Source organism: Paraburkholderia sp. BR13439 (genome assembly GCF_040948805.1).
In the GTDB taxonomy this organism is placed as follows: domain Bacteria; phylum Pseudomonadota; class Gammaproteobacteria; order Burkholderiales; family Burkholderiaceae; genus Paraburkholderia; species Paraburkholderia youngii.
In genome coordinates this window covers 111966-169636 of the sequence record NZ_JBFPKN010000018.1, presented here as the reverse complement: position 1 = coordinate 169636, position 57671 = coordinate 111966, and the positions used below count along the sequence as shown (strand labels likewise).

Here is a 57671-nt window from a genome sequence, read left to right as displayed (position 1 = left end):
AGCGTGGTCGTGGAGTGCTCATTCTTGTCGACGCCCTTGCGTGGGACAAGGAAGCATTGCTGCTATGGATATGCGCGGCGGTGCTTTTCGGACGGAAGGGGCGAACGGTTGCCAAAGTGAGCCGTTGAGACGGATAAATACGTGTCGCAGTGCGGTTTGAGCACGCTGGATAGCGAGGGTGACCGTCTGGGCGAATTCTCATTTCGGGTTGCGTGTTGGAGCGAAGGCCTCCCGCACCTTCACGCCAGCGAACGGATTGGCGAGCACATAGCGCTGCTCGATCAGCCAGCGGAAGAGGGCGCCCAGAATCGACAGTGCATGGGCGACCGAACGGGCCGACAGGCTGCCGTTGAAGGGCCGCCAGTCCGGCGAGGTGCGCGGCCGCACCGGGCCCACCCAGCGGGCGCGCGGCGACGGGTGACGCAGGAACGCGCGATACGCGATCGCATCTTCGGTCGTGAGTGAGGACAGTGCGCGGCCGCGCTCGACGATCGCCCAAAGGATCAGGCGCTCGGCCTCTTTTCGGTAGGTGCGTTGCGTGGCGGATGATTCGTGCAGGGCAAGCCAGGTCTGCACCGCTTCGTAGTCGTTGGTGGCGTCGAGCGAGCAGGTGGCCTTCGGCGCACGGAACGTCCCCTGGGAACAGTGGTGAATGACCGGCTCGCCTTTCCGCCGCCGGGAAAAATGACAGGTAGTTCAGGGCACTGCGGCGCTGTCTTGTTGCCGTGAGCGTAAGCAATGCCACGGTCAGGTGCCGCTGTGGCAACTTCAACTCACCATGGTCGCAACACACGACGCCCGATGCGCGCGTGGCACGCGACTGGACACGGGCCTCACCAGATGGGAAACACGAAGTCCGGCTGCGGCTCAAACTGAATGCCGGATTCTGGACAGATCACGCGGCCCCTGACGGCGACTCGCTGGTTAAGATACGGCAGCAGGAGTGTGGGGGGCATCGCACCGCCTTCGCCAAGGAGGATGTCGGTCACCACCTTGTCAGTGCAGGGGGAGGTCGAGGGGCGATCCAGCGTGATCGTCGTATAGTCGCCCGGCGCATACGTCCCGCTGCCACGTCCGATTGTCCCGGTGATCCAGATATCGCGCTGCAGAGGCAACGTCGGCAGCGGCGGGCTGGCTGGCATCGTGGTCTCTGGCCACAACCCGGCAATCGCCGCTGCCGCGAGTAATCCACACAATCGTCTCTTCATGGCGAAGGCCTCTTACCGTCCAGTGCTGCCCACCTGCGCGTCACCGTTTGGTGTTCACTTCCCTGAACTCCGCATCGATCACGTCATCGTCCACGTCTTGCCCCGGGCGGCCTGCCTCTTGCCGGCTGGTCGCAGGCCCGGGACTGCTCCCCTGTGACTGCACGTCTGCGTAGACTTTTTCTCCGAGTTGCTGCGAGGCGGTAGCGAGTGCGCGGGTCCTGACGTCGATTTCGTCCCGGTCGGAACCCTTGAGCGCGGCCTCCAGTTCCCTGATCGCGGCTTCAATCTTCGCCTTCTCGTCCGGACTCAGCTTCTCGTGGTATTCGCCGAGGGCCTTGCGCGTGCGGTGTATCAGGGCGTCGCCCTGATTGCGCGCCTCGGCCAGTTCACTCAGCCGCTGGTCCTCCGCGGCGTGCGCTTCGGCGTCTTTCACCATCTTTTCAACTTCGCCTTCGGACAGGCCCGAACTGGCCTTGATGGTGATCCGGTTTTCCTTGCCCGTCGCCTTGTCTCTGGCCGACACGTGCAAGATTCCATTCGCATCGATGTCGAACATCACCTCGATCTGCGGCATCCCACGCGGCGCAGGAGGGATGCCCTCCAGTTTGAACTCACCGAGCAGCTTGTTCCCGCTCGCCATCTCGCGTTCGCCTTGATAGACCTTGATGCCGACTGCCGACTGGTTGTCGTCCGCGGTCGAAAAAACCTCCGAGAACCGGGTCGGTATGGTGGTGTTCCTTTCGATCATCCTGGTCATGACCCCGCCGAGCGTCTCGATGCCAAGCGAGAGCGGCGTGACGTCAAGCAGCAGCACGTCTTTTCGTTCACCGGACAGCACTGCCCCCTGGATCGCCGCGCCCACGGCGACCGCCTCGTCGGGATTGACATCCTTGCGGGGTTCGCGCCCGAAAAACGCCTTGACCGCCTCCTGCACCCTTGGCATCCGCGTCATGCCGCCAACGAGGATGACGTCGTCGATCTTGTCCGTGGACAACCCGGCGTCCTTGAGCGCAATTCGGCACGGCTCCATCGTGCGCTCGATCAGATCCTCGACGAGTGCCTCGAGTCTGGCGCGCGTGAGCTTCACGCTCAGATGCTTCGGCCCGGAGGCATCTGCCGTGATGTAGGGCAGGTTGATCTCGGTCTGCTGGCTCGAAGACAGTTCGATCTTCGCCTTTTCGGCCGCTTCTTTCAGGCGCTGCAGTGCGAGCACGTCCTTCGACAGATCAATGCCTTGCTCCTTCCTGAACTCGCCGACGAGATGGTCGATGATGCGCTGGTCGAAATCTTCACCGCCGAGGAACGTGTCCCCGTTCGTCGACAGTACCTCGAACTGTTTTTCACCGCGCACGTCGGCAATCTCGATCAGGGATATGTCAAAGGTGCCACCACCGAGGTCGAATACGGCGATCTTGCGGTCACGGTTTTCCTGCCTGTCCAGACCGAACGCGAGGGCAGCTGCGGTCGGCTCGTTAATGATTCTCCTGACTTCGAGCCCCGCGATACGGCCCGCGTCCTTGGTCGCCTGGCGCTGGCTGTCGTTGAAGTACGCTGGCACAGTAATCACGGCTTCCGTGACTGGCTCGCCGAGGTAGTCTTCGGCCGTCTTCTTCATTTTGCGCAACACCTCTGCGGACACCTGCGGTGGCGCGAGTTTTTCGTCGTGCGCTTCGACCCACGCGTCGCCGTTATCGGCCCTGATGATCCTGTAGGGCATCAGGCCGATGTCCTTCTGGACTTCCTTTTCCTCGAAGCGGCGACCGATCAGGCGCTTCACTGCGAACAGCGTATTCCCGGGATTGGTGATGGCCTGGCGTCTGGCGGGCGCCCCGACGAGTATCTGGTTGTCATCGAGATACGCGACCACCGACGGCGTCGTACGGGCGCCTTCCGAGTTTTCAATCACTTTGACCTGCTTGCCTTCCATAAGGGCCACGCATGAGTTGGTGGTGCCAAGGTCGATACCGATGATCTTGCCCATGATGTCCTCGCCGATGTTCAGTCTTTGCACTGCGTCGCCCGCTCAGGCGGACGCCCTCTGCCGCCGTGCGGACCGCCGTATCAATAATCGACTACCGGAGGCACAACCGCCTTTGCCTCGTCTTTCGGCAGTTCAGCAACCACGGCATCGGTGGTGAGGATAAGCCCGGCCACCGACGCGGCATTTTGCAGCGCCGTGCGCACCACCTTGGTCGGGTCGACCACCCCCATCTCCACCAGATCGCCGTAGGTGTCTGAAGCCGCGTTCCAGCCGAAATTGCCCGTCTCCCCGACCACACTGTTCAGCACAACCGAGGACTCCTCGCCCGCGTTGGTGGCGATCTGGCGCAGCGGCTCTTCAAGTGCGCGCAGCACGATGCGGATGCCCGCGTCCTGATCGGCATTGGCGCCGCGTACGTCGCCGAGGCTGGCCCGGGCACGCAGCAATGCAACGCCGCCGCCCGGCACGATGCCTTCTTCGACCGCCGCGCGCGTTGCGTGCAGCGCATCCTCGACCCGTGCCTTGCGCTCCTTCATCTCCATCTCGGTAGCGGCGCCTACCTTGATGACGGCAACGCCCCCGGACAGCTTCGCAATGCGCTCCTGCAACTTCTCCCTGTCATAGTCGCTCGTCGTCTCGTCGATCTGACGACGGAGCGCCTGGACGCGCCCATCAATCGTCTTCGGGTCGCCGGCGCCATCGATGATCGTCGTCGCCTCCTTTTCGATCTCCACCCGCTTCGCCCGTCCGAGGTCCTCCAGCCTGACGTTTTCGAGCTTGCCGCCCGTTTCTTCCGCGATGACGATCCCGCCCGTCAGCGTCGCGATGTCCTCCAGCATCGCCTTGCGCCGGTCGCCGAAACCAGGCGCCTTCACGGCCACGGTTTTCAGGATGCCGCGCACGGAATTCACCACCAGCGTGGTCAGGGCTTCGCCCTCGACGTCCTCGGCAATGATGAGAAGCGGCTTGCCTGCCTTGGCCACCGCTTCCAGCACGGGAAGCAGGTCGCGGATCGACGAGATCTTCCTGTCGTGCAGGAGGATGTACGGTTCTTCAAGCACAGCGGACTGCTTTTCGAGATCGGTGATGAAATAGGCGGACAGCCACCCGCGGTCGAACTGCATGCCCTCTACGACCTCGAGTTCGCTTTGCAGCGATTTGCCCTCTTCGATGATGACGGCGCCGTCCTTGCCGACCTTGTCCATCGCTTGCGCGATGAGCCTGCCGATCTCCTCATCCGCATTGGCCGAGATGGTGCCCACCTGGGTGATCTCGCGGCCGGTCGTGACAGCCCGGGAAAGCTTGCTGAGCTCCTCGACAATCGCCGCGGTCGCCTGATCGATGCCACGCTTGAGGTCCATCGGGTTCAGGCCCGAGGCAACGTACTTCATGCCTTCCCGGACGATGGCCTGGGCGAGCACGGTGGCGGTGGTTGTACCATCACCGGCGACATCCGAGGTTTTGGCGGCGACCTGCCTGACCATCTGCGCCCCCATGTTCTCGAACCTGTCGCTCAGCTCGATCTCCTTCGCGACCGACACGCCGTCCTTGGTGACGGTCGGTGCGCCGTACGCGCGCTCGAGGACGACATTTCGCCCCCTGGGGCCGAGCGTGACCTTGACCGCATCGGCAAGGATGTTGACGCCCGTGAGAATATGCTGGCGGGCGAGTTCGTGAAACCTGACATCTTTGGCAGACATTTCGCGCTACCTCCTGACCTGTCAAACGAAGCACCGTTGCACCGGGCACGGGCCTATGGGGCCGGGCCGAACAGTACGCGGTCGCCGACGTTGACGTCGGGCGCACAAAGGCGACCGTCCTCAAGCCGCCTGCCGGGGCCTATCGCGATGACTTCTCCCTCGTCCGGCTTTTCGCCCGCAGTATCGGGGATGACGCTACCGGCTGCGGTCGTACGCTCCTGCGGCACGCGCCTGAGCACGACCCGGTCATGCAAGGGCATGAGTTTCATGATCCTGTTCGCATGATCGGTCCACATAGGTCTCGCGTTGGTCTCGTGGCTGTTTTCATCGTTGCCCTCCGTCATTGGTTCGGACGTTGCAGCGTCCGCACTCAATCATGAACGGGCCGTGCCCCCCTGTGGGGTATCGCGCCGCGTTGCCTCGTCAAAATCCCTGGAAAGCCCGGATGCAGGCGGCAGCGTGCCCCGCGCGATGTAACCGGCAGGCTCGACCGACGGCTGCGGTGTCAGCCGCAGATCACCGAGCCTCGCCGTGAGAAAAGCGTCGGCATGGGCAAGCCGGTGCCGGAGTTCCTCCTCCGTGATCCCCAGAACCTGTGCCGCGGCGGCTTCCGGCTGCGCTTCAAGACGGCAGAGCGTCACGGCGCGACGCCATGGCTCTGGCAGCTCGGCGAGAAGCGCGGCGACCAGCTCGCGCAGCTCCCTCGAGATGACGGCGTCCTCAGGCGTGCCGTCCGTCGCTGGCACCACGTCCTCAAGGCGCAGCACTTCATCGGGCTGCCAGTACTCGAACAGCAGCTCGTCATCGTCTTCACGCGGTTCGTGCAGCTGGACGGGCAGCCGGCCCTCAAGCGAGATGCATCGGCCTTCCTCCATCTGGCGATGTGCGACTTCTGCTTCAAGCAGTTCCAGGGCGATCTGGTAGAGCCACTGCAGGGGTTCGAGCCGACGCGGGCGCTCAGCAAACCGCTCGCAGGCGCGCGCGAGCGCCTCGTCGACAATATCGTCGACCGATGGGTCGTCCGAAGCGAGATCACCCCGCGTCTGAAGATAGGCGAGTTCCCGCTGCACGAAGCGCTGGAGCGACGCGAGCAGCGGACGAACGGTCTCGCCGAACAGCGTGGACGCGGCGTCCGTCTGTTCGGCCACCGCCGTCCTGAGTTGCCGCAACCCGGCGCGCCGCTCCTTGCGACGCCAGGCGTCCTCGTGACGCAGGTGTGCGACGTGGCGTTCCAGTTGCCGCTCCAGTTCAGTGATGGCATGCTCGATCGCCGTCTCTGGCTCCGGCGCATCGTGGCCGCACGCAAGCGTTGCGCCCGATAGCACCAGCCTGAGCCGGACGCGGTAGAGACTGCGATGCAGACTCCTTTCCAGCGTCGCCTGCAGCCGTACCAGCCCGGACGGGAAGTGCGACAGATGGGGCGTCAGACGCCGATCCGTGAGCCGGCTGATCAGGTCTTCCAGCCCGCGGCGGGAAAGTTTCGCGAAATTACGGTAACTGATCGCCGTTTTCATCTCAAACCTGTCCATGGCCCACCGCCTCAATGGTATCGCCCGGCCGTCCGCGACCCTACGCAGCACGCAGAGCCGGCATCCCCGGCGAGCAGGGATTTCAGCGCATCCCGGCACCCTTGATGCCTCGTCATCCGTGGCAGCCTTGCCCAAATGTCATTAGTGATCCTGCTTATGTAAGACACGCACACGAGAACCCCCGCCTCACTCGATGCGTCCGGATCCTCACCGGGCGCCCACCTGAATGTTGGTCCTGCTCAACCGGCGCCCGTCCTTCCATTGACGTCCGACTCCCGGCCTTCCAGAGCCAGATACGTGTCAGTCGCCACCAGCCCGAACAGGATGTGATTGAGAAAACTCACCCAGCCTCGCACATCGGCAAACCACGTGAACAGGTATGTCATGCCGTGGAAATTGATCACGTACAGGAGCACGCCGAATACCACACCCACCAGCGACGCCAGCCCGACGCTCGAATCCAGGCTGAAAGGTGCGATGATCACCGCGAGAATGACGGCGAAGAGAATCGACAGCACAACCGCCCGGCTAGCGTCTGCGCATGCGTGATCTCAACTGTCGGATCGTGGGTCGCATCGCATTGACCTGTGCATGGAGCATGCGACGGCGCGCTCAGGGAGCGGTCGCAGAACGTCGGCAAGGGAGGCCGTCGTGCGGTGGAGGCGCTCGATCAGAGGGGAGTCCGAGCGTGGATGGAGGTTGCTCATCGTCTTCTCCTCAGAGGCAGCAAGGAAGAGAACGGGCTTGCGCGCTCCAGTTCGCCTGCCATGCTGCGGGGCAAACAAATCGAAACACGCAGTGTGCGACCCGTGGATCATGGGGCACACTGCCTGAGCTGGATATAACTTAGCTTCACTGACTAAAAATTTCAAGATACATGTGACACTCAGATGCGTGACGCCGCGACGCCTCATGTCAGCCCCCACGTCGGCCAGCGCCTTCGGCGGAAAATCCTCAGAACTTTTCGCATCTAACGAGGGCGACCAGCGCAGTGGTGTGACCTGATGAGACCCCCGTCCGTGTCCTGCCGGACGGCGCCCCCCTTAACGGTGCCGTGTCACTGGATCCGCGGCGCTGGCGCCGATCACATTGCAGCCGCGCCGCTCGACGCGCTCGACATCCTACGCACCGGATTGCCATGCCGCATCCAGCAGCACGGTGTCCACGGTCTCGAAACTGTGCCACGGCGCATCAAGCTGGATCGCCGAGGCCGGCACGGGCCGTGGAGCGATATCAACGCCGGGCAGGACAAGCGGTGTCGCTCGCCGGAAACCGTGCCAGTGGAGTATCGCGATGAGCGGCGTATTCACCTGCGCAGCCGCCGTGACCGTGACGGCAAAGAGTGGCAGGCGCACGCTGTGCATCTGTTCCTGAAGCATATCGAAAAGGACCATGCAGCCTCCTGGGTGACATGTTGCAGGGCCTCTTGAAATTTCCGTTCGTTGCGCTATTTTAATCATCGCTCAGGCAGTCGCGATAAGCGCTGCGTGTTTCGATTTGTTTGTCGGCGGTGTTTTTCCACGGACGGGCGAACTGGAGCGCGTGGTCCGGTTCGTTCTTCGTGAGAGGCCCCGGTTTCAGTGAGCCAGCCATGAGGGATCTTTTCTTCAGCATCGACCGGCCGGGCGAATTCGACCGCCTGCACCGGCAGATGGCCGGCGTCTTTGCGGCTTTCCCGCGAGCCTGCGCGCGATGCGCATCCTTTCCTTCCGTCAACCGTCGCAGCAGCGACGACTGCGCCGAGATCGTCGCGTCCGCGCCGGGGCTTCGCCTGGCAGCGATCGAGGTCCCAATTGACAAGGGGGCTGTCGATCAGTGGCGAACGCAAGCCCCCGAACCGGAGACCGAACATGAAACGACGCATTACACGAGACCCGCCACCCAACGCGGGCTGTCCAGACGACGCCGGTTCGCCGGCGCGCTTCCTCGCGTAACAGCGCCACGCTGCATGGCGGCGCGGCCCTTGTACGGCCTGAAGTAAGCACGTGTCGTTTTTATGCATCGTGCGCCTGCTAAAGGGGCCACGTTTTACGGGAGACGGAAATGCTCAGTCCACACGAATTTGCGACCCTGATACTGGTTCGCCAGGCGCCGGACCAGCTCGACATGAATCGCGCCGAGCTCGACGCGCTGCTCGAGCGCCAGCTGGTCATGCTGGAACATTGCGCCTCGGGCGCACGCCGCGCGTACCTGTCAGGGAAGGGCAGAACGTTTCTCGACGCGCTTCACCCGGGCGGCACACCGCGTGTAAGCCGGCAAGCCGCCGGCAATGGCGGTCGGGAAAGATCGGAGACGCCCCTCGTGCCAGGTAGCCGCACGCCCGACATCGTAGTGCCGGGACACGCAGGCTGAATGGCTGCGCGATCGCAACGACAGGCCCCGCGGTCATTAAAACGTTGCGCGGCAAGCCGCGGGCTGCAGGACAGGTTGAAAAACCGCGTCGCCTCGCGCGTCTCCGGTGCGCAGCGACGCTTTGCGGAGGTGTCATATGCAAACGGACAAAGTGATGGAGTATCACGGCTACGAGATCCGGCCGATGGTAACCCCCACGGAGACGGGTCGCTACGCGGCGGCGGCCATCGTCACCGACCGGGCCGGCGATACACGCACGCTCGGCGTCGATGTGGACTTTGCCAACGCCCAGGAGGCTCGCGACGAAGCACTCGAGCTTGCTATCGCATGGATCCAGCAACGCTCGGTTGTTTCGGACCGGTATGTTCGACGGACCTAGCGCGCCGGTCAGCAACCTCTGGCCGGACGCGAGTTGGACACCTGTCGATCCGCTTCTGGCTCGATATCCCGAGCCGTTTGGGCTCAACTCACCGGGAGGAAAAGAGAATGACGGACACCGCTGTCATCGATCCCGCCGAAGACGCGCTCTATGAACGCATCCGGATCCTGCTCTTTAGCGCGGACCTGCCGGCGCCGCGTCTGGAATCCGATATCGACGATATCGGACGCTTCACCGCGCCGGACGTCCGTTCATCGCAACTGCGCCTGATTGAGGTCATGCCGCCGCTTACACCGGCAGCCGAAGCAATTGTGCGGGCCATGATCCGTGCATATGGCACTGAACTGTTTGGGCGCGGCAGTGCGAATTCCGCGCTGCGTGCCATGATCAAGGCCGGACCTGTCAGGTTTGGACAGACCGCCTTGACGTTGGGGCCTGACGCGCCGTTGCCAGAGCGTGTCCGTCCGCTTGTCGCGGAGATTAACCGGATTTTCGAGCGCTACCCCGAAAGCGGCTTCTCGCACGCTCGATACTCTCTTTCGGCGATTGGCTTGCCGGTCGGCCGCGACAGGCTCCCGCAAGTACAGCGCTCGGTCCAACGCGGCCGGAACCTTGAGGACTCGCCCGATTCGCGAGTTGTCCTCAACAACCCTGAACTGCGCGTCTTTCGTTCAAGTATCTAACATGTCAGCCGACGGCAGGTGCCAGCCTCGGTACAGCGCGAGCGAAAGGAATGAGCAAGCAGCTCGATCGTGGCGGACAGATAAGTGCGTTTTTCATAATGGTGACTCATTGCGAGAAAAGAAAAGCCGCTCGAAGACGGCGATAAGCTTAACGATTGCTCAGACCTTCGCGCTCGCGCATGCAAGTACTGGGAACATATCGACCGGATCGGGACGATGCGCGTGCCGGAGAGATCGGTGCCCATCAGTTGCGCGATCGTCGCACGCATAGGGACGCTCGGCTGCGAACAGCGACTCGATACCGTGGGTTAGTCATACGACGCCCACCTCATGAAAGACAGTGCGCGGTACTATCTTCGTCGGCCCGTCACGTATACGCCTGTCCCATGGAACTGAAGCAGATCCAGTACTTCATCGCGCTTTTCGAAGAAGGCACCGTCACGCGCGCCGCCAGGCGGCTCAACATCGCGCAACCGGCGCTCAGCATGCAGATCGCCAAGCTCGAAACGGAGATTCGGCAGAAGCTCTTCGAGCGGGGGCCGCACGGCATGGCGCCGACCGAAGCCGCACGGTTGATGTACCGCCTTTACACGCCGATCATGCGCGACATCGATCACGCACGCGAACACCTGAGCCGTCGCGATGTCATCGTGACGGGCCGCGTGTCGCTGGGAATGGTGTCGTCGGAGGCGCAGAGCGTATTGCCTGAATCGCTCGCCCGATTCGATGCGCTTTTCCCGCAAGTCGAAGTCTCCGTCGCCGATGGCTTCAGCGCGCAGCTGATCGACGCTGTCGAATCGGGCCGGCTCGATGCCGCCATCATCAACAAGCCGCGCGGACGGCTGACGCTCCACGTAGAGCCGTTGCTGGTCGAGGAAATGGTGCTGGTGACGAGCGTGGAGCACGGCCCAAAGCTGCCCGACGAGATCGATCTCACGCAGCAGTCGGACATCGAATTCGTGTTGCCCACGCGCCGCAACGGCCTGCGCGGCGCGCTCGATGCCGCGCTGATGGCGGCTGACGTCGTCATCAAGCCGAAGTTCGAGATCGATCTGCTCAGCACCATCGTGCAGTTCGTCGAGCAGAGCGGTGTCGCGACCATCCTGCCGCGCGTCGTCGTGCAGGCGAAAGTGGAGGAAGGGCGCTTGCGCGCACGCACGATAGCGTCGCCGCAGATCGTGCGCCACATCATTCAGGTCACCCACCCGAAGCGGCCGATCGGACCGGCCGCCCAAGCGCTCATCACGATTATCACTGAAGAGATAAAGCGCGTGACGACGGGTGTTTTGGGGAAACAGGCGCCTTAGCGGCCGCGTTCCAACGGTTCGCGCGCACGGCTCGGAACGTCGCTGCGCGTGCCGAACAGCGTGTCGCAGATCGGGAACGTGAGGTTGAAGTTCTGTGTCGCCATCACTTCGGGGTCGTGGTGTGTGGCATGCAGGCGCCGCACTGTGTCGACGAGCGGAACGCGGTCGAGCAACGGGCTGTCGGTGACGTGTGAAAGCGTATGCAGGCCCTCGTACATCAGAAAGTACGCCGCCATCGTGAGCAGCGCGATGTAGCCTGCGTTGCGGGAGAATACGGACCCAATCACGAGCGCGAACGGCACGGCCGCCAGCACGAACGCAACCGGCGCAAAAGGCGGAAACAGCAGCGCGCGCCAGTGACGGTGGCCCTTGTATTCAAGCGTCACATGCGTGAAGAACCGGTGATGGACCGCGCAGTGGCGCTTGTAGATCATGCTGAAATACTTCGTCGGACGATGCAGCACGTAGCGGTGCGCCGCCCATTCCGCCCAGTTGCCGAACAGAAAGAGCGGAATGACCGCCAGCCATTCGGCAAGCGTCGGTGCATGAAGCTGCATCAGGCAATACACGATCACGCCGCCGGTGAAGAGCAATGTGAAGCCGAGGTGCATTTCGCCGCGATACCACCATGGCGTGGCATTGACATACTCGTCACGGAACTTGTAGGAACGCGCACGAACGTCTTCTTCGTATTTCATCGATGTCTCCCGCTATAGTGAAAGGCGTGCGCCCGTTGGCGTCCGCCGTTACGTCCAATGACTCAGGATCGACTGCGCGCGGAACCGCCTTCGAGCTTGCCGAGCGTCTCGGGCACCACGAACGCGCCCACGAGAAAGATCACGCTGATCGCACCGACGAAGATCGCGAGCGTCGACGGCAACTGGCCCGCGTCCTTCGCGACCAGGGAAACGAAGGTCGGCATCATTCCTCCGATCGCGAAGCCGATGTTCCACGACAGACCCGTGCCGGTCGCGCGGATCGCGGTCGGGAAGCGTTCGTTCAGGAAGATCAGCACGGGCGCATAGCCGGCGCTGCCGAGCGCGGAAAGCAGCACTGCGTAGACGCCGACCATCGTGATGCTTTGCGCCGTCGGCAGCAGCAGGAACAGCGCTGGCATCGCGATGAGCCGGATGATGCCGATCCAGATAAACGCGCCCTTGCGTCCGATGAACGTACTGACGTGCCCTGCCGCGACCGAAGCGATCACCACGGCCACGCTGCAGATCATCAGGATCGCGGCGGCGGCGCCGTTCGGCGCATGACTCACGACTTTCAGGAAGGTCGGCAGATAGCCCGATGTGAGGTAGTAGCCGCTGCCGCCGCCGATAGTCAGCAGCAGATTGACGAACAGCACGCCGCGATATTCCCGCGAGAACAGCGTGCGGATCGGCGAGCGTGCCTTGTCGGCGTTGACGACCTTCTTCTGTTCAGCGGCTTTCGCAGCTTTTTCCGCGGCGAGCTTCTTCCAGAGCGGCGATTCTTCCAGACCGTTGAACACGAAGAGACCGAGCACCGAACTCAGGATGCCTGTGAAAAACATGCAACGCCAGCCCCAGGCGTCGAACGCATCGCCGGGAAAGATCGCGGACATCGCCAGATAGGTGAGCGATGCGAGCAACGCGCCGAGTCCGGCCCCGCCCCCACCGATGAGACCGGACACCGCGCCGCGATACTTCGGCGCGACGGATTCGGTGCCGATCGTATGCGTCGACGCCACCACGCCGCCGACGAACACGCCCTGCACGAGACGCAGCAGCAGAAACAGGACCGGAGCCACGAGCCCGACCTGGGCGACCGTCGGCAGCGCGCCGAAGGCCGCCGTCGAAAGCCCGACGCCGACGACCGCGACGATCATCGCACCCTTGCGGCCATGACGGTCGGCATAGGAGCCGAACAGCGCGGAACCGAGCGGGCGCATCAGCAGCGTCACCGCGAAGGACGCGTACACCGCCGCGAGCGAGAGCATCGCATGTTCGGACGGAAAGAACAGACGCCCGACAACGGGCGCCACATACAGCAATACGAACAGGTCGAACAGGTCGAGGGCCCAGCCGAAGCATGAAGCCATCACAGCGCCCATCACCTGGCGCTGATTGACCGAAAGCACGGTGGCCCCGTCTTGCGCTGCTACAGACATTTGTATCTCCTTTGTGTCACAGGCGCGCTTTGTTGGATGCGCGCTCTTGTCGAGGTTGAAAAATCGTCAGTGCGCGGAGGCGAACGGCGATGCCACGCTCGCCCGTCGCTGGGTGACCATCGCATCGGCGATCTTCTCGGCGATCATGATGGTCGGTATGTTCGTATTCGCCGATGGCAGTCGCGGCATCAGCGATGCATCCACGACGCGCAGCCCGCGCGTGCCTCGCACGCGGCCTTCGGTATCGGTGACCGCGTCGAGGTCCTGCGCGCCGCCCATGCGGCACGTGCCGCTCGCGTGCCACACGCCGAACACGTTCGCACGGATGAAATCGGCGAGCGCGCGCTCGTCGCTGATGAGCGCGGCCATCTTCAGGCCGCGCGTGAAGAAGCGTTCTATCAGCAAACGCCTCACGGGCGCGGGCGTATCGAGCAGCACGCCGAGGATCGAAGTCAGAAGCGCATTGCCTTCGCCGAACTTGCTCAGCGCCTTCACGCGTGGTGAGAACGCGGCCGGGAAGAAGTCACGTGAATCGCGGCCAAGACCGGATGCGTCGACGACGCGCGCCAGCATCCGCACGCCGGCGGCGAGCCGCTGCAAATCGCGTTCGTCGTCGAGCAGATTCAGATCGACGCGCGGCGCAACGGCCGCATCGGGCGATGCCAGTTGCACGCGGCCTCGCGAATACGGCCGGTTGCACCAGAGGAAGAAGAGGCCGAGCCGGTTGCCGAGCGCATGCCACGCGGCGCGCGTCGCGCTCGACAGATACAGGTCCGACTCGTCGCAGCCCGCGACGCCCGAACTCATGCGCGCGGCCATCATGCTCGCGCGGCGGCGCGCGAGCGGCATGCGAAAACGCGGCTCGAGAAAATGACAGAAGGTGAGCGACGGATGATCCTGCAGATTGCGTCCGACGCCCGGCACGTCGGACACACACGGAATACCCATCGCCACGAGTTGGCGCGCATCGCCGATACCGGCGCGCATCAGCATCGCGGGCGACTGCAACGCGCCCGCGCTCAGCACCACTTCGCCCGCATCGAAACGCACGCGCTCGCCGTTCGCCGCAATCGCGACGACACCGTGCGCTGTCGCGCCTTCCATCACGATGCGTTCGACGCACAGATTCGAATAGATGCTGAGATTCGGGCGCTTGCGCGTGGCTTCGTCGAGATAGGCGATAGCCGTCGACACGCGCTTGTCGTCGAGGTTCGAGAATGCGCCCGGAAAGAAGCCGTCGCCGAATTCGCCATTCTGGTCCTGAAGTTCCGCGAAGCCGTTCGCGCGCAAACCCTGCGCGAATGCATGGCAGAACGCCGGCCAGTCCTTGGGCATGATCCGGCGGATCGGCACCGGTCCGTCGCTGCCGTGCAATTCGCCGCCGGGAAAGTTCACGTCGCGTTCGAGCTTGCGAAAGTACGGCAGCACATCGCGCCACGACCAGCCTTCGGCGCCGCTCGCGGCCCATTCGTCGTAGTCGCGCGGCAGGCCGCGATTGGCCGACTGCACGTTGATGCTCGAGCCGCCGCCCATCACGCGGCCCTGCTCATAGACGCGCGGCGCGGCGTGCTGCGTGGCTTTCGCTTTCAGATCGGGCCAGATGTACGCGTCGCCGCAGAAGACGGGCATCGGATAGCTGTCGAGAATCGCCGCGGGCACCGCGCCCGGCGGTGTGTCGGCGCCCGCCTCGATCAGCGCGACGCGCACCGACGGCGCCGCCGACAGTCGATGCGCGAGCACGCATCCGGCCGAGCCGCCGCCTACGATCACGTAGTCGAAGCGATTCATCGCGTTGTCTCCTCTTGTCTCTTGTCTCGTCCGCCGCGCGGCGTGTCAGGTATCAGCTGCCGCGAAACACCGGCTTGCGCTTGCCATGAAACGCTTCGACGCCTTCGCGGAAATCGTCCGACGAGCGCAGACGGCTATAGCAATGGCCTTCGAGTTCGATCGCGATCGACAAGGGCGCGTCTTCCGAATCGTTCAAGAGCTTCTTCGCGGTGCGTTGCGCGAGCGGCGAGAATGCGCGCAGTTCGTCGACGAGCGCGTCCGTCGCCGCTTCGAGTTCGGCGTCCGCGACGAATTCGACCGCGATGCCCCACTCGTACGCCTGCTCGCCAGGAATGCGGCGCGAGCGCATCACGATGTCCTTTGTTCGACCGATGCCGACCATCGACTGCAAACGCGCCGAGCCGCCCGAGCCGGGAATCTGGCCGAGCTTCTGCTCCGGCAGCGCATAGAAGGTCGTATCGGTGACGATCCGGAAATCGCAGGCCAGCGACAGCTCGAAGCCCACGCCGAAGCAGAAGCCGCGATTCGCCGCAATCACCGGCTTCGAGCAGCGCGCGGGCGCCGCGATATTCCACGCGAGCTTCGACACGTGTTCCGGCGATGCTTCGAGAAAGCCCTTGATGTCGCCGCCGCTCGAAAAATGCTCGCCCTTCGCGCGCACGACGATCACGCGCACGCGGTCGTCCTCGTCGAGGGCTTCGAACACGGCGCGCAACTGATCGCGAGCGTGCATCGAAATGACGTTGAACGGCGGCCGATGCAGGATGATGTCGGCGCGCTCGCGCTGCGCGTCGATTTCGACCGAGAAGCCGTCGAGGTCTTGCAGCAGCGTCTGGCCGCGATGGTTGAGATCACTCATTGTGGGTTACTCCTTGGTGGTTGCTGTAGGTTGCGCGGGCAGGGCGAGTGAATCGGGCGTGTACTCGCCCGCTTGCAGCTTGCGGCGCAGAATCTTGCCGACCGGCGACTTGGGAATGTCGTCGACGAACACGTAATCGCGCGGGCGCTTGAAGTTGACGAGGTCAGACTGGCGGCACCATGCATCGAGCGACTCGGAATCGACGTACTCGCGGCGCTTGATGAATGCGACCACACGTTGCCCCCAGCGCTCGTCCTTGACGCCCGCGACCGCGACTTCATCGACGGCGGGATGCAGCGACAGCACCGATTCGATGTCCACCGGTGAGATGTTTTCTCCGCCGCTGATGATCATGTCGTCGACGCGGCCCGTCACGTACAGATCGCCGTCGCGGTCGAGATAGCCCGTGTCCCCGGTGAAGTACCAGCCCTCGCGCAGGCACTTCGCATTCGCGTCCGGGCGATTCCAGTAGCCTTCGAAGGCTTCGTCGCCGAGCAGGTCCACGATGATCTGTCCTTCTTCGCCGGCTTCGGCGATCGCATCGGGCGAGAGGGCATCGAGCTTCACGACGCGCAGCCGCGTATTGATGCCCGCGCGGCCCGCGCTGCCGGGCTTCTTTGTCGCGTCCTGGTCGATGCTGAACGTGTAGACCTCGGACGAGCCGTAGTGATTGACGAAGAGCTCCGGCTCGAACGCGGCCGAAAGGCGCTTGAGCAGGCCGTCGTTCATCGGTGCGCCGGCGAAGCCGAGCTTTCTGACCGACGACGTGTCCGTGCTCGCGAACGCGCTGTCGGCGAGCAGATCGTGATAGAGCGTCGGCACGAGATAGAGGCAGGTGAGCGCGTGCTTCGAGATGCATTCGAGCGCGAGCTTCGCGTTCCAGCGCCGCACGCAGACGAACAGGCCATCGACGAGCGCCATCGCGAGCAGCGAGCGCACGCCCATCGTGTGATAGAGCGGCATCACGCCGAGCGTGCGTTCGCCGCGCCTGTACAGGTTCTGCGCGACGTGCGCGAGCGCGCCCGCGCGTTCATGCCGATGCCGGCGCGGCACGCCCTTGCCTTTGCCCGTCGTGCCGGACGTATAAAGGATCAGCGAGATGTCGTCGGCGGTGGCGTGCGTCGTGTCGGTCACCTCTCCACTGCGCGCTCGTTCGACGATGAGCGCATCGAAGGTGGTGGTGCGGCCGGACGCGTCGTCGATTCCGACGCGCGGCACTTTCTGCGCGGCGGCGCTCTGCGCGACGGAATCCGCGCTGACGGGTTCGTAGACGATCGCCTTCGCCCCCGCGTCGGTCACGCAGTAGTCGACTTCTTCCGGCTTCGCGCGCCAGTTGAGCGGCACGATCACGATGCCGGCAAACTGTCCGGCCCAATGCAGCGTCGCCATTTCCCAGCGGTTTTGCAGCACGACGAGCAGCCGGTCGCCGTGTTCCAGGCCCAGTTCGCGCAGGCCATCGGCGACATTCAGGATCATGCGATGCCACTGCGCGTAGGTCAGTTGCACATCGCCGTCGACGAGCGCGAGCGCGTTCGGACTGCGCTCGACGCTTTGCAGGAACGTACGTCCGAGATCAAGCATGTTCGGCCTCCTTCGCGCTTGCCTCGGCCCGGCGGCGCGCCGCCACGTCGAGCACCGCGGCCACGATGGGCGTGTAGCCCGTACAGCGGCAGATATGACCCGAGAGCATCTCGCGCACTTGCTCTTCGGAAGGATCGGGCACGCGCCGCAGATAATCCGCGCACGACATCAGAATGCCCGCCGTGCAGAAGCCGCACTGCAGCGCGTGATGCCGCTGGAACGCCTGCTGCAGGTCGCCGAGCGTCTGGTCGGGCGCAAGGCCTTCGACGGTATCGATACGCCGCCCATCGGCCTGCACCGCGAGCATCAGGCACGAGCGCGCCGCGACGCCATCGACCTGCACCGTACATGCACCGCACACGCCATGTTCGCAGCCGACGTGCGTGCCCGTCGCGCCGAGTTCGTGCCGGATGAAGTCCGACAGCAGTTCGCGCGGCTCGCAATAGCCGCTTCGTTCGCGGCCGTTCAGCGTCAGCGCGATGCGCCGCACTTCGCCGTGCCGCATGATGGTGTCCGACATCTTGCTCACTTTGCCTCCTCGATCACGCGCCATCCGAGCTGCCGGACCAGATTCCGGCGATATGCCGCGCTGATCTGCGCATCGTCCTGCGCGTTCAGTTTCCAGCTCAAATCGTTCATTGCGCCGCGCAGGTCGTCGCCCCGCAGACGCGGCCATTGCTCCGTCACCGGCCGGTCCGCGACGCCGCCGACAGCAATGCGGATCGACTCGTCGGTGACCACGGCCGCGCACGCGACGATCGCGAAGTCGCCGTGCCGCGCGGAAAATTCGGCGAACGCGTAGCGCTCGCCTTCCTTGCGCAGCGGGAAGCGCACGGCTTCGACGAGTTCATCGGGCTCGCGCGCGGTCATCAGCATTCCCTGAAAGAAGTCCTGCGCCGCGAGCGTGCGGCGCCTCTTTCGCGAGCGCAGCATCACGTCACCGCCGAGCGCCGCAAGCACGAGCGGCAACTCCGCGCTCGGGTCCGCATGCGCGATCGATCCGCATACGGTGCCGCGATTGCGAATCTGAAAGTGCGAGATATGCGGGAAGGCCATCGCGAGCAGCGGCGCTTCGTCGGTGAGCGTGCTGCGCCATTCGACGCTGCCTTGCGTCGCCGCGGCGTTCACCACGAGACGCCCCGCCTGCTTGTCCACGCGCACGGCATCGAGTTCGGCGGTGCGCGAGATATCGACGAGCACCTTCGGCTGCGCGAGCCGCATATTGAGCACGGCCATCAGCGATTGGCCGCCCGCCAGCACGCGGGCGTCCTCGCCGTATTGCGCGAGCGCGTCGAGCGCGTCTTGCGCGGTCATCGCGCGCAGGTAGTCGAATGGTGCGGGCTTCATGCGTGTCTCCTGAAACGTGCAAGGAGTCTTGCGATCCACGATCCGTGCGCTTGCACGGGCTTGCCCGCCGCCTGCCGTCCGAGCGATTCGAACAACTGCTTGAGCACGACCTTCGCCGCGCCCTCGAGCATCCTGCCGCCGACCGCCGCAACCTTGCCTGACACCTGTGCTTCGTAGTCGTACGTGAGCCGCGTGCCGCTGCCTTGCGGCGTCAGTTCGACGAGACCGCTGCCGCGCGCGCTGCCGAGCGGCGAGATTCCCGCGCCGGCGAGTCGCAGGCGGTGCGGCGCATCGATCTCCGACAAGCCGATACGCGCCTCGAAACGCGCCTTGATCATGCCGACGCCGACGGTCACGTCAGCGCGATACTGGTTCGGCGCCGTCTCTTCGAGCGCGTGACAGCCGGGAATGACCTTAGCGAGTGCCTTCGGATCGAGCAGCACGGCGAACACGGCTTCGGGTGTCGCGGGCAGGTCGACCGCGCCCTGCGCCGTCAGTGCGCGACCGCCGCCTGGCGTCGCCGGCTTCGCGGCGGGCGCTTCGCGATATTCCGGCCGCGACGGTTCGGGATCGTCCATGCCGATCATCGCCATCACTCTGGGCGGCGTGAGCGGCAGGCGAATGTCTTCGACGCCAAGCGCGTCCGCCACCGCATTCGCAATGCACGGCGGCGTGCTCATGTTGTTGCCTTCGCCGAGACCCTTCGCGCCAAGCGGCGTGAAAGGCGAAGGCGTCTCCAGATGCACGATCAGCGGATCGGGCACTTCGCAGGTGGTCGGCATCAGATAGTCGGCGAGCGTGCCGGACTGGAAGCTGCCATCCGCGCCGTAGCGGAACTCTTCCATCAGCGCCGCGCCGAGGCCTTGCGCGAAGGCGCCGCGAATCTGGCCATCGGCGAGTGCGGGATTGAGGAGGGTGCCGGCGTCGTGCACGGTCACATACCGGTCGATGCGCACGCGTCCCGTGACGCGATCCACTTCGACCCCGCACATGTCGAACGCGAAGCCGTATGCCGCCGAGGTATTGATGCGGTCCTGTTCGTCGGGCGCATCCATGTGCGGCGGCGACCAGAACACGGTTTCGCGCAGTCCCGGCTCTTCGCCTTCGGGCAGGAGCGCGGGCGCCCAGTGCGGCGCATTGCTCGCGGCACGCGCGAACGGCAGCGCGCGGTCTTCGGCGTCGTGCGGAAAGACGCGCGCGCGTTCGAAGCGCACGTCGCCGGGCGCGCAGTTGAACTGCTTCGCGAGCACGCGCGCGAGCTTGTCGCGCACGCGCGTCGCGGCGAGATGCACCGTGCCCGCCACCGCGCCCGCGAAGCGGCTCGAATAATTGCCTGCCGCGACGGACCAGGCGTCCTTGTGCGTATCGAATTCGACGTTGACGACGATGTCCTTCGGATCGAGCCCGAGCACATCGGCGACGACTTGCGCGCACACGGTCATGTGGCCCTGGCCCGCGGGCGTCGATGCGATCGTGACGACCACGCCGCCGAGCAGATCGACGCTGACGGTCGCGCTCGCGATCGCGCCGTTCTTCGGCCCGGCTTTTTTGCGTGCGTCGGCTGGCATCACGGTCGTGATGTAGCCCATGTTCGATACCGAAGGCTCGACGATCGCCGCGAAGCCGATGCCATACAGCCGCCCTTCGTTGCGCGCGGCGTCGCGGCGCGCAACGAGTTCCCGGTATCCGCCTTCGTCGAGTGAACGGCGCAGCGCTTCCTGGTAGTTGCCCGAATCGAGCAGGGCGCCCGCCGCTGCGCGATACGGGAACGCATCGGCGGGAACGAAGTTGCGGCGATACACGTCGAGCACATCGAGCTTCAGTTCGATCGCGATACGCTGGATCAGCCGCTCCAGCGCGAAGTACACCTGCGGGCCGCCGAAGCCGCGCACGAGCCCCGTCGGCGTCTTGTTCGTCAGCACGACGCGATTACGCACGAGCAGATTCGGGATCGCGTATGCGCCCGTCAGGCAGCCGTGCATCCGGTAGAACGTCGCGGGCTCGGGCGCGCGCACGTAGCCGCCCACGTCTTCCAACTGATCGTAAGACAGCGCGACGATCCGGCCATCGGCTTCGACCGCCGCTTCTATGGTTGAAACACGCGCCGTCGCCGATGTCGCCGCGCTCAGGTGTTCGAGCCGATCCTCGACCCACTTCACCGGCGCGCCCGCCTTGCGCGACGCGAGGCACATCAGCACGACATACGGAAACACCGCCTGCTTCACGCCGAAGCTGCCGCCGGAATCGCGCGGGGCCTTATGACGCAGCCGATTGGCAGGCACGTTCAACGCCATCGCCATGACGGCGTGCAGCGAGAACGGCCCCATGAAATTGGACGTGACGTCGTAGCCTTCTTCGCCCGAAAGATACTCGGCGATGACCACGCCGCACTCGATCGGCGCGCAGGTGTTGCGCGGATAATGCGCGACCAGCTTCACGCGATGCGGCGCGCGCTCGAAGGCCGCTTCGGGCTCGCCGTAGCGGAAATGCCGGTCGCTGATGACGTTGCTGCCGACGCGTTCGTGCAGCACCGGTGCGTCGTCCTTCGCGGCCTGTTCGATCGACGTCACGGGATCGAGCATCGCGTAGTCGACCTTGATGAGATCGAGCGCGTCTTCCGCGAGCGCACGCGATTCGGCCATCACGACCGCGACGGGCTCGCCGACGTAGCGCACACGGTCCATCGCGAGCGCCCACTGTTCCATCGGCGATTTCACGCCGACGACGAACGGTCGCGACCACGGACGCAAATCGTCGCGCGTGAGCACGGCCCGCACGCCCGCGAGTTTCGACGCGGCTTGCGTATCGATCGACAGGATGTTCGCGTGCGCGTGCGGCGAACGCAGAATCGCGGCGTGCAGCGTGCCCGGCTTGACAGCGATGTCGTCGCCATAGCGGCCACGGCCCGTCAGGATCGCCGGGTCTTCGAGGCGCTCTATCGAGCGTCCGATGTGACGCTGCGGTGCGCTCGCTTCGTGCACCTCGTTGCTGGCGACGCGCGCGTCCATGTCGGCGAATGCGGTTTCGCGCTGATTCATGACCTTACTCCTCACGTGCGGCGCGGCCGCCGAATTCCTCGGCTAGACCGCTCCAGCGGCGCGCAATCTCGTCGTGCTCGATCTCGAACAGATCGAGAATGCGCCCGACAGTGTGGTCGACCACGTCGTCGATAGTCTGCGGATGCGCGTAGAACGCGGGCACCGGCGGCATCACGATCGCGCCCATTTGCGTGGCGAGCGTCATGTTGCGCAGATGCGCGAGATTGAGCGGGGTTTCGCGCGCGACCAGCACGAGGCGGCGGCGCTCCTTGAGCATCACATCGGCGGCGCGCGTCAGCAGGTTGTCCGCGAAGCCGTTCGCGACGCCCGCGAGCGTTTTCATCGAGCATGGCGCGATCACCATGCCTTCGGTCAGAAACGATCCGCTTGCCACGGCCGCGCCGATATCACGCACGTTGTGCACGACATCGGCAGCGGCTTCGAGATCACCGCGAGCGAGGCCGAGTTCCTGGGCGGCCGTCACCGCGCCCGACGACGACACGATGAGATGCGTCTCGTGCGTGCCGAGCCGGCGCAAGGCGGCGAGTAAGCGCACGCCGATCACCGCGCCGCTTGCGCCCGAAATGCCGACGACGATGCGTTTCTTTCGTTCAGCCATGATCGCGTGACAGATAGGCGTCGAACGCGCTGTTGTCGGCGGCGACGAGTGCTTGCAGGTCGACCGTGTCCTGCCCCGGTATGCGCACGCGGGTGAACACATGCGCGGGGTAGACGACGGGGCGCGTCGCATCGAGGCCCATCTTCGCGCTGACGCCTTGCAGATGCGACGGCGCATCGTCGGGCTGATCGACCGTCGTCGACGGATCGAGCGGCGAGCCTTGCGCGCCTGCTATCACGACGAGATCGCGGTCTGCCTGGAAGCGCGTGGCGATGGCCCATTCGATTTCGGCGGGATCGTGCACGTTCACATCGGTATCGACGACGACGACCTGCTTGATGTCGTAATGCGCGCCGAACGCGCACAGGATGACGTTCTTCGCTTCGCCTTCGCGCTTCTTGTCGAATTGCACCCACAGGTGATAGCGGCACACGCCACCCACCGACAGATGCACGTCCTTGACGGCGGGATGACTGCGCTGAAGATGCGCGAGCAACGTGGCTTCACGCGGAATCGCGCCGAGCAGCAGATGCTCCATTTCGGCGGGCACGATCGTATGAAAGATCGGAGCGCGCCGATGCGTGACGGCCGTCACTTCGATGACTTCGCGTGCTTCCTTCGCGCTGTAGTACTTGGGAAATTCGCCGAACGGACCTTCCGGCTCGCGCACGTTCGGCAGAATGCGCCCTTCGATGACGATCTCCGCGAACGCCGGCACGTGCACGCCGTTCGTCACGCATCGCGCGACCGGCAGCGGCGCACCGTGCAGCGCGCCCGCGATTTCGAGTTCGTCGTGATCGATTGGCGTGATCGCTTGCGACGCGAGCATCGTCAGGGGATCGACGCCGATCGCGATGGCGACGTCGAGCGCGTCGCCCGCGGCTTCCGCGTCGCGCTGGAACGCGTAGAGATGACGCGGCAGCAGCAGGATCGCCATGCGATCGGGGCCGTGCACCTGAATGCGGTTGATCGAGACGTTCTGCACGCCGGTGCGCGGATTGCGCGCGATCACGAGACCGGCGGTGATGTACGGGCCGTTGTCGTGTTCGCTGTGCGTGGGAATGGGCAGCAGCGCGTGGAGATCGATGCCGCTCGTATGCACCACCTGCTGACAGGGCGCGTCTTCACGTTGAATCAGTTTCGATGCGAGCGGCGCCGCGGCCGCAGCCGAAAAACGCGCGAGCAACGCCGATTCTTCGACGCCCATCGCTTCGGCGATCCACGCGCGCTTCGACATGAAGCCGCTCACGACGGGAATCCCATGTCCGTGCGGCTGCGTGAAAAACGCAGCTTGTTCGCCGTCGAGGCGCTTTGCAATGGCGGCGAGTTCGTGCTCGAGCGCGACAGGCTTGTCGATCGTCGCGACCCGGCCGGTTTTCGCGAGATGCGCGAGCCAGTCGCGCAGCGACAGCGAGCCGGTGTCGGCGTGATCTCCTGCCCAGGTGAATGAGGGATTGCCATGCGTTGCGGCATCGCGTGTGTTCATCAGCGTCTCCATCTGTGCGCGCTACCGTAGCAAGCGCATGGGATGAAGCGTAGCGAGATCGCGCCATAACATCTAATACTGTTTACTGATGCGACGAATCATTCGTCGTTATATCGGTGTTAGCCCGGATGACAGCGGTCTTACAGTTACGTATCAATAGACCGCTCACGCACGCCCGTACTGAAGGGCGCACTACCAAAAGGGGCCCTGCAGCGTCGATGAACGCAGGGTGATAATGTCACCGAGCCCCATTAGCATCGCTGATGCCCTGAGGGAACATGGACCTCAAGCAAATCCAGTACTTCATCGCACTGTTCGAGGACGGCTCGGTCACCCGTGCCGCGAAGCGGCTGAACATCGTGCAACCGGCCCTGAGCATGCAGATCGCCAAGCTCGAGGACGAACTGCATCAACAGCTGTTCGAGCGCGGCGCGCACGGCATGGCGCCGACCGCCGCGGGACGGCTGATGTACCGCCTGTTTTTACCGATCGTGCGTGACCTTGCCCACGCACGGCAGCAACTCGTGCAGCGCGATGAAGTGGTGACGGGGCATGTCGGCATCGGGCTGATCGCATCGGTGACGGAAAGCGTGCTCGCGGATTCGCTGTCGCGCTTTCACGCGCGTTACCCCGATGTCGAAGTCACCGTCGCCGATGGCTACAGCGCGACCTTCATCGACTGGGTGGCGGGCGGGCAGCTCGATGCCGCCCTCATCAACAAGCCGCGCGCGCGCTTGTCGCTCGACTCGCGCCCGCTGCTCGACGAAGAGATGGTGCTAGCCACCAGCGCCGCGCATGGCCCCGACTTGCCGCATGCAATCGAACTCGCGCAATTACCCGAACTGGAACTCGTGCTGCCCACCAAACGTCACGGCCTGCGCGGCGTGCTCGACAGCGCCGCGCAACACGAGGACGTGCTGCTCGCGCCGCGCTTCGAGATCGACGTACTTTCGACGATTCTCAAGCTCGTCGAGCACACTCGCTTTGCGACGATTTTGCCGCGCATCGTCGTCGAGCGCGCCGCGCGGCACGGCACGTTGCGCGCGTACCCGATTCTGGCGCCTCGCATCGTGCGGCACATCGTCTGCGTGAATCATCCGCGCCGCCCGTTGAGCGCGGCGGCGGAAGCACTGATCGAGATCATCGGCGACGAGTTGCACCGCGCGTCGAGCCTGTCGGGCGACGAGCCCTCACACACCATCAAGGAACGATCTTCATGAACGCACGACACTGGATTGCCGGCGAATGGACCGGCACGCCCAACATCGACAGCATCGATCCCGCGACGGGCGAGGCCATCGGCCGGTTCGCCGACGGCGGATCGAGCGAAGCCGATGCCGCCATCGCCGCCGCTCGCCACGCGTTCGATCGCACGACATGGGCGCAGGACGCGCGCTTGCGCCAGGACGTGCTGCTCGGCTGGGCTTCGGCGCTCGAAGCCGAACGCGACATGCTCGCGACGCTGCTCACGCGCGAAAACGGCAAGGCGATCGCGCAATCGCGCGGCGAGATTGCCGGCGCGATATCGGAGGTGCGCTATTACGCGGGGCTCGCGCGCCATATTGCCGGGCACGTGCTCGAACCGGAACCGGGCACGATATCGACGATGCTGCGCGAAGCGGCCGGCGTCGCGGCGATCATCGTGCCTTGGAATGCGCCCGCCGTGCTGCTCGTGCGCTCGCTCGCGCCCGCCCTGGCAGCCGGCTGCACGGCGATCGTCAAACCGGCGGCGCAAACGTCGCTGCTCACGGCCGCGATGTTGCGCTGCTTCGAACACACGGCGTTGCCTGAAGGCGCGGTGAACCTCGTCAACGAACGGGGATACGCGGCCAGCCAGCGGCTCGTCGATTCGCACGGCGTCGACGTGGTGAGCTTCACGGGATCGACGGCGACGGGCAAGAAGATCATGGCGGCCGCTGCCGACAGCATGAAGAAGCTGTCGCTCGAACTTGGCGGCAAGTCATGCTGCGTCGTCTTCGACGATGCCGACATTGCGGCGATAGCGCCGCGTCTCGCGCGCGCCGCGACGATCATCTCCGGGCAGCAATGCACGGCGGCGCGCCGGGTGCTGGTTCATGCGTCGCGCGCCGCGGAGATGCGCGAGCACCTCGCGTCGGCGCTTGCGTCGCTGCGCGTTGGACCGGGCATCGATCCGGCAACGGATATCGGCGCGCTCATCGACGGCACGACGCGCGATGCGGTGGCACGGACGATCGAGCGCGCGTGCGGAACGGCCGAGCGTGTGCTGCTGCGAGGCACTTGCTCGGGGCACGCGTTTCTGTCGCCGACGCTCGTCGAGCATGACGATCCGAAGGCGTTCTTTTGCCAGGACGAGATATTTGGCCCGTTCGTCACGCTGGAGGTCTTTGAGAACGAAATGGAAGCGATCGAGAAAGCCAACGACACGGTCTTCGGTCTCTCGGCGAGCGTATGGACGCACGACGGAGCGCGCGCATTGCGCGTCGCGCGTGCGCTGCGCAACGGCACGGTGTGGATCAACGATCACAACAAGCTTTTCGCCGAAGCCGAAACGGGCGGGTATCGCCAAAGCGGACTGGGTCGGCTGCACGGCTACGATGCGCTGGCGGACTTCACCGAGTTGAAGCACATCTGCATGCCGGCCGGCGTGGCGGAAGGCATCGCGCCGTTGCGGTGAAGGGCAGGGAGGCGAGTCAATGGACAGCGTGGATCTCGAAGTCCTGAAAAGCAGCGCGCGATGGCTGGCAGACGGGCATCCCGTGCTGCTGGTGACGGTCGTGAAGACATGGGGATCCTCACCGCGTCCCGTGGGCGCGATGCTCGCGGTGCGCGCCGATGGGCAGGTGGTCGGGTCGGTGTCGGGCGGATGCATCGAAGACGATCTGATCGATCGCGTGCGGCAGCGAGGCATCGAACAGGAAAGTCCGCAGGTGCTGAAGTACGGCGTCAGCGCGCAGGAGGCGCATCGCTTCGGCGTGCCTTGCGGCGGCACCATTCAGCTCGTGCTGGAGCCGTTGACGCTCGCGAGCGGTATCGCCGGGCTGTGTGCAGCGGTGGAGGCAGGCAGGCTCGTCGCGCGCACGCTCGACATGGCGACGGGGGCTGCGCGCCTCGAACCCGCGCAGGCGACGGACGGCCTTCTGTTCGACGGGACGACGCTGCTGAGCATCCATGGGCCCCGTTACCGGATGCTGGTGATCGGCGCGGGACAGTTGTCGCGCTATCTGTGCAGCATCGCGGTGGGGCTCGATTATCAGGTCACGGTATGCGATCCGCGCGAGGAATATACGGACGAGTGGAACGTGCCCGGCACGACCCTCGTTCGCGCCATGCCCGACGACACCGTGATGGACATGAAGCTCGACGAACGCTCTGCGGTGATCGCGCTGACGCACGATCCGAAGCTCGACGATCTCGCGCTGATGGAAGCGCTGAAAACGCCTGCGTTCTACGTGGGTGCGCTCGGTTCGCGTCGCAATAACGCGGCGCGGCGCAAGCGCTTGAAGGAGTTCGATCTCACCGATGAAGAACTCGCGCGCCTGCACGGACCGGTGGGCATCTACATCGGCAGCCGGACGCCGCCGGAGATCGCACTGTCGATACTGGCCGAATTGACGGCCGCGAAAAACGGTGTGTCGTTGCCGGAACTGCTGCGGGTCGAAGGCGCGAAGGCGGTCCGGGAGATGGCGGGCAACGCGGTGGGCTGTGACGCCTTGTGAGCGGAACCGATTTCACGACAGGCGCCGTAAGGCGAGCGGTCCATCGCTCAACTGCTGGCGCAGGAAATCGACCGCCACGCGCACCTTCGCCGTGGACGGCCTGCGCTGAGTCCCGTCGAGGTAAGTCAGTCGTTGTCGGCGTCGGGGGCTCCGGTATCGAATCCGGCGGCCTCGCGCAGCGCTTGCAGCATCGCCCGCGCACCGGGTGAGAGCCTGTCCCCGCGCCGTGTGACGATGCCCGCCGGCCCGAGCTTCAGATCGAGCTCGAACGGCAGCGCTTCGAGCGCGCCGGCAATGCAATACGGCCGCACCGGCTCGCGCGCAAGCGGCGCGATCATATCGCTGATCTGCAGCAGACTCGTAATGACAGGCAGCGATGAGCTCTCGACCACATCCGTCGGCAACGCGAGCTGCCGTTCGAGAAAAAGTTGGGTGAACTGATTACGCATCACGTTGCCCTTCGGCGGCAGGATCCACGTTTGCGGCGCCAGTTCGTTCCAACTGAGAGCCTTACGCCTGGCGAGCGGATGGCCAACGCGCGCGAACAGCGCGTGCTGAGCTTCTGCGAGCGGGGCGTAGTGCAGTTCCGCCAGATCGTCCGGATTGCGGATTCGCGCGACGATCATATCCAGCTTGCCTTCCTGCAAACGCTGCACCAGCACCTCGCTGAACTCCATCTCGATGTTGACGCGAATCTGCGGAAAGCGCTTCTTGAGTAGCGCCACGGCCTGCGGCACGAGGTTGGTGGCCGCCGTGACCTCGGTGCCGATCATCGCCTGCCCGGTCAGGCCGGCTTTGAGCGCGGACACTTCGTCGTACGCGTGCTGCAGCTCCGCCAGCACGCTGCGCGCATGGCGGATCAGCACCTCGCCGTACCAGGTGGGCTCGACACCGCGCGGATGGCGTTCGAACAATGGCACACCCATCGTCTCTTCCAGTTCCCGCAGCAACTTGGTCGCCCCGGGTTGGGTCATGTGCGCGGCGTCCGCCGCGCGCAATACCGAGCGATGGGTGTCGAGCTGAACGATCAGGGCCAATTGGCGCGTCTTCAGGCGCGTGGGGTCGAAGCGGCCCGGCGCGATGGCCCCCGCGCCGCTGTCCGGATGAAGTGCCGAGCTCACGATGCCGCCTCCATGTATTCCGTATCGATATAGATCTTGCGTTATTTTTCATTATAAAAGCATATCCAACAATCCTACTATGCAGCAGTCGCCCTGCATTTCAAGGCGGGCGGTTTCCCATCATGGGCATCGAGACCGGCTGCATCCAGCATCCGCGCATGCAGCCGCACAGGAGGCGAAGAGGCAATGAACATCCGTACTGCAGACATCCCGCCGGAAGGCATCACCACCGACGAGTTCCTCGGCCGCGTCGCCAAGGTCCGCAGCGCGCTCGACAAGGCGGGCCTGGTCGGCCTGCTTGCATTCGGCGATTGCTGGCGTGGCGCGAACATCGGCTACTTCACTGAGTTCCGCCCGCTCGACGGCGTATCGGACATTGCCAATGCGATCCTGCTGCTGCCGGTGGACGGCGACCCCGTGCTGTTCGTGTCGGATCAATGCTTCGATTACGCGACGAGCGTGACCGCCTTCGAGGTGCGCAGTCTGCGTGAAGTCACGCAACAGGTGCAGGCCTTTTCTGCGCGGCACCGCAGCGGCACGGTCGGCCTCGCTGGCGCCGCCTATATCCCCGCGGACCTGTTGCAGCGCCTGAACGCCGGTCTCGGCGAACTGAAGCTCGAACCGACGATGGTGCTGGCCGAAATCAAGGCGATCAAGAGCGAGCCCGAGGTCGCGCTGATGCGCAAAGCCGCGGCCTTGACCGATTCGGCGATGGCCGCGATTCGCGACGCGCTCGCCGACGGCCGTCCCTACACCGAGCGCGAACTCGCTTTAATCGCCGACCGCGCGATGCTCGCGGGAGGCGCGGACCGGACCGCGTTCGATTCGATGGTGCAATCCGGTCCGCGCTCGGCGTATAACCTGGCGCGCCCAACCGACCGCATCCTGCAACCGGGCGACCTCATCATGACCGACATCGGTGCGCGTTATCGTGGGTACGTGGCCGACGGCGGACGCGGTTTTACCTACGGTCCGGCGAATCCAGAGAAGATGGCGATCGTCGCGGCAGCGGCGCGCGCGGTCGAAGCGGGGCTGGCCGCCGCGCGTCCCGGCATGGCGGCCATGGAGTTGAACGCGGTGATCCAGCAGGCGCTGGTGAAGTCGAACTACGAGCAATACTCGAGCGAAGCGCGCGGCCATGGCACCGGTCACGGCACCGGCATGGACCCGGAAGAAGAAGCGCCGTGGATCGGGCCGGGCAACAGGACCGTGCTGCAGGAAAACATGGTCTTTACGCTGAAGGCGACGATCACGGTGCCGAACGTCGGCGGCCTGCGCACGGAACGTATCGTGCGGTTGACCTCGGGCGGCGTCGAAACCCTCGACCATTTCCCGATGGAACTGCACTGGTGAGCACAGTGAACTGATCGTAACGTGCGGGCGGCCCTGCGCCGCCGACACGCAGCAGTTCAAAACATAGATTCCCAGAGAAGGGAGGAGACGTGAAAACATCGCCCGTTTCATCCGGCAATGCGCCGGTTATCAGCCGGTCGGCCGTCAACCGTGTGCTGGTCGCCTCGGTGGTCGGGACCGCCATCGAGTGGTACGACTTTTTTCTCTATGCCACTGCTTCGGCGCTGGTCTTCGCCAAGCTGTTCTTTCCCTCGTTCGATCCGATGGTCGGCACCATCGCGGCGTTCGGAAGTTTTGCGGTCGGCTATCTCGCCCGGCCCTTCGGCGCCGTGTTTTTCGGGCACTTCGGCGATCGCATCGGACGTAAGGCGACGCTCGTCGCGACGCTGACGATCATGGGCGTCGGCACCTTCGTGATCGGCCTGCTGCCGACTTACGCCTCGATCGGCGTCTGGGCGCCGATGCTGCTGGTCGCGATGCGCTTCGTGCAAGGGCTCGGCGTCGGCGGCGAATGGGGCGGCGCGGTGCTGATGGTGGTCGAAACGGCACCGGCCAGAAAACGTGGTTTCTTCGGCGCGTTCCCGCAATTGGGCGTGCCGCTCGGATTGATGCTCTCGACCGCCGTGTTCAAAGCCGTCTCGAGTCTGCCGTCGGAGGCGTTCTATTCTTGGGGATGGCGCCTGCCGTTCCTGCTGAGCGTCGCGCTGATCGCGATCGGCCTGTTCATCCGCCTGCGCGTCATGGAGTCGCCGGTATTCGAACAGATCAAGGCGAGCAGGCAGGTCGTGAAAGCGCCGCTGATCGAATTGCTGCGCCGGCATCCGAAAGACCTCGTGCTGACGATCGGCACGCGCTTCGCGGTCGACATCACCTTCAACGTGATCAACGTGTTCGTGCTGGTGTACGGAACGACGCGGCTCGGCTTGTCGCGCGGACTGCTGCTGAACGCCATCATTGTGGGCTGCGTGGTTGCGCTGTTCACGCTGCCGCTGTTCGGCAAGCTGTCGGACGCTATCGGACGCCGGACCGTCTTCATGCTCGGCGCGGTATTCGTGGCAATCTATGGATTCGCGTTCTTCCCGTTGCTCGACACACGCAATCCGACTTTGATTTTCGTGGCGTACGTCTGCGGCATCGCGTTGAGCCAGGCGTCGGTGTACGGCGTGCAATCGACGTGGTTCGCGGAACTGTTCGGGACCCGGGTGCGTTATACAGGTGCTTCGCTGCCGTATCAGATCGCCGGCATCATCACGTCGGGACCGACGCCATTGATCGCCACCTATCTGTTCGCGACGTATGGCCGGACGCTGCCCATTTCGATCTATATCGCGGCGACAGGATTGCTGAGCCTGGTGTGCGCGTTTTTCCTCGCAGAGACTTTCAAGCGCGATCTGTCCGCGGAGCCGGGAGATGAGGCGGCCGCGGCGCCGGGCGCGCGAGCGTCCGCGCACTCGCCGCATCCTCTGGCGCGGTGAGTGCAAATCGATCCGGTTGCTGTGCCGAAGACCTGGTCATTTTCGGTGCTGGAGCGGCAGCCCGGCGAGGGGGCGGCGTTAGAAGAAGCGCGATGACACCGGCACGACCAGATCTTTGCTTGAATTCCATTGGCCCATAGTGTCAGTTCAGGTGCTAGATATGGCAACTTCATTCTAGTAATACCTCCAGGGGGTAGGCAGCCGCAGCAGGGGCCAGGCGCCACGGCAAGACAGGAGCGCATCCACGTACCCCATCGTTGAGACGCTATCTGGGGGCGGCGACCGTTTGCGGCCCCTTCAAGGACCTTCTCCCAGGACTACCTCGCACTGGGCATTGATATAGCCTTGAATCTCCAGGATCCTGTTTCGGACGTCAGAAGGCTAATGTGGAGAAGCCGCGATGAGTTCTTTTTCCAGCGGATCCGAACGGCACCGAACACTGGTTCGTCATGTCGGAAGCGGCTCTGGAAGATTGCGCGAATGCGTTCGCCGCGTTGGCGGATCTTTCGCGGATCGAAGTTTGGACGGTGGACCCATTGATGGCGCAGGCCGGCACCGGTGCAGCACACGCGTTGCCGACCGCCGTTGCCCGGTGGTTCTCCGAGGAAGCGGACCTCTTGTGGGCGCTCGAGCACTCGATGCACACGGTGCACGTTGGTCTGCGGGGATCGCACGCGGGGTGATGAGGATTTCACACAGCCGCGCAGATTGATTTCGCTGCAAGGGTGATGATCGAGTTGTGACAAGTGGCTGAATCCCGGCCCAAGCTGGTCAAGCATGAGGAATGGGAATGGACCCCGTCTATACCGTACTGCTAATCGACGATCATGCGCTCTTTCGCAAGAGTGTTGCGCAGCTCATTCAGATGAATCAGGCGTTTCGAGTCGTCGGGGAAGCCTCGTCCGGCCGTGCAGGCGTTGAACTTGCGATTCAGCTCAAGCCCGATCTTGTCCTGGTCGATCTGAGCATGCCGGATATGAGTGGAATCGAAACGCTGGAGTCGCTACGACAACATGGCGTACAAGCCCGCTTTTTGATACTGACCGTATCGGACAACGAGCGCGATGTCGTCGCAGCTTTTCGCGCTGGCGCAAGCGGGTATCTACTGAAGGACATGGAGCCCGAGCAGTTGTGCCTTTGCCTCCAGAAAGCGCTGCAGGGCACGTCCGTGCTCAGCGAAGCGGTGACGGGCAAGCTGTTTGATGCTTTGTCCGCCAGACAGCCTCCTCACGTCAACGGGACGGGCCTCTCGCCACGCGAGTACGAAGTCCTGGAATATCTGGTAAAAGGCCTATGCAACAAGGAAATAGCGCGCAAGCTCGATATCAGCGTGGGAACCGTCAAGGTGCACGTCAAGCACCTGTTGCACAAGCTCGATCTGCATTCGAGGGTTGAGGCCGTCGTCTGGCACCAGGAGCACCATGCGCGCCGCAATCTGTCCCGCGGCTGACATCGCACGTCGATAGCCAGACGGAAAGAACTCGTCCTTCCTTCGCCAGCCGCTGGTACTATCCGAGTGCGGGCCGTTACGCATGGGTCTCCGCATCCGGTTGTCGATAGTCACGTGTAGAGCCGAGCGATGAAAAGCGAAAAAGATTCCGAGTTGTTTGCAAGTGAGTCTGATGAGACTGGCGACGGGAGGTCGATCGAGGCATTCCTTGGGAAGGTCGTCAAGGAGCACCGGACGAATCAGGGACTGACGATTGCCGACCTCGCGGAGCAAAGCGGTCTGTCGCGCAGCATGGTGTCGAAGATCGAGAACGGGCAGGTGTCGACCAGCCTGGACTCTATCGTGAGCCTTGCGCGCGCACTGGGCATATCGATTTCCGCGCTATTCAAGAACTTCGAGCATCGCCAGGGGAATGCGCAGCACGTGAAGTCGGGCACTGGAATGGAGGTAGTGCGGCGCGGTACCACCAAAGGGCACACGTATCATCTGCTCGCCTATGACCAGGGGCCCGTCAAGCTGTTCGAACCGTTCCTCATCACGCTGGACGACGAAGCCGAGGTATTTCCGACTTTCGAGCACCCCGGCACCGAGTTCATCTATATGCTGCAGGGAAAAATGGAATATCGCCATGGCAATCGCAGTTATCTGCTGCAGCCCGGCGACGCTCTGACCTTTCAAGGTTCGGTTGCGCATGGCCCCGAACGACTAATCAAATTGCCCATCCGCTTCATTACCGTCATCATCTACGGGCACTCGCCCGACGTGAGTGAATAGCATTTCACCTGCGTTCTGGCATCACGACCTTCCACAAACTGGCGCGCCGGCGGGACGACTGCCTTTCGCGCGCCACGGCATCAACTAGCGCACGGTCGAACTGACAGCGATTGAGCGCTGCGTCGACCGAGCGCAGATCGACAAGTTCGACGCCTCGCGCAAATCCGCGCCTGCCTGTCGGGGGTGCGCACTCATCCCGCTCTTCGCATTCACGCTATTCAAAAGGCAAGCTTTCGACAGATACGTGTCGCGAGCATAGATGTACCACGGACTCGGGGTGGGGATTGCAGAGCATTTTTGGGGTAGACGGGAGCGATTTTCTGGGCGGTGGGATTACATGCATCGCGATACTCCCCCATGGGTAGAAAAGTCGTACGGGTGTTTCCTGACAAGAAAAAAAGTTGATTCACGTTGACGGTGGCGTTTTATCTGGCTACTGTTGTGCTCAACGACTCTCCACTTCGGTTCGATGCGCACCATGTCCTCCTCCATGCACCGCTTCACGCTTACCCTTTCGTGTCCCGACCGCATCGGGATCGTTTCCGCTGTAAGCACGTTCCTGGCCGAACATCACGCGTGGATCACCGAGGCCACTCATCACGCGGACGAGATCGAAAAGCGCTTTTTCATGCGTCATGAGATTGCAGCGGAGTCGCTGCCATTCGGCATCAACGCGTTTCGCGAGCGCTTTGCCAACATCGCTCGCGAGTATGCGATGGACTGGAAGATCTCCGACAACTCGGTCAAGAAGCGGGTCGTGATACTCGTATCGAAGCTCGAACACTGTCTCTACGATCTGCTCGCGCGCTGGAAGGCGGGTGAGCTGGACATCGAGATTCCGTGCGTGATCTCGAATCACGAGACGTGGCGCAGCTTCGTCGAGTGGCACGGCATTCCGTTTCACTACGTGCCCGTCACCCCCGACAACAAGGCACAGGCGTACGACCAAGTCCAGCGCCTGTTCGACGATGCGCGCGCCGACACGATGGTGCTCGCGCGCTACATGCAGGTTCTGTCTCCGAGCCTGTGCTCGGCCTATCCGGGGCGAATCATCAACATCCATCACTCGTTCCTGCCGAGCTTCGTGGGCGCCAAGCCTTATCACCAGGCATACGGGCGCGGCGTGAAGCTCACGGGTGCCACCTGTCACTACGTGACGGAAGAACTGGACCAGGGGCCGATCATCGAGCAGGACGTGATTCGCGTGCGTCATTCGGACCGGCCAGACGATCTCGTGAGGCTTGGCCGCGATATCGAAAAGGCCGTACTGGCGCGGGGCTTACGCTATCACCTCGAGGATCGTGTGCTCGTCCACGGCAACAAGACCATCGTCCTGCGGTAGTTGCTCGGTCATCTTTGGTTGTTCAGGTCGCAGAGTCGCCCCGTTGCGGGGCAACACAAAGGAGTGTGTGTTATGCCATGGCGTCTTGTCCGCTTCGCCCTCTCGAAGAAACACCCCGAACCGAGAATGTTTACCAGACACGACACGTTGCGTCGTTCATATGACGTGGTGATCATCGGCGCTGGAGGCCACGGTCTTGCGTCGGCGTACTACCTTGCGAAGGAGCACGGCATTACGAACGTAGCAGTGCTGGAAAAGGGGTATATCGGTGGAGGTAATACCGGGCGTAACACCACGATCATCCGCTCGAACTATCTGACGCCCGAAGGCGTGAAGTTCTACGACGAGTCCGTGAAACTTTGGCAGGACCTTTCTCAGGACTTCGACCTCAACCTGTTCTATTCGACGCGCGGCCACTACACGCTTGCCCATACGGATTCTGCGATGCGCACGATGCGCTGGCGCGCGGAAGTCAACAAACACTACGGGGTGGATTCGGAAGTCGTCGGGCCGAACGAAGTCAAGAAAGCCGCGCCGATGATCGATATTTCATGCGGGGGTGTCGCGCCGATCATGGGAGCGCTGTATCACGCGCCAGGCGCCGTCGCGCGGCATGATGCCGTGGCTTGGGGTTACGGGCGCGGGGCGGATCAGCGAGGCGTCGAGATTCATCAGCAAACCGAGGTGCTCGGCATCGACGTGGTGGGGGGCAAGGTCAAAGGGGTGAAGACTTCGCGCGGCTACATCTCGACGAACAAGGTGCTGTGCGCCGTAGCGGGCTCTACCCCTCGCATGACGGACATGGTAGGCGTGCGCACGCCCATCTTCATCCACCCGCTTCAGGCGATGGTGAGCGAGCCGCTCAAGCCCTGGCTCGATCCGATCCTCGTGTCCGGCAGCCTTCATGTCTACATCAGCCAGTCGGCGCGCGGGGAACTCGTGATGGGTGCGTCGCTCGATCCGTACGAGCTGCATTCGACCCGCTCCACGCTGGATTTCGTGGAAGGCCTTACTGCCCACATGCTCGAAATGTTCCCGTTCCTGTCGCACGCGAAGGTGATGCGGCAATGGGCGGGGATGGCCGACATGACGCCGGACTTTGCGCCCATCATGGGCAAGACTCCCGTTGAGGGCTTCTACCTCGATGCGGGATGGGGCACCTGGGGCTTCAAGGCCACGCCCGTATGCGGCAAGACGATGTCGTACACGGTGGCGAACGACACCAGCCACCCGCTGATCGAGGGTTTCTCGCTTGACCGGTTCCGCCGCTTCTCGCTGACGGGCGAAAAGGGTGCGGCATCCGTTGGCCACTGACCTGGAGAAGACGATGAAGATCATGACCTGTCCGGTTAATGGTGCGCGCCCGATGTCGGAGTTTACCTACTGGGGCGAGATACGGCCGATGCCAGACCCGCTGGTCGCGGACGATGCGCAATGGGCCGACTACGTGTTCTGCCGCAACGGCGCTGCGGGCGTGAAGCAGGAGTGGTGGTGCCACACCTCGAGCAACACGTGGTTCATTGCCGAGCGCGATACTGCGAAAGATCTCGTGCTGCGTACTTACCTTGCCGGCGCGGAGGCCTGAATGCGTCTCACACCTCATCGCGGCGAATGGATCACACGCAATACGCACATCGGCTTCTCGTACGAAGGCAAGCACTATAGCGGCCTTACAGGCGATACGATCACGAGCGCACTGTGGGCATCCGGCGTGCACGTGCTCGGCCGCAGCTTCAAATACCACCGGCCACGCGGCGTGCTTTCGCTCGCCAATCACGATGTCAACGTGATGCTTCAGGACGGCGCGAGATTGAATGTGCGCGCAGATGTGACGGCCCTGACGCAGGGCAACTGGCATTCGGTCAACACGTTCGGCGGCGTGGACGCAGATCGAGGGCGCGTCATTGGCAAGCTCGCCGCGTTCCTCCCCGTCGGCTTCTACTACAAGGCGTTCCACAGCAAGCGCTGGTTTCCGCGTTGGGAACGCATGTTTCGCGCGATGACGGGCCTTGGTACCGTCGACTTCAACGCGCCGCATATTCGCACACCGAAACGCTATGGCTTCTGTGACGTCCTCGTGATCGGCGCGGGTCCGTCGGGTCTTTCGGCGGCGCTCGCTGCGGCTCAACAGGGCGCCGACGTCGTCATCGTCGACGAGAACGCGCGCATCGGCGGCAGCGGCGGCTATCAACTGGGTGGCGACGAGAAGCGATTCGAGCGGACCCGTGAGCTGGAGACGGCGGCGCTTGGACACCCGCGCATCCGCGTGATGACGGAAACGCTCGCGGCGGCGTATTACGCCGACCTGTGGGTGCCTCTCGTGGAGCCGACGCGCATTACGAAGATGCGCGCGAAAGCGGTGATCGTCGCGAGCGGTGCATTCGAGCAGCCGGCGGTATTTCGCAACAACGACCTGCCTGGTGTGATGCTGGCTTCGGCGGCGCAGCGACTCGCGTATCGCTACAGCGTCGCGCCCGGGAAACGGGCCGTGGTGCTCACGGCCAACGCCGATGGCTATCGCGCGGCACTGGACATGCTCGCTCGCGGCATCCCGGTCGCTGCGGTCGTGGACCTGCGCGCATCGCACAAATGCCAGGAGCTCGAACGCGTTCTGAGAGCGAAGGGTGTCGACGTGCTGATGTCGAGCTGTGTCGTCGAGGCCGTGCCGGACGCCAAGGGCAGCCAGTTGACGGGCGTACGCGTCGGCGCGTTCTCGGCGGAAGACGGTTTGCGCGCCTCGACGGTCGCGACGCGCCTGATCGAATGCGACACGTTGCTCATGAGCGTGGGCTGGGCGCCCGCGGCGAACCTTCTGTACCAGGCCAACACGAAGATGCGCTTCGACCATGACGTCGAGCAGTTCGTGCCGGAGCAGTTGCCGCCGGGTGTCTTCGCGTGCGGCCGTGTCAATGGCGTCTATACGTTCGAGAGCAAGCTGCTGGACGGCGCGCGCGCCGGCATTCAGGCGGCGGCGCACAGCGGCTTCTGCGATGTGAAGACGGCGAGCGCGACCGGATCGCGTCTCGCGGAGCAGGAATCGCCTTCTCATCCCTGGCCGATCGTGGGCCATGATTCCGGCAAGAACTTCGTGGATTTCGACGAGGACCTGCAACTGAAGGACTTCGCGAATGCGGTTCAGGAGGGTTTCGACAACATCGAACTGTTGAAGCGCTTCTCGACAAACGGCATGGGGCCGAGCCAGGGCAAGCACTCGAACATGAACGGCCTGCGCATCCTTGCACGGCTCACCGGCAAAAAGCCGCAGGAAGTCGGCACGACTACGGCGCGGCCGTTCTTCCATCCGGTGCCGATGTCGCATCTCGCCGGCCGTGGTTTCAATCCCGAGCGGCGCACGCCGCTGCACGCGCAGCATCAGTCGCTCAATGCAGTCTGGATGGCGGCAGGGGTCTGGCAGCGGCCGGAGTATTACGCGGTCCCGGGCAAGGCGCGCGCGGCATGCATCGAGGAAGAGGCGCTCGCGGTGCGCAATGGCGTGGGCGTCATCGACGTGGGCACGCTCGGCAAGATCGAGGTGCGCGGGCCGCAGGCCGCCGAATTTCTGGAACGCGTGTACGTGTCGAAGTACGCAGGCCTGAAGCCCGGCATGACGCGCTATGCGGTGATGTGCGACGAATCGGGTGTGGTGATCGACGACGGGGTGATCGCGCGTCTCGCGGATGATCACTTCTACTTCACGACGACGACCTCGGGCGCTGCCGCCATCTATCGTGAGCTGTCGCGGCTCAACACAATCTGGCAACTCGATTGCGGCATCGTCAACGTCACGGGCGGGTTCGCGGCGGTCAATCTCGCCGGTCCGGCGTCGCGCGCGGTGCTGGCCAGGCTCGTCGATCTCGATCTGTCGTCCGCCGCGTTTCCGTATCTCGGTGTGCGCGTGACGGGCATCGCGCTCGATCAGCATCGCGTGCCAGCACGGCTCATGCGGGTCGGCTTCGTCGGCGAATGGGGCTACGAAATCCACATTCCCGCCGAGTACGGCGCGGCGCTCTGGCGCACGCTTCTCGAAGCCGGCAAGGAACACGCCATTCGTGCATTCGGTGTCGAAGCTCAGCGTCTGTTGCGGCTGGAGAAGGGCCACGTGATCGTCAGCCAGGACACCGATGGTCTGACGACGCCGCGCGACGCGGGCATGGAATGGGCCGTGAAGATGGACAAGCCGTTCTTCGTCGGCAAGCGCAGCCTGCAGATCATCGACAGGGCGCCGGCCAAACAGCGCCTAGTCGGCTTTGCTTTGGACGCGGGTCAACGCGAAACCGGGCTGCGCGAGTGTCATCTCGTGATCGATCGCGGCGAGATTGCGGGGCGCGTGACGAGCGTCGCATGGAGCGCAACCCTGACAAAGACGATCGGTCTCGCGTTCGTGCGGCCGGACCAGGCCGAGCCCGGCACGCGCATCAGCTTCCGTTTGACGGATGGCCGGATGGTTCCCGCAACGGTCGTTTCCACACCGTTCTATGACCCGGAGAACGAACGTCAGAAGGACAGCGTCACGACCGAAACCGCTTCGCCGAAAAAGGAGACCGCATGAACGCGCCACTTCGAATGAGCCCGGTCAGCGATGCACGCAAGCCGGCGAGCCTGCGATGGAGCGTGCGCGACGACATGCGCGTCGTCGAGCAGATCGATGACGCAGACAGCGCACGGGCGCAGACGCTCGGGATTGCCGACGTTTCGTACCTTGCCCGCACCGGCTTCAAGGGCAATGGCGTGGCCGCCTGGCTACAGGCACAGGGCATTCCCGTGCCGGCGCAGCCCAATAGCTGGGCGCCGCTCGCCGCCGGTGGCGTGGTGTTGCGGCTGGGCCTCGCCGAGTATCTGATCGAAGACGGACTCATTCAAGGCAGCTCGGCGCGGATGTCGCATCTCGACACGCCCGTGCACGTGTATCCCGTGCTGCATCAGGATGTCGCGCTCGTGCTATCCGGCGAAGCGGTGCACGAGTTGTTGCTGCAAACCTGCAATGTCAACTTCCGCGCGCTCGATCTGGCGGCCCGGCCAGTCGTGCTGACCTCGATGGCGGGAGTCGCCGTCACCGTCATGCCAGGCGCCCGGGCAGGCAAGCCTTACTACCGGATCTGGGCCGACGGAACGTACGGGCTGTATCTGTGGGAAACCTTCTCGGGCATCGCTGCCGAGCTTGGCGGCGGCCCGGTCGGGATCGCCGCGATTACGGATATCGATCAGTCGCCGCCCCGGTAGTGAGCACGTGGTAGACGCGGGCGCGAACACGGGCCAGCGTTCTCTGAAACCCCTGGACTTATTACGTTTGAGGACATTCACATGACCCCCGAATTCGCCCGCAAGTTTCTAGCAGAAAACGAGATAAAGTACATCCTCGCCCAGTTTGTCGACATCCACGGAGTGGCGAAGACGAAGTCCGTGCCCGCCGCTCACCTGGACAGCATTCTGACGGCAGGCGCCGGTTTCGCAGGCTTCGCAGTGTGGGGGCTCGGTATCGATCCGCAGGGGCCTGACTTCATGGCCGTCGGCGACATCGACACGTTGCAACTCGTGCCATGGCAGCCGGGCTACGCCCGCATCGTGTGCGATGGACATGTCAAGCGCGAACCCTGGCCGTTCGAAAGCCGCGTGACGCTCAAGAAGCAGGTGCGGCGTCTCGAAGAACGGGGCTGGATTTTGAACACGGGCCTCGAGCCCGAGTTCTCCCTGCTGCGCAAGGGCCCCGACGGCGCGATCGTGCCGTGCGATCACACCGACGCGTTGCCCAAACCCTGCTATGACTACAAGGGGCTCTCGCGCTCGCGCGAGTTCCTCGAACGCCTGACGGATGCTCTCATCAAGGCAGGCATCGATGTCTATCAGATCGACCACGAAGACGCCAACGGCCAGTTCGAGATCAACTACACGTACACGGATTGCCTGAAGTCCTGCGATCACTACGTCTTCTTCAAGATGGCGGCCGCGGAGATCGCGAACGAACTCGGCCTGATCTGTTCGTTCATGCCGAAGCCCTTCGCGAACCGGCCCGGCAACGGCATGCATATGCATATGTCGATTTCGGACGGAAAGAAAAACCTCTTCGCCGACGACCACGACGAGAACGGTCTTGGCCTTTCGAAGCTCGCGTATCACTGGACGGCGGGCATTCTCAAGCATGCCGCGGCGCTCACGGCGATCTGCGCCCCGACGGTCAATTCATACAAGCGTCTTGTCGTGGGCCGTTCCTTGACTGGCGCGACATGGGCACCTGCCTACGTGAGCTATGGCGACAACAATCGTTCGTCGATGGTGCGTATTCCGGGCGGCCGGATCGAACTGCGCCTGCCCGACGCCGCCTGCAACGCATATCTCGCGACGGCCGCCGTGATCGCGGCCGGGCTCGATGGCGTCGAGAACCGTCTGGAGCCAGGCAAGCCGTGCAATGCCAATCTCTATGAAATGTCCCCGCAGGAACTCAATGAGCACGGCATCAGCATCCTGCCGCAGAACCTCTCGGCCGCGCTGCATGCACTGGAGCACGATGAAGTGATGCTCGAAGCGCTGGGACCGGCGGGCGGGGAATTCCTGCGTCTGAAGAACATGGAATGGATCGAGTACATGCGCCATGTGTCGGACTGGGAACAGAAGACGTACCTCGAATTTTTCTGACCAAAACCAGGACAGTTTGTCGATTTGAATGTGATCGCGAGGAGAAAACGATGTGCGGAATTGTAGGACTACTGGTTAAAAAGCCCGAGCTGCGGGGCCGGCTCGGAGAATTGATGGTGCCGATGTTGCTGGGCATGACGGAGCGGGGGCCCGATTCGGCAGGGTTGGCCGTGTTCACGGAGCCCACCGCGGATGGCGTGCGCAAAATCAGCCTCTACTCGGGCCTCACCGATGAGGGCGCCGACTTCAACTGGCAGGGGCTCGCGCATGAGTTGAACGAGCATCTCGGCGCGAAGGCATCGGTGCATGCGAAGGACAATCACGCGATCCTGAGCGTCGCCATCGATCCCGAGACGGTCAAGCACTGGATCCGCGAAACACATCCCCGGCTGCATGTGCTGTCGACCGGCCGCATGATCGACCTGTACAAGGACACGGGCATGCCCGGCATGGTCGCAGACCGCTACGCATTCAGCGCGCTGACGGGCACGCATCTGGTCGGCCATACGCGTATGGCGACGGAGTCCGCCGTGACGCCCGATCGGGCACACCCGTTCACGGCTGGCGAAGACTTTTGCCTCGTGCACAACGGCTCGCTGTCGAACCCCAACGGCGTACGGCGCATGCTCGAACCGCATGGCATTCGCTTCGACACGGACAACGACACGGAGGCAGCATGCCGTTTTCTCGAATACCGGCTGCGTGAGGGCGACGATCTCGAAACCGCCTTGCAAAAGGGCTTCGAGCAGCTCGACGGTTTCTACACGTTCCTGATGGGCACGCCGGACAAGCTCGCACTGATCCGCGATCCGTTCGCGTGCAAGCCGGCCGTCGTGGCCGAGACGGACGACTTCGTCGCCATTGCTTCGGAGTTCCGCTCGCTCGCGCACCTTCCCGACATCAAGCACGCGCGTGTTTTCGAACCGGCCCCAGAGGAGATGTACGTATGGACAGTGTGAACTTCGACCTGGCGTCCGCCTCGGTGACGGACGTGAATGGCTTCCTGCATCGCGAGGCCGCGCAAGCGGGCACGCGCAAGGTGTTCATCTCCAATCCCGATGGTGCGCACAACATCGCCGTGGGACTCGATTTGCCCATCGAGGTGGAGATCGACGGCCACGCGGGCTACTACGCCGCCGGCATGAACAAGGAAGCGAAAGTGACGATCTCGGGCAGCGCCAGTACGGGGGTGGCCGAGAACATGATGAGCGGGCGCGTGCACGTGAAGGGCTTCGCCTCCAATGCGGCGGGTGCATCCGCGCACGGCGGTCTGCTCGTCATAGAAGGCGATGCGGGCCTGCGTTGCGGCATCTCGCTCAAAGGGGCGGACATCGTCGTGAGGGGATCGGTTGGGAGCTTTTCGGCGTTCATGGCGCAGGCCGGCCGGATCGTGATCTGCGGCGATGCGGGTGATGCGCTGGGCGACTCGTTGTACGAGGCGGTGATCTACGTGCGCGGCAAGGTCAAGTCGCTGGGTGCGGATGCGCGTGAAGAGCCGATGCAAGGCGCCGACGTGGAAGCCGTTGCACAGCTGTTGCGCGCAGCCGGCCCGGCATTCGCCGAGTTCGACCCCAAGGAATTCAGACGCGTAGCATCGGCTCGCTCGCTGTACCACTGGAATGCCGACGCGAATCAGGAATATTGAACCAGGGACCCCGCCATGGAAATCAAGCCCGTACACATGAAACACATCGTCACTGAAGAGTCCTGGGGCTTCGACCGCAAGACGATCGACTATATCCAGAACGCCGCGGCACACGGACTGTATGAGATCCGTGGCCTGGGGGCGAAGCGGCGCGTGCCGCACTTCGACGACCTGCTGTTTCTCGGTGCATCGCTGTCGCGCTATCCGCTGGAGGGATACCGCGAGAAGTGCGTGACGAAGACGGTGCTCGGCACACGCTTCGCCAAAAAGCCGATCGAACTCGCGATTCCCATCACGGTTGCGGGCATGAGTTTCGGTGCGCTGTCGGCCAATGTGAAGGAGTCGCTCGGCCGTGCGGCCACGGAGATGGGCACCTCGACGACGACCGGCGACGGCGGTATGACACAAGAAGAGCGGATGTCGTCGAAAACGCTCGTCTATCAGTGCCTGCCGTCGCGCTATGGCTTCAATCCCGACGACGTGCGCAAGGCGGACGCCATCGAGGTCGTGATCGGACAAGGCGCGAAGCCGGGTGGCGGCGGCATGCTGCTCGGCCAGAAGATCTCGCCGCGTGTCGCGAAGATGCGCACGCTGCCCGAGGGTATCGACCAGCGCTCGGCATCGCGCCATCCGGACTGGACGGGCCCCGACGATCTGCAGATCAAGATCCTCGAACTGCGCGAAATGACGGATTGGGAGAAGCCCATTTACGTGAAGGTCGGCGCGACGCGCACGTTCAATGACGTCAAGCTTGCGGTGCATGCCGGCGCGGACGTGATCGTCGTCGACGGCATGCAGGGCGGTACGGCGGCCACGCAAACCTGCTTCATCGAAAACGTCGGCATTCCTACACTTGCCGCCCTGCGCCAAGCCGTCGACGCACTCGAAGACCTCAACATGAAGGGGCAGGTGCAGCTCATCATCTCCGGGGGCATCCGCAGCGGCGCCGACATTGCGAAGGCGCTGGCGATGGGCGCCGACGCCGTCGCGATCGGTCAGGGAGTGCTGGTGTCGCTCGGCTGCAATAGCGCTTCGTACGTCGAGGACGGCCACCATGTCAACGCGCTCGACGACTATGCGCGACTCGGCACGGCGCCTGGTTTCTGCCACCATTGTCACACGGGCAAGTGTCCCGTGGGCATCACGACGCAGGACTCCGTGTTGCAGGAGCGGCTGAAACCCGATGTCGGAGCGAAGCGTCTGAAGAACTATCTGAAGACGTTGAACATGGAGCTGACGACGATCGCGCGAGCGTGCGGCAAGCAGAACGTGCATCACCTGGAGCTGGAGGACCTCGTGGCGCTCACGGTCGAAGCAGCGGCGATGGCCCGCGTGCCGCTTGCCGGGACCAACTGGATCCCCGGCGTGAACGGCGCACGATGACGGCGCAACTGATCGACGGCCGCCACCTCGCGCGACGTCTGCGCACGCGCTTTCGCGAGCGCGTGGCGGCCTTGTCCGTGCGAGGTGTCGTGCCCGGTCTCGCGGTGGTGCTGGTCGGCGACAACGCCGCGTCCGAGCTGTACGTGGCGAACAAGGTGAAGGCGTGCGCGGAATGCGGTGTACGTTCGTTCATGCATCGCTTTCACGCGGACTGCCGCGAGGCGGAACTCCTCGACCGAATTGCCGCCCTCAACGTCGAGCGCAGCACGCACGGCATTCTCGTGCAACTGCCGTTGCCGCCGCAGATCAACGTGCGGCGCGTGCTGGAAGGCATCGTGGTCGACAAGGACGTCGACGGTTTTCATCTGTACAACGTCGGCGCGCTGGTGGTGGGCAACTCGATCTTTCCGCCTTGTACGCCGTACGGGGTCCAGCTTCTGCTCGAGACGACGGGAATCGATGTGGCGGGGAAAAACGTCGTGGTAGTAGGCGCGAGCAATATCGTCGGCAAGCCGATGGCGCTGATGTTGCTGCAGAAGGAAGCGACCGTCACCGTTTGCCACGTGAAGACGCGGGACCTCGCACAGCACACGATACACGCCGATATTCTTGTCGTGGCGGCGGGCAAGCCCGGGCTCATCAAGGCCGAGATGGTGAAGGAGGGTGCGATCGTCATCGACGTCGGGATCAACCGAATGCAGGACGGGCGCATCGTCGGCGATGTGGACTTCGAGCCCGTGCGCGAGCGGGCGGCATGGATCACGCCGGTGCCGGGCGGCGTGGGTCCGATGACGGTCACGATGCTGATCGAGAACACGCTGCGCTCCGCCGAACGGTTTGCGGACGGCCAGGCGTTTCACCCGCCGCAGCCGTTCTGGCAGGTGCCGGCAAATTAGGCGGTAAATTATTCTGCTTCATCCAGTGTGTTTCGGGCGTCTACGGACGCCCTTTTTGTTTGCCTCGGCCCACGCCCCTGGATCGCTAACGGCTGCTGTCATTGCCGATCGCGCTGGCCGTCGCGAGCAGCGCCTCGGCCATCCGGATGCTGGCGGCATCGATCAGGCGGCCATCCAGCGATACCGCGCCTTTGCCTTCCTGCGCGGCTTGTGCCATGGCGTCCATGATGCGGCGCGCCTTCGTCACTTCCGCTTCGGCGGGCGTGAACACCTGGTTCGCGTGTTCGATCTGCGACGGATGAATGGCCCATTTGCCTTCGTAGCCGAGCACGGCGGCGCGGCGGGCTGCTGCAATGTAGCCATCGGGGTCGCTGAAGTCGCCGAACGGTCCATCGATGGGACGCAGACCGTACGCGCGGCAGGCGACCATCATCCGCGTTTGTGCGCCATGCCACTGATCGCCCCAGAAGTAGTCGCGTTCGCCGCGCTCATTCTTGTCCGCGAGCACGCCGTAATCGCGATTCACGCCGCCGATCACCGTCGTGCGCGCGCGCGTCGAGGCCGCATAGTCCGCGACGCCGAACGACATGGCTTCGAGACGCCGGCTCGACTGAGCGATGCTCTCGACGTTCGCCATGCCGAGCGCGGTTTCGATCAGTACCTCGAAGCCGATCCGTCGTGTGCGCTTGCGTGCCGTTTCGATCTGCGTGACGAGCATGTCGACGGCGTACACGTCGGCGGCCACGCCGACTTTGGGGATCAGGATCATGTCGAGGCGCGGGCATGCCTCGACGATATCGACGACATCACGATACATGTAATGCGTGTCGAGTCCGTTGATGCGGACCATCATCGTCTTGTTTCCCCAGTCGATGTCGTGGAGTCCTTCGATGATGTTCTTGCGCGCCTGCTCCTTGTCGTCCGGCGCGACGGCATCTTCGCAGTCGAGGAAGACGATGTCCGCGGCCGAACGTGCGGCCTTTTCGAACATCGCGGTGTTCGAACCGGGGACGGCTAACTCGGAACGGTGCAACCGTGCTTTGGCCTGCTCGATGACAGTGAAACTCATGGTGAAATCTCCTGGGTTGTTGAATAGGCGCGGCCCGGACCGGCGCAAGGGTGCTCAGCCCGTCGCGCCGAAGCCTGACGCAATGCAGTTGATGGAAAGCAGCAGGGGCACCTGATAGGCCCGGCGCTGCCGTTCGGTCGCCGCCGTGCGGTAGAGGCGCAGCAGTTCGATTTGTTGCCGGCTGATGAGGTCGATGGCGGGCACGCGCCGCTGCAGGCGGGCGCTGAACTTCGGAAAGCGCGTGCCCAGGCCGGCCGAACCCGTGACGGCCTGCACCATCTTCACGGTGAGCCGGTATTCGGCTTCGACTTGCGAAAAGATCGTGTCGCGGATGTGGGCATCCTGCACGAGGCTCGCGTATTCGCGCGCGATAATCAGGTTCACCTGTGCCAGCGTTTTCTCGACTTCATCGATGACGAGCCGGAACACCCGTGACTCGTCGAACATCCGCCGCAGCAGCTCGGCGCCGCGCTCCTGGCGTACCGCGAGAAAGCCCTGTATCGCGCTGCCGACGCCGTACCAGCCAGTGAGCGCATGCCGGTTCTGCGCCCATGCGAACACCCACGGAATCGCACGCAGATCCTCGAGGCTCTTTGCGCCAAACCGGCGGGCAGGGCGCGAGCCCATGTTGAGCATCGACAGTTCTTCGAGCGGACTGGCGGCCTGGAAATACGCAAGCATGCCAGGCTGTTCGATGAACTTCACGTACGCTGCCCGCGACGCGCCGCTGAGCGCTTCCATCGCCTCGTCGAATTCGCCCTTCGGCAACAATGCGTCCTCCCGCTCGGACTTCAGCGTATGTTCAAGCACGCTCGATGCAAGCAATTCGACGTGATACTGCGCCGTGCCGCGATTCGCATATTTGAACGAGACCACTTCACCCTGTTCGGTGACGCGAAAACGTCCATTGACCGAACCGGCGGGCAGCGCGGCGATGGCGCGGCCAGCGGGAACGCCGCCGCGGCTCACCGATCCACCGCGTCCATGAAAAAACGCGATCGTGACGCCAAGCTCGTCGCCAAGCCGCTTGAGCTTCGTTTGCGCCTTCGACAGTTCCCAGTTGCTGGCGAGAAAGCCGCCATCCTTATTTGAATCGGAGTAGCCGATCATGACTTCCTGCACGCCGCCTTGCGCGCGTATGCTGCGACGGACCATCGGCACAGCCAGCAACTCGCGCAGTATCTCGGGTGCCCGGCGCAGGTCGTCGATGGTTTCGAGCAGGGGCACGACGGGCAACGTGCAGCTCTCGGTGCCGAGCGAGTCGGAAAAAAGGCCGGCTTCCTTTGCCAGCAGATAGACGCCGAGCACGTCGCTCGCTCGATGCGTCATGCTCAGTATGAACGCGCCGAACGCATGACGGTCCACCCGTTGACGCATTTCGAGCACCGTACGGAACATCTGCAGTGTCTGCGCTTCGTCGGGCGGCAGCGATTCGAAACGGCGGGTCCTTTGCGCTTCGCTCTCCAAGGGCTTTCCCAGTTCGCCGATCAGCCATGCTTTCCATTCGGGCGAGTCGCTCGCGGGCGGTTCGCCCGCGGTCCCGCATGTCGCGCGCCACAGCGCGCGCAGCGTTTCCCCGATGACCGTTGTGTTCTGGCGCAGGTCGAGTTGCACGGTGCTGAAGCGAAACGTCTCGACTTCATGACGCAGCGGCCGCACGAGCATCCGTGCGAGCTGCTGGCTTTGTGTCGCGAGTAGCGCCTGCTCGATCACGAGCAGATCGGCCGCCAGATCATCCGCGCTCGCGTATGCGCCCCGAACCGGCGAAGCGTGGCTCGCCTGATTGATGTCGACGAGCGTCGCATCGAGGCGGCGCAGGATGCAGGTCAGGTATTGCCGGAACAATTCCCCCGGATTGCGCGATGTGATCGGCCCGGGTTCGCCGCTGCGCGTCAGCGCGCGAGCCAACGCTGCGTGGAAACTGTCCGGTACGGGCAGCGCTTCGGACGTGATGCTGAGCATCTGCGTCAACTCGACGAGACGTAGCCGGTATCGCTTGAGAGACGCAGCCCGGTGCTCGTGCAAGGTGGCGCGTGTGACGCTGTCATCGACGAATGGATTGCCGTCGCGGTCTCCGCCTATCCACGAGCCGAACTGGAAAAAGCGCGGCATGTCGAATCGCTCGCCCGGATAACAACGCTCGAGCGCGCTCTGCAGCTTGTCGATGAGTTGCGGCACGGCTTCGAAAAGCGTTTCGCCGAAGAAGTGCAGTCCCCATGCGACTTCCTGCGCAACGGTGGGCTTTTCAAGCCGCAATTCGCCGCTCATCCACAAGAGTTCGATGTCGTTCCGGAGCGCGAGGACGAGCGTGTAGCGCTCTCGCGGCGTCCAGCGCGGGGATTCGAGTTCCATTAGACGCCGGTAGACGCGCCGGTGGCATTCGAGCACGGTGACTCGCTTCGCTTCGGTCGGGTGAGCCGTCAGCACCGGCCGCACCTTCAGATGGCTCAGCGCGTCGCGTACTGCGGCGGCGGGGACGCCGGCGCCGGCGACTTCGGCGATGACCCGTGCAAACGAGTCAGGCAGCCGGTCGTAGCCGCCTTCGATCTCGATCTCGCGGCGCCGGCGCATGGCGGTGCTCTGCTCGGCGATGCTGAGCAACTGGAACCACATGCCCTGGGCCTGCAGCATGCGTCGCAGGACGACGCGCGCGGTGCGATCGTTCATCCGTTCGTGCATCAGTTCGCTCATCGACTCGTGTGCGGACTCGCCGCGCAACGCACGTTCCACCTCGGGCTGATGGGCGCGCGCGACGTCGCACAACAGTTGCGACAGGAGGTCGATCACTGCGTGCTCATAGTTCTCCGCGCTGAGCGTGGGCAAGGACGCCGAGGCCGTAGCGAGCTTGTGCAACCCGTCGTCGGCGGTATGTCCGAGCGCATGGAGGGGGCGCACAGTCTCGACGCGCGGCGAGTCGGACTGTGTGTCTGTGCCATAGCCCCAGTCAGGCAACGCGGCGCGTGACATTTTGTTCGAGCACAGAGGCAACCGTGAAACCCAGGTCGGACGCGCTGGGCGCAACCGCGAGACCGTAGGACTGCATGATTTGCGCTTTTTCGGCCGCGCTGTCGCCCGCTGCCGAGATGATGGCGCCCGCATGTCCCATGCGCCGTCCTTTGGGCGCGGTCAAGCCCGCTACATAGCCGACGACAGGTTTGGTCATATGCTCGCTGACCCACCTGGCCGCTTCGGCCTCTTGCGGCCCGCCGATTTCCCCGATCATCACGACAGCCTCGGTTTCGGGATCCTGCTCGAACAATTTCAGGTGGTCGAGAAACGAGCTGCCGTTGATCGGGTCGCCGCCGATGCCCACGCTCGTGGTGACGCCGAGGCCGAGCGCATTGAGTTGCGCAGCGGCTTCATAACCGAGCGTGCCCGAGCGCGAGACGATGCCGACATTGCCGCGGCGGTAGATATGGCCGGGCATGATGCCGAGCATGGCGCGTCCCGCGCTGATGATGCCCGCGCAGTTCGGACCAACCACCAAGGTACGGGTCTCCTTCGGATAGCGAAGGAGATAGCGCTTCACGCGCATCATGTCCTGCGCCGGAATGCCGTCCGTGATCACACAGACGAGTTTCAGGCCCGCGTCGGCGGCTTCCATGATGGCGTCGCCGCAGTAAGGGGGCGGCACGAACACGAGGCTCGCAGTTGCGCCTGTTTCGCTTACGGCGTTTTTCACGGTGTCGAACACGGGTCGCTCGAGGTGATGCTTTCCTCCCTTGCCGGGAGTCACGCCGCCGACCACGTTCGTCCCATAGGCGATCATCTCTTTCGCGTGGAATGAGGCCTTGTCACCTGTAAATCCCTGTACGATGACGCGAGTGGTTTCGTCGATCAGGATGCTCATGTCGGTAGTCCTTATCTGTGGTTGGCCGCGCGGCGCGCACGATGCGCTTTCGAGGCCTCGACGGCCTTTTGCGCCGCTTCCAGCAGCGAATCTGCTGTGATGATGGGCAGGCCGCTGTCCTTGATGATGCGTCGCCCCTCCTCGACGTTGGTCCCCGCGAGGCGTACCACGAGAGGCACCGTCAGCCCCCGGGCCACCCGTACGACGCCCTCGGCGACCCAGTCGCAACGATTGATGCCGGCGAAGATGTTGACGAGCACGGCCGACACGTTGCCGTCCGAGAGCACGAGGCGAAACGCGGCCGCCACGCGCTCGGGCGATGCGCCGCCGCCGACGTCGAGAAAGTTGGCGGGCTCGCCCCCGGCATATTTGATCGTGTCCATGGTGGCCATCGCGAGCCCGGCGCCGTTGATGATGCAGCCGATATCGCCGTCGAGCCCCACATAGTTCAGGCCAAACTGAGCGGCCTCGGCCTCACGGGGATCCTCCTGCGTCGGGTCGCGCATCTCCGAGACGTGCGGATGCCGAAACAGGCCGTTGTCGTCGAACGATATCTTTGCGTCGAGGGCAATGACGCGATCGTCATCGGTCACGACGAGCGGATTGATTTCGACCATCGTCGCATCGAGGTCACGAAACGCCCGGTATGCGCCCATGATCGCGGACACCGCGCGGCTCACCTGCTTGATGTTCAGTCCGAGTCCGAAGGCGAGTTCGCGCGCCTGGAATGGCTGCAAGCCGACGGCGGGCTCGACGACTGTCTGGAGCACGGCTTCCGGGTTCATGTGCACGACCTCTTCGATATCCATGCCACCGTGGGCGGAAACGATGACGCGCACACGTTCGGCTTTGCGGTCGAGCACGATACCGAGATAGATTTCCCTTTCGAATCTCTCCGCGACCTCGATGTAGACACGCTCGACGATCTTGCCATCCGGTCCCGTCTGCGCCGTCACGAGGCGCTTGCCGAAGAGACCGGTGGCCGCTTCATGCACGTCGTGGTAGGTCTCGCATAGCTTGATCCCACCCGCCTTGCCGCGCGCGCCAGAGTGGACCTGAGCCTTGACGGCCCAATGCCAGCCGCCGAGTTCCGTCGCGCAGTACACGGCCTGGTCAGGTGTGTAGGCGACCGCGCCGCGCTGGATCGGCACGCCGAACCCGGCCAGCAGGTCCTTGGCCTGATATTCGTGAATGTCCATATCGGTGTCTCCGGTGGTTTGCGTCGTTTGCGTTGCGAGGTTATGCGTGGTCCCGTGGTGCTCAGACCACGAGGTTGCGGGGCTCGCCGCGCGCGAATGCCTCGATGTTCTCGATCAGCTGGTCCGCGAGGAACTGCATGGCATTGCCGGAAGCCCAGGCGACGTGCGGGGTCAGGATGAAGTTGGGCAAATCGAGCCCGAGCACGGGATTGCCCGCGACAGGCGGCTCCTGGCTCAGCACGTCGAAGCCTGCGCCCGCGATTAGTCCTTCCTTGAGTGCAGTGGCAAGCGACGCCTCGCACACGAGCCCGCCTCGTGCTGTGTTGATCAACAGAGCGCTACGCTTCATGAGGCGCAGCTCGTCGAGTCCGATCAGGTTGCGCGTGGCGGCGGTGAGCGGCGCATGCAACGAGATGACGTCCGACGTGCGCAGCAGCGTGTCGAGCGAGACGTATTCGAGATCCGGCGAGCGGGGGCGCTTCCCGTCGTGAGCGGCAAAGACGACACGCATACCGAAGGCCCGGGCAATCTGTGCCGTTGCCTGGCCCAGAGCGCCGCCGCCGATGATGCCGAGCGTCGAACCGTGCAGGTCACGGATGGGATGATCGAAGAAGCAGAACTGCTTTGCCTGTTGCCAGCGCCCGCGCGACACATCGCTGCGGTAAGCGAGCAGGTTGCGCCGCAACGCGAGGATAAGCGCGAAGGTATGCTCGGGCACCGTATGGGTCGCGTAGTTGCGAATGTTCGCGACCGCGATGCCGCGCTCGCGGCAGTACTCGGTATCGACACAGTCGTAGCCCGTCGCCGCCACCGCGATCATCCTGATCGACGGATGCCTTTCGAGCACATTGGCTCGCAGCGGCACCTTGTTGGTGATGGCGATGGTCGCGCGTTCGAGCCGATGCGCGACCTCGTGCGACGATGTCGACGCGAACTGGACCCACCCATGTTCGAACGCCGGGCGACGGACATCGGCGTTCAATGTCGATCGGTCGAGAAAGACGATTTCGTGTTGCATGATGTCATTCCTGCCATAGAGTGATCGGAAGGATTGCGATCTGACGCGCCTCGGCCTGAAGATTTCATCGAGACCGCCGCAATCAGGCCGCGGCGACACGGCGCAGCGCCGGCTTGGCGACGGGGTCTGCCGCGGCTTGCGTGTGGGTGCGCCAGTACTGTCCGGCTGCACCCACGCCGCTGCCCGGGCAAACGTCGATACCGGCATCGAGCATCGCCATCTCCGCGCCCGCTATCGCGCTCATCAGCATCAGTTCGTTCAGGTCTCCGAGGTGGCCGATGCGGAATACCTTGCCGGCGACCTTCGAGAGCCCGGCGCCCAGCGCGAGGTTGTAACGGCGAAAGGCCGTGTCGATGACCTGTGCGGCGTTGAATCCTTGGGGCACGACGATTGCCGAGACCGTGTCCGAGTGCCACTTTGGCGCCTTTGCACACAACTCCAGACCCCAGCCTTCCGCGACGGCGGCGCGCACGCCAGACGCGAGGTAGTGGTGGCGTGCGAAGACCCGGTCGAGACCCTCGTCGAACAGCAGGTCGAGCGCTGCGCGCAGTCCGTAGAGGAGTGACAGCGCAGGCGTGTAAGGGAAGTAGCCGGTTGCGTTGGCGCGCACCATATCGGCGAGATCGAAGTAGCAGCGGCGCGATTTCGCCTGCGTAATCATCTTCAGCGCCTTCTGGCTCACACACAGGATGCCGAGTCCCGCAGGCAGCATCAGACCTTTTTGCGAGCCGGTCACGGCGAGATCCACGCCCCATTCGTCCATGCGGAAGTCGATGCAGCCGATCGAACTCACACCGTCCACGAACAGCAAGGCAGGGTGGCCCGCGTCATCCATCACGCGGCGCAGGGCGCGGATATCGCTCGTCACGCCCGTCGCAGTTTCGTTGTGGCAGGCGAGGATGCCCCTGATCGCATGCTGGCGATCGGCCTTCAGGATCTCGCCGACCCGTTCGACGGGCACGCCTTCGCCCCAATCGACATCGAGAATTTCCACGTCGAGTCCGAGACGCTGCGCCATATCGGCCCAAAGGTGGCTGAACTGGCCAAAGCGCGGAACGAGAACGCGGTCACCGGGCGAGAGCGTGTTGGTGAGAGCCGCTTCCCACGCGCCCGTGCCTGACGACGGAAAGATGAAGGGCTGGCCGTCTGCCGTCCGGTAGAGCGTTTTCAGATCGGAAAGCAGACCATGCGCGAGTTCGGGAAACTTCGTCGAGCGGTGATCTTCCATCGATACGACCATCGCGCGTTGTACGGCGTCGGGAATGTTCGTCGGACCGGGGACTGCGAGGATGTTACGTCCCGGAATGCGCGTGACTGGCGTGTTTGACATGACTGTCTCCTTGGGTAGTGGTCGTGAGAAATCGTCTGGAGGTTTCAGTGCGCGGTGCGCGCGATTGCGGCCGTTGCGTCGTCATTCGCAGACGCGCCGGGCGTCGTGGCGACGGGCCCATCGCGATAGACCGGAAACCTCGCGGTGAGGGCGAGCACGGCGTCGGCTGTGCGGCGGATGACGAGATCGTTGGCGGGCGCATCCAGCACGTCGGCGATCAGATGGGCAAGCTCGCTCGTTTCGGCTTCGCGCAGGCCGCGTGTCGTGATGGCAGGCGAGCCAATGCGCACGCCGCTCGTGACGAACGGCTTTTGCGGATCGTTGGGAATGGCGTTCTTGTTGACGGTTATGAGTGCGCGGCCAAGCGCGGCTTCGGCCTCTTTGCCTGTCACATTCTTCGCGCGCAGATCGACCAGGAACACGTGTGAGTCGGTGCGTCCCGACACGATACGAAGGCCGCGTTGCTGAAGCGTTTGCGCCATGACTCGCGCATTCAGGAGTACCTGTTGCTGGTATTGACGGAATTCGCCGGTCATCGCTTCGCGCAGGGCGGCTGCTTTGCCCGCTATCACGTGCATCAGGGGGCCGCCCTGGATGCCTGGAAAGATCGTCGAGTCGATCGCCTTCGCCGCTTGTGCGTGGGCGAGAATCAGCCCGCCACGTGGCCCGCGCAGGGTCTTGTGAGTGGTGGTGGTCACATAATCTGCAATGCCGACCGGACTGGGATAGAGTCCCGCCGCGATGAGACCGGCATAGTGCGCCATGTCGACGAGCAGCGTTGCACCGACGCTGTCGGCGATCTCGCGAAAGCGTTGCCAGTCAATCACGAGCGAATAGGCCGACGCGCCTGCGACGATCATGCGCGGGCGATGCGTCTGTGCCAGCTTGCGCACTTCGTCGTAGTCGATGACTTCCGTATCCGGATTCAGGCCATACGACACCGCATTGAACAGCTTGCCGCTCACGTTGACGGAGGCGCCGTGCGTGAGGTGCCCGCCATGCGCGAGCGACATGCCGAGAATCGTGTCGCCCGGCTTGAGTGCGGAGAGATACACGGCCTGATTGGCCTGCGAGCCCGAGTGGGGCTGAACGTTTGCATATTCGGCGTTGAACAACTGCTTTGCGCGGTCGATCGCGAGTTGCTCGACCAGGTCGACATGTTCACATCCGCCGTAGTAACGCCTGCCCGGATAACCTTCCGCGTATTTGTTGGTCAATTGCGACCCTTGCGCTTCCAGCACGGCGGGCGACGTGTAGTTTTCGGATGCGATCAGCTCGATGTGATCCTGCTGGCGCTGAGTCTCGCCTGCGATGGCCCGATGCAGCTCAGGGTCCGTCACCGCAATCGTGTTTTTGTAGCTGAACATGGCTGAACCTCGCTTTAGTGGAGTCGGTCACTCGGCAACCCGCGCGTTTTCTAGCCGCTTTGCTCCGGTCGCCTGGTTGGCATTCCTGTGAAACGATCGTAGCGCCATGCACGCGGAAACACTCATTCGGCTTACTTATTCGACCCATAACCCTGCATGCGAGCCTTGCAGGACGGGCTTTTCGCCTTGCGGAGTACCTCTTCATGGGCATTGCGCGCCCAGGCCCGGCTGATAGAGTTGAGGCGTGAAATCAGGCCGCTTCGAGCGTGCGGCCCGGACATTCGGGAGGCAAGGAAAAGCGATGCTGCATCTGACTTTGCGCCAGTTACAGGTATTCGAAGCGAGCGCGCGGCATCTGAGCTTTTCGCGCGCAGCCAGGGAGCTTCACCTGACTCAGCCAGGCGTTTCGTCGCAATTGAAGCAGCTCGAAGCGATCGTCGGCATGCCGCTGTTCGAACAGGTCGGCAGACAGGTGTTTCTGACCGCGGCCGGCAAGGAGCTTTACAACCATACGCGGTTGCTTCAACAGCAACTGTCCGTCCTCGAAGAGTCGCTCGACCAGTTGCGCGACACGAAGCAAGGAAAGCTGAAAGTGTCCCTGGTTAGTGGCACGGCCAACCCGCTAGCACTGCAGTTGATCGCGAAATTTACTCGCGCGTTTCCTGGCGTCACGGTGAGCCTCTCGGTCGGGAATCGGGAGTGTGTTCTCAACGAGCTTGCTACCAACGAAACGGACGTCGCGATCATGGGGGCCCCGCCTGAAGGACAGGGTCTGGTCGCTGTGCATGTGGCGAGCAATCCGCTTGTGATGATCGCGCCACCCGATCACGCGCTCGCACGGGAGCGCCGCATCGCGTTGAGCACGATCGAACGCGAAACCTTTCTTATGCGTGAGTCGGGTTCGGGAACGCGCCGCGCGGTAGAGCGCTTCTTTGCCGAGCATCGCATCAATTTGCGGCCCGGGATGGAAGTGAGCAGCAACGAGGCCATCAAATGGGCCGTGCAGGCGGGAATGGGACTGTCTGTCGTCGCGCTCGCAACGATAATGGCCGAATTGGAAACCTTGCGACTGAAGGTGCTTGACGTCGAGAACTTCCCGATCCTCCGGTATTTGTATCTGGTGCACAGAGAATCCAAGCAGCTTTCTTCAGCTGCGTGCGCATTCAGGGAGAGCCTGATGAGTGGGGCGCAAGAGGCGGGCGAGCGCGTCGCAATGCAAGCCTAGGCCCCGAAGTTCCCGCGACCATAGCGAAAAGGAATCCACATGAATATGATCGACAAAAACCTCGCGGCGAGGCCCTACCTCGCTTCGTCGGGGATGGACATGATCTTCATCGAAGGCTTTCAGGGCGATACCGTCATCGGGATAGATCCCGACGAACTGACTACGCTGCAACCCGTGCGAATCGACTTGTGGGCCGGGGTGCCGCATAGCCACGCATGCGATACGGACGCTATAGCCGACACGATCGACTACGGCAAGGTGCATGAGGCGCTGCGATTGCAACTCGTGAACCACAGGGTGAAATTACTGGAGGCGCTGGCAGAGTCGATTGCGCAGATGCTATTGGCCGATTTCAACGCGCATTGGGTGCGCATTTCAATTGCGAAGCCAGCGAAGTTCGCAAACGTGAAGGCTGTCGGCGTGACTATCGAGCGCACCATACGATGGCCGTAAGCGGCACATCGGCTCGCCTGGTTCTTGCGTCATATCTGCACGAAGGGGCGGGCGGCCGGGTCCTTAGGGGTGAGGTCGGCGAACTGGCCTTCGAGCCACGCACCCGACTTCTCGATCAAGAAGCGGCGGAAAGCCACGCAGGTCGGAGACATCCGCTTCGCGTTCATGTGAACCACGTGCCACACACGGTTAATGGGCGTGCCGTTGACATGCAGGACTGACACTTCGCCTGTCAGCAGTTCGAGCCGTAACGTATGCAGCGGCAACACACTGACGCCGATGCCAGCGGCCACCGCCTGCTTGATTGTTTCGTCGCTGTCGCAGGTGAGGGTGCGGGCCGGAGTGAAAAGATGATGGCGAAACATTTCGCTCGCGACGCCCTCCGTATCGGAACCTGGC

Annotated in this window: 49 protein-coding genes and 3 pseudogenes (1 of these 52 only partly in view); 25 read left to right on the top strand and 27 right to left on the bottom strand. The window is 63.7% G+C overall.

Annotation, left to right across the window (positions count from 1 at the left end):
• Positions 1-231 precede the first annotated feature (231 nt).
• From AB3X96_RS30365 to AB3X96_RS30330, 8 genes and pseudogenes are all read right to left on the bottom strand, one after another.
• Positions 232-642: pseudogene (locus AB3X96_RS30365) on the bottom strand (integrase); the annotation flags it as partial.
• Between the two features lie 191 nt (positions 643-833).
• Complete coding sequence (locus tag AB3X96_RS30360) at positions 834-1208, bottom strand: hypothetical protein (RefSeq protein ID WP_176122102.1); 375 nt, start codon at positions 1206-1208, stop codon at positions 834-836.
• Positions 1209-1248: 40 nt separating this feature from the next.
• A complete protein-coding gene (gene dnaK, locus AB3X96_RS30355; RefSeq protein ID WP_368592605.1) occupies positions 1249-3189 on the bottom strand; it encodes a molecular chaperone DnaK in 1941 nt (646 codons plus the stop codon).
• Between the two features lie 80 nt (positions 3190-3269).
• Positions 3270-4889 carry a chaperonin GroEL gene (groL, locus tag AB3X96_RS30350; protein WP_368592604.1) on the bottom strand — a complete coding sequence of 540 codons (1620 nt, stop codon included), beginning with the start codon at positions 4887-4889 and terminating at the stop codon, positions 3270-3272.
• 65 nt (positions 4890-4954) lie between these two features.
• Positions 4955-5158 (bottom strand): annotated as a pseudogene (locus AB3X96_RS30345) (co-chaperone GroES); the annotation flags it as partial.
• A 105-nt stretch (positions 5159-5263) separates the two neighbouring features.
• Positions 5264-6403 carry a sigma factor-like helix-turn-helix DNA-binding protein gene (locus AB3X96_RS30340; RefSeq protein WP_368592603.1) on the bottom strand — a complete coding sequence of 380 codons (1140 nt, stop codon included), beginning with the start codon at positions 6401-6403 and terminating at the stop codon, positions 5264-5266.
• A 254-nt stretch (positions 6404-6657) separates the two neighbouring features.
• Complete coding sequence (locus AB3X96_RS30335; RefSeq protein ID WP_368592602.1) at positions 6658-6936, bottom strand: hypothetical protein; 279 nt, start codon at positions 6934-6936, stop codon at positions 6658-6660.
• A gap of 540 nt (positions 6937-7476) precedes the next feature.
• A pseudogene (locus tag AB3X96_RS30330) lies at positions 7477-7812 on the bottom strand (diguanylate cyclase); the annotation flags it as partial.
• 197 nt (positions 7813-8009) lie between these two features.
• On the opposite strand from AB3X96_RS30330, the gene AB3X96_RS30325 reads away from it, so the two are divergent.
• From AB3X96_RS30325 to AB3X96_RS30305, 5 genes are all read left to right on the top strand, one after another.
• Positions 8010-8399: an Hsp20/alpha crystallin family protein gene (locus tag AB3X96_RS30325; RefSeq protein ID WP_368592601.1), complete on the top strand. Its 390-nt coding sequence runs from the start codon at positions 8010-8012 to the stop codon at positions 8397-8399.
• 62 nt (positions 8400-8461) lie between these two features.
• Positions 8462-8770 (top strand): hypothetical protein, encoded by a 309-nt coding sequence (locus AB3X96_RS30320; RefSeq protein ID WP_368592600.1) that lies wholly within the window; start codon positions 8462-8464, stop codon positions 8768-8770.
• 136 nt (positions 8771-8906) lie between these two features.
• On the top strand, positions 8907-9149 hold the full coding sequence (locus AB3X96_RS30315; RefSeq protein WP_368592599.1) for a hypothetical protein: 243 nt from the start codon (positions 8907-8909) through the stop codon (positions 9147-9149).
• A gap of 107 nt (positions 9150-9256) precedes the next feature.
• Positions 9257-9832 carry a hypothetical protein gene (locus AB3X96_RS30310; RefSeq protein WP_368592598.1) on the top strand — a complete coding sequence of 192 codons (576 nt, stop codon included), beginning with the start codon at positions 9257-9259 and terminating at the stop codon, positions 9830-9832.
• A 386-nt stretch (positions 9833-10218) separates the two neighbouring features.
• A complete protein-coding gene (locus AB3X96_RS30305) occupies positions 10219-11139 on the top strand; it encodes a LysR family transcriptional regulator (protein ID WP_368592597.1) in 921 nt (306 codons plus the stop codon).
• Here the strand turns inward: AB3X96_RS30305 and AB3X96_RS30300 are convergent.
• From AB3X96_RS30300 to AB3X96_RS30255, 10 genes are all read right to left on the bottom strand, one after another.
• Positions 11136-11837, bottom strand: a complete 702-nt coding sequence (locus AB3X96_RS30300; RefSeq protein ID WP_368592596.1) for a sterol desaturase family protein — start codon at positions 11835-11837, stop codon at positions 11136-11138. The two genes, AB3X96_RS30305 and AB3X96_RS30300, sit on opposite strands and share 4 nt — an antisense overlap.
• 62 nt (positions 11838-11899) lie before the next feature.
• Positions 11900-13276, bottom strand: a complete 1377-nt coding sequence (locus AB3X96_RS30295; protein ID WP_368592595.1) for an MFS transporter — start codon at positions 13274-13276, stop codon at positions 11900-11902.
• Positions 13277-13342: 66 nt separating this feature from the next.
• Positions 13343-15064: a GMC family oxidoreductase gene (locus AB3X96_RS30290; RefSeq protein WP_368592594.1), complete on the bottom strand. Its 1722-nt coding sequence runs from the start codon at positions 15062-15064 to the stop codon at positions 13343-13345.
• A gap of 52 nt (positions 15065-15116) precedes the next feature.
• Positions 15117-15923, bottom strand: coding sequence for an enoyl-CoA hydratase/isomerase family protein (locus AB3X96_RS30285; RefSeq protein WP_176122116.1), 807 nt, complete (start codon positions 15921-15923; stop codon positions 15117-15119).
• A gap of 6 nt (positions 15924-15929) precedes the next feature.
• The gene (locus tag AB3X96_RS30280; RefSeq protein WP_368592593.1) at positions 15930-17504 is read right to left on the bottom strand and encodes an AMP-binding protein; all 1575 of its coding nucleotides are present in this window, start codon (positions 17502-17504) and stop codon (positions 15930-15932) included.
• Positions 17497-18033 (bottom strand): (2Fe-2S)-binding protein, encoded by a 537-nt coding sequence (locus AB3X96_RS30275; protein WP_176110966.1) that lies wholly within the window; start codon positions 18031-18033, stop codon positions 17497-17499. The genes AB3X96_RS30280 and AB3X96_RS30275 overlap by 8 nt, the downstream gene beginning before the upstream one ends.
• Complete coding sequence (locus AB3X96_RS30270; protein ID WP_368592592.1) at positions 18030-18851, bottom strand: xanthine dehydrogenase family protein subunit M; 822 nt, start codon at positions 18849-18851, stop codon at positions 18030-18032. Before AB3X96_RS30270 ends, AB3X96_RS30275 begins: the two co-directional genes overlap by 4 nt.
• Positions 18848-21889 carry a molybdopterin cofactor-binding domain-containing protein gene (locus AB3X96_RS30265; RefSeq protein ID WP_368592591.1) on the bottom strand — a complete coding sequence of 1014 codons (3042 nt, stop codon included), beginning with the start codon at positions 21887-21889 and terminating at the stop codon, positions 18848-18850. Before AB3X96_RS30265 ends, AB3X96_RS30270 begins: the two co-directional genes overlap by 4 nt.
• A gap of 4 nt (positions 21890-21893) precedes the next feature.
• On the bottom strand, positions 21894-22508 hold the full coding sequence (locus AB3X96_RS30260; protein ID WP_368592590.1) for a UbiX family flavin prenyltransferase: 615 nt from the start codon (positions 22506-22508) through the stop codon (positions 21894-21896).
• Positions 22501-23994, bottom strand: coding sequence for a UbiD family decarboxylase (locus AB3X96_RS30255; RefSeq protein ID WP_368592589.1), 1494 nt, complete (start codon positions 23992-23994; stop codon positions 22501-22503). The genes AB3X96_RS30260 and AB3X96_RS30255 overlap by 8 nt, the downstream gene beginning before the upstream one ends.
• Before the next feature lie 278 nt (positions 23995-24272).
• Here AB3X96_RS30255 and AB3X96_RS30250 point away from each other — a divergent pair, with 278 nt between their 5' ends.
• From AB3X96_RS30250 to AB3X96_RS30240, 3 genes are read left to right on the top strand one after another with little or no spacing between them, the layout of a single operon-like run.
• On the top strand, positions 24273-25214 hold the full coding sequence (locus AB3X96_RS30250) for a LysR family transcriptional regulator (RefSeq protein ID WP_013093435.1): 942 nt from the start codon (positions 24273-24275) through the stop codon (positions 25212-25214).
• A complete protein-coding gene (locus AB3X96_RS30245; protein ID WP_176110961.1) occupies positions 25211-26650 on the top strand; it encodes an aldehyde dehydrogenase family protein in 1440 nt (479 codons plus the stop codon). Before AB3X96_RS30250 ends, AB3X96_RS30245 begins: the two co-directional genes overlap by 4 nt.
• 19 nt (positions 26651-26669) lie before the next feature.
• Positions 26670-27692, top strand: a complete 1023-nt coding sequence (locus AB3X96_RS30240; RefSeq protein ID WP_368592588.1) for an XdhC family protein — start codon at positions 26670-26672, stop codon at positions 27690-27692.
• Between the two features lie 125 nt (positions 27693-27817).
• Here AB3X96_RS30240 and AB3X96_RS30235 read toward each other — a convergent pair whose 3' ends face one another.
• Entirely contained in the window at positions 27818-28813 is a 996-nt protein-coding gene (locus tag AB3X96_RS30235) for a LysR substrate-binding domain-containing protein (RefSeq protein WP_368592587.1), read from the bottom strand.
• A gap of 186 nt (positions 28814-28999) precedes the next feature.
• On the opposite strand from AB3X96_RS30235, the gene AB3X96_RS30230 reads away from it, so the two are divergent.
• The 15 genes from AB3X96_RS30230 (at position 29000) to folD (ending at position 45761) form a co-directional block, all read left to right on the top strand.
• A complete protein-coding gene (locus tag AB3X96_RS30230) occupies positions 29000-30166 on the top strand; it encodes a Xaa-Pro peptidase family protein (protein ID WP_176110958.1) in 1167 nt (388 codons plus the stop codon).
• Between the two features lie 89 nt (positions 30167-30255).
• On the top strand, positions 30256-31641 hold the full coding sequence (locus AB3X96_RS30225) for an MFS transporter (RefSeq protein ID WP_368592586.1): 1386 nt from the start codon (positions 30256-30258) through the stop codon (positions 31639-31641).
• Positions 31642-32090: 449 nt separating this feature from the next.
• Positions 32091-32324 carry a hypothetical protein gene (locus AB3X96_RS30220; RefSeq protein WP_368592585.1) on the top strand — a complete coding sequence of 78 codons (234 nt, stop codon included), beginning with the start codon at positions 32091-32093 and terminating at the stop codon, positions 32322-32324.
• Between the two features lie 107 nt (positions 32325-32431).
• Positions 32432-33091 carry a two-component system response regulator NarL gene (narL, locus tag AB3X96_RS30215; RefSeq protein WP_368592584.1) on the top strand — a complete coding sequence of 220 codons (660 nt, stop codon included), beginning with the start codon at positions 32432-32434 and terminating at the stop codon, positions 33089-33091.
• A gap of 129 nt (positions 33092-33220) precedes the next feature.
• Positions 33221-33865 (top strand): XRE family transcriptional regulator, encoded by a 645-nt coding sequence (locus AB3X96_RS30210; RefSeq protein ID WP_176110955.1) that lies wholly within the window; start codon positions 33221-33223, stop codon positions 33863-33865.
• Positions 33866-34355: 490 nt separating this feature from the next.
• Positions 34356-35207: a formyltetrahydrofolate deformylase gene (gene purU, locus AB3X96_RS30205; RefSeq protein ID WP_368592618.1), complete on the top strand. Its 852-nt coding sequence runs from the start codon at positions 34356-34358 to the stop codon at positions 35205-35207.
• Positions 35208-35333: 126 nt separating this feature from the next.
• Positions 35334-36521: an FAD-dependent oxidoreductase gene (locus tag AB3X96_RS30200; RefSeq protein WP_246392237.1), complete on the top strand. Its 1188-nt coding sequence runs from the start codon at positions 35334-35336 to the stop codon at positions 36519-36521.
• A gap of 13 nt (positions 36522-36534) precedes the next feature.
• Positions 36535-36792 (top strand): sarcosine oxidase subunit delta, encoded by a 258-nt coding sequence (locus AB3X96_RS30195; RefSeq protein ID WP_176110953.1) that lies wholly within the window; start codon positions 36535-36537, stop codon positions 36790-36792.
• Positions 36793-39756: a glycine cleavage T C-terminal barrel domain-containing protein gene (locus AB3X96_RS30190; protein WP_368592583.1), complete on the top strand. Its 2964-nt coding sequence runs from the start codon at positions 36793-36795 to the stop codon at positions 39754-39756.
• A complete protein-coding gene (locus tag AB3X96_RS30185; protein WP_368592582.1) occupies positions 39753-40427 on the top strand; it encodes a hypothetical protein in 675 nt (224 codons plus the stop codon). Before AB3X96_RS30190 ends, AB3X96_RS30185 begins: the two co-directional genes overlap by 4 nt.
• Positions 40428-40508: 81 nt before the next feature.
• Entirely contained in the window at positions 40509-41837 is a 1329-nt protein-coding gene (gene glnT, locus AB3X96_RS30180; RefSeq protein WP_368592581.1) for a type III glutamate--ammonia ligase, read from the top strand.
• A gap of 50 nt (positions 41838-41887) precedes the next feature.
• Positions 41888-42796 carry an amidophosphoribosyltransferase gene (locus AB3X96_RS30175; RefSeq protein ID WP_368592580.1) on the top strand — a complete coding sequence of 303 codons (909 nt, stop codon included), beginning with the start codon at positions 41888-41890 and terminating at the stop codon, positions 42794-42796.
• Positions 42784-43482, top strand: a complete 699-nt coding sequence (locus tag AB3X96_RS30170) for a protein glxC (protein WP_176110948.1) — start codon at positions 42784-42786, stop codon at positions 43480-43482. Before AB3X96_RS30175 ends, AB3X96_RS30170 begins: the two co-directional genes overlap by 13 nt.
• A gap of 15 nt (positions 43483-43497) precedes the next feature.
• On the top strand, positions 43498-44865 hold the full coding sequence (locus AB3X96_RS30165; protein WP_368592579.1) for an FMN-binding glutamate synthase family protein: 1368 nt from the start codon (positions 43498-43500) through the stop codon (positions 44863-44865).
• Positions 44862-45761, top strand: a complete 900-nt coding sequence (gene folD / locus AB3X96_RS30160) for a bifunctional methylenetetrahydrofolate dehydrogenase/methenyltetrahydrofolate cyclohydrolase FolD (RefSeq protein ID WP_176110946.1) — start codon at positions 44862-44864, stop codon at positions 45759-45761. Before AB3X96_RS30165 ends, folD begins: the two co-directional genes overlap by 4 nt.
• Positions 45762-45846: 85 nt before the next feature.
• On the opposite strand, the gene AB3X96_RS30155 is transcribed toward folD, so the two are convergent.
• From AB3X96_RS30155 to glyA, 7 genes are all read right to left on the bottom strand, one after another.
• Complete coding sequence (locus AB3X96_RS30155; RefSeq protein WP_368592578.1) at positions 45847-46830, bottom strand: CoA ester lyase; 984 nt, start codon at positions 46828-46830, stop codon at positions 45847-45849.
• A gap of 54 nt (positions 46831-46884) precedes the next feature.
• Positions 46885-49797 carry a phosphoenolpyruvate carboxylase gene (locus AB3X96_RS30150; RefSeq protein WP_368592577.1) on the bottom strand — a complete coding sequence of 971 codons (2913 nt, stop codon included), beginning with the start codon at positions 49795-49797 and terminating at the stop codon, positions 46885-46887.
• Entirely contained in the window at positions 49775-50680 is a 906-nt protein-coding gene (gene sucD, locus AB3X96_RS30145; RefSeq protein WP_176110943.1) for a succinate--CoA ligase subunit alpha, read from the bottom strand. Before sucD ends, AB3X96_RS30150 begins: the two co-directional genes overlap by 23 nt.
• Before the next feature lie 11 nt (positions 50681-50691).
• Entirely contained in the window at positions 50692-51879 is a 1188-nt protein-coding gene (locus AB3X96_RS30140) for a malate--CoA ligase subunit beta (protein ID WP_368592576.1), read from the bottom strand.
• Between the two features lie 61 nt (positions 51880-51940).
• Positions 51941-52897 (bottom strand): D-2-hydroxyacid dehydrogenase, encoded by a 957-nt coding sequence (locus AB3X96_RS30135; RefSeq protein WP_368592575.1) that lies wholly within the window; start codon positions 52895-52897, stop codon positions 51941-51943.
• Positions 52898-52979: 82 nt separating this feature from the next.
• The gene (locus AB3X96_RS30130) at positions 52980-54227 is read right to left on the bottom strand and encodes an aminotransferase class V-fold PLP-dependent enzyme (RefSeq protein WP_368592574.1); all 1248 of its coding nucleotides are present in this window, start codon (positions 54225-54227) and stop codon (positions 52980-52982) included.
• Between the two features lie 44 nt (positions 54228-54271).
• The gene (glyA, locus tag AB3X96_RS30125) at positions 54272-55594 is read right to left on the bottom strand and encodes a serine hydroxymethyltransferase (RefSeq protein WP_368592573.1); all 1323 of its coding nucleotides are present in this window, start codon (positions 55592-55594) and stop codon (positions 54272-54274) included.
• 301 nt (positions 55595-55895) lie between these two features.
• Here glyA and AB3X96_RS30120 point away from each other — a divergent pair, with 301 nt between their 5' ends.
• Both AB3X96_RS30120 and AB3X96_RS30115 read left to right on the top strand, forming a co-directional pair.
• Positions 55896-56819, top strand: a complete 924-nt coding sequence (locus tag AB3X96_RS30120) for a LysR substrate-binding domain-containing protein (protein ID WP_368592572.1) — start codon at positions 55896-55898, stop codon at positions 56817-56819.
• Between the two features lie 39 nt (positions 56820-56858).
• The gene (locus tag AB3X96_RS30115; protein WP_368592571.1) at positions 56859-57272 is read left to right on the top strand and encodes a dihydroneopterin aldolase; all 414 of its coding nucleotides are present in this window, start codon (positions 56859-56861) and stop codon (positions 57270-57272) included.
• A gap of 29 nt (positions 57273-57301) precedes the next feature.
• Here the strand turns inward: AB3X96_RS30115 and AB3X96_RS30110 are convergent, their stop codons facing one another.
• Positions 57302-57671: the final stretch of a LysR substrate-binding domain-containing protein gene (locus tag AB3X96_RS30110; protein WP_368592570.1), read on the bottom strand. The gene runs 602 nt beyond the window's last position; only the last 370 of its 972 coding nucleotides appear in the window; its start codon lies off the right edge, out of view; it ends in the stop codon at positions 57302-57304.

Excerpts from the sequence above, each read along its gene's own strand:
- AB3X96_RS30360 (WP_176122102.1), bottom strand. The coding sequence starts at position 1,208 with ATGAAGAGACGATTGTGTGGATTACTCGCGGCAGCGGCGATTGCCGGG.
- AB3X96_RS30170 (WP_176110948.1), top strand. The coding sequence starts at position 42,784 with ATGGACAGTGTGAACTTCGACCTGGCGTCCGCCTCGGTGACGGACGTG.
- AB3X96_RS30270 (WP_368592592.1), bottom strand. The coding sequence starts at position 18,851 with ATGAAGCCCGCACCATTCGACTACCTGCGCGCGATGACCGCGCAAGAC.
- AB3X96_RS30250 (WP_013093435.1), top strand. The coding sequence starts at position 24,273 with ATGGACCTCAAGCAAATCCAGTACTTCATCGCACTGTTCGAGGACGGC.
- dnaK (WP_368592605.1), bottom strand. The coding sequence starts at position 3,189 with ATGGGCAAGATCATCGGTATCGACCTTGGCACCACCAACTCATGCGTG.
- AB3X96_RS30115 (WP_368592571.1), top strand. The coding sequence starts at position 56,859 with ATGAATATGATCGACAAAAACCTCGCGGCGAGGCCCTACCTCGCTTCG.
- glyA (WP_368592573.1), bottom strand. The coding sequence starts at position 55,594 with ATGTTCAGCTACAAAAACACGATTGCGGTGACGGACCCTGAGCTGCAT.
- AB3X96_RS30130 (WP_368592574.1), bottom strand. The coding sequence starts at position 54,227 with ATGTCAAACACGCCAGTCACGCGCATTCCGGGACGTAACATCCTCGCA.
- AB3X96_RS30280 (WP_368592593.1), bottom strand. The coding sequence starts at position 17,504 with ATGCTTGATCTCGGACGTACGTTCCTGCAAAGCGTCGAGCGCAGTCCG.
- AB3X96_RS30220 (WP_368592585.1), top strand. The coding sequence starts at position 32,091 with ATGTCGGAAGCGGCTCTGGAAGATTGCGCGAATGCGTTCGCCGCGTTG.
- AB3X96_RS30135 (WP_368592575.1), bottom strand. The coding sequence starts at position 52,897 with ATGCAACACGAAATCGTCTTTCTCGACCGATCGACATTGAACGCCGAT.
- AB3X96_RS30255 (WP_368592589.1), bottom strand. The coding sequence starts at position 23,994 with ATGAACACACGCGATGCCGCAACGCATGGCAATCCCTCATTCACCTGG.
- folD (WP_176110946.1), top strand. The coding sequence starts at position 44,862 with ATGACGGCGCAACTGATCGACGGCCGCCACCTCGCGCGACGTCTGCGC.
- purU (WP_368592618.1), top strand. The coding sequence starts at position 34,356 with ATGCACCGCTTCACGCTTACCCTTTCGTGTCCCGACCGCATCGGGATC.
- AB3X96_RS30240 (WP_368592588.1), top strand. The coding sequence starts at position 26,670 with ATGGACAGCGTGGATCTCGAAGTCCTGAAAAGCAGCGCGCGATGGCTG.
- AB3X96_RS30150 (WP_368592577.1), bottom strand. The coding sequence starts at position 49,797 with ATGTCACGCGCCGCGTTGCCTGACTGGGGCTATGGCACAGACACACAG.
- AB3X96_RS30300 (WP_368592596.1), bottom strand. The coding sequence starts at position 11,837 with ATGAAATACGAAGAAGACGTTCGTGCGCGTTCCTACAAGTTCCGTGAC.
- AB3X96_RS30185 (WP_368592582.1), top strand. The coding sequence starts at position 39,753 with ATGAACGCGCCACTTCGAATGAGCCCGGTCAGCGATGCACGCAAGCCG.
- AB3X96_RS30290 (WP_368592594.1), bottom strand. The coding sequence starts at position 15,064 with ATGAATCGCTTCGACTACGTGATCGTAGGCGGCGGCTCGGCCGGATGC.
- AB3X96_RS30140 (WP_368592576.1), bottom strand. The coding sequence starts at position 51,879 with ATGGACATTCACGAATATCAGGCCAAGGACCTGCTGGCCGGGTTCGGC.
- AB3X96_RS30320 (WP_368592600.1), top strand. The coding sequence starts at position 8,462 with ATGCTCAGTCCACACGAATTTGCGACCCTGATACTGGTTCGCCAGGCG.
- AB3X96_RS30285 (WP_176122116.1), bottom strand. The coding sequence starts at position 15,923 with ATGAGTGATCTCAACCATCGCGGCCAGACGCTGCTGCAAGACCTCGAC.
- AB3X96_RS30165 (WP_368592579.1), top strand. The coding sequence starts at position 43,498 with ATGGAAATCAAGCCCGTACACATGAAACACATCGTCACTGAAGAGTCC.
- glnT (WP_368592581.1), top strand. The coding sequence starts at position 40,509 with ATGACCCCCGAATTCGCCCGCAAGTTTCTAGCAGAAAACGAGATAAAG.
- AB3X96_RS30310 (WP_368592598.1), top strand. The coding sequence starts at position 9,257 with ATGACGGACACCGCTGTCATCGATCCCGCCGAAGACGCGCTCTATGAA.
- AB3X96_RS30245 (WP_176110961.1), top strand. The coding sequence starts at position 25,211 with ATGAACGCACGACACTGGATTGCCGGCGAATGGACCGGCACGCCCAAC.
- sucD (WP_176110943.1), bottom strand. The coding sequence starts at position 50,680 with ATGAGCATCCTGATCGACGAAACCACTCGCGTCATCGTACAGGGATTT.
- AB3X96_RS30195 (WP_176110953.1), top strand. The coding sequence starts at position 36,535 with ATGAAGATCATGACCTGTCCGGTTAATGGTGCGCGCCCGATGTCGGAG.
- AB3X96_RS30210 (WP_176110955.1), top strand. The coding sequence starts at position 33,221 with ATGAAAAGCGAAAAAGATTCCGAGTTGTTTGCAAGTGAGTCTGATGAG.
- AB3X96_RS30200 (WP_246392237.1), top strand. The coding sequence starts at position 35,334 with ATGTTTACCAGACACGACACGTTGCGTCGTTCATATGACGTGGTGATC.
- AB3X96_RS30325 (WP_368592601.1), top strand. The coding sequence starts at position 8,010 with ATGAGGGATCTTTTCTTCAGCATCGACCGGCCGGGCGAATTCGACCGC.
- narL (WP_368592584.1), top strand. The coding sequence starts at position 32,432 with ATGGACCCCGTCTATACCGTACTGCTAATCGACGATCATGCGCTCTTT.
- AB3X96_RS30230 (WP_176110958.1), top strand. The coding sequence starts at position 29,000 with ATGAACATCCGTACTGCAGACATCCCGCCGGAAGGCATCACCACCGAC.
- AB3X96_RS30155 (WP_368592578.1), bottom strand. The coding sequence starts at position 46,830 with ATGAGTTTCACTGTCATCGAGCAGGCCAAAGCACGGTTGCACCGTTCC.
- AB3X96_RS30190 (WP_368592583.1), top strand. The coding sequence starts at position 36,793 with ATGCGTCTCACACCTCATCGCGGCGAATGGATCACACGCAATACGCAC.
- AB3X96_RS30295 (WP_368592595.1), bottom strand. The coding sequence starts at position 13,276 with ATGTCTGTAGCAGCGCAAGACGGGGCCACCGTGCTTTCGGTCAATCAG.
- AB3X96_RS30315 (WP_368592599.1), top strand. The coding sequence starts at position 8,907 with ATGCAAACGGACAAAGTGATGGAGTATCACGGCTACGAGATCCGGCCG.
- groL (WP_368592604.1), bottom strand. The coding sequence starts at position 4,889 with ATGTCTGCCAAAGATGTCAGGTTTCACGAACTCGCCCGCCAGCATATT.
- AB3X96_RS30265 (WP_368592591.1), bottom strand. The coding sequence starts at position 21,889 with ATGAATCAGCGCGAAACCGCATTCGCCGACATGGACGCGCGCGTCGCC.
- AB3X96_RS30260 (WP_368592590.1), bottom strand. The coding sequence starts at position 22,508 with ATGGCTGAACGAAAGAAACGCATCGTCGTCGGCATTTCGGGCGCAAGC.
- AB3X96_RS30340 (WP_368592603.1), bottom strand. The coding sequence starts at position 6,403 with ATGAAAACGGCGATCAGTTACCGTAATTTCGCGAAACTTTCCCGCCGC.
- AB3X96_RS30120 (WP_368592572.1), top strand. The coding sequence starts at position 55,896 with ATGCTGCATCTGACTTTGCGCCAGTTACAGGTATTCGAAGCGAGCGCG.
- AB3X96_RS30175 (WP_368592580.1), top strand. The coding sequence starts at position 41,888 with ATGTGCGGAATTGTAGGACTACTGGTTAAAAAGCCCGAGCTGCGGGGC.
- AB3X96_RS30305 (WP_368592597.1), top strand. The coding sequence starts at position 10,219 with ATGGAACTGAAGCAGATCCAGTACTTCATCGCGCTTTTCGAAGAAGGC.